This is a genomic window from Thiohalorhabdus sp. Cl-TMA (genome assembly GCF_041821045.1).
Lineage (GTDB): Bacteria > Pseudomonadota > Gammaproteobacteria > Thiohalorhabdales > Thiohalorhabdaceae > Thiohalorhabdus > Thiohalorhabdus methylotropha.
Window position 1 is genome coordinate 56,658 of the sequence record NZ_JBGUAW010000011.1, and the last position, 54,949, is coordinate 111,606.

Below are 54,949 nucleotides of genomic sequence, written 5' to 3' on the forward strand. Positions count from 1 at the left end.
AACAGGGTAAGCATAGCCACGGAGATGTTTCCCCACAGCTCCGCGTTGATGTTCCGGAAGGCGATGCTCCCAACCGCGCCGTAAATGTAGAAAATGACGAACATCATGATGGCCACGTAGCCGAGTCGCGGCAGGGCCTTCACCAGGGCGTTCACCAGCAGGCGCAGCTCGGGGATGAAGGAGATCAGCCGCAGCACCCGGAAGATCCGCAGCAGCCGCGCGAGCATCACCGAGTGCGCCCAGCCCATCGGCACCAGACTAACGGCGACCACGAGGAAATCGAAGGTGTTCCAGCCCTTGCGGAAGAAGGCGAGCAGGCTGCGCTCGCTGGCCATGCGGATCAGGATCTCCACCAGGAAGAAGCCGGTTACCAGGTAGTCCAGGACGTTCAGGCCGCGGAGGATCGAGGGGTCCGGTGAATAGGTCCGCGCTCCCACCACCAGCCCGGATAGGACGATCACCGAGATAACGAAGACCTCGAAGAGCTTGTTGTCCCGGATCCGTATGAGCTTCGCTCTGATAGCCGCCAAGCGCTCCAATGGGGCACCTTTCTCCAGTATGATCCATGTCCGTTCCACAGGCCCTCGGCGCCTGTGGCCTGTCAATCAGGCATGCTTCTACCGTATTCGGGAAAGCAATGGAAGGGACCACGCGCGGCGGGGGACCAAAGCAAGGAGGGGGGTTTGGGCACGGAGTGGGCCGTCTACATGATCGAAACACACGCCGGCAGCTATTACACCGGCACCACCAAGGATGTCATCAGCCGGTACCAGACCCATGAGTCCGGGGCCGGAGCGCGGGCCATCCGCCTGGCCGGCGGTCCCCGCGGGATCGTCTGGCTACGCGAAGGCTTGCCTAAGTCCGACGCCTTCCGCCTGGAGCGGGCCATCAAGCAGCTCTCCCGGAAGGAGAAAGAACGCCTGATCGCCAGGGGGCTCGAATCCGTTGGTATCGGTCCCGATGGCCGTCCGGAACGGTAGATGCGCCCCGCCACGCGGACTGGGCAGTATCCGGGCAGACTCCAATTATGCCAAGATGCTTCCATACAATAATTAAAGCACCCCCTAAATTTTATTTATAAAACAGCAACACTCTCCCACATAACACCCCCCCCTTTGAAGAACGGCCCTCCAGGAATAACAACCGACATAGCACCCTCGAAAAGCGGAATCCATAGACCGAATATTTATTCTGTTAACTACGTCACCCTCACCCAATACATCCGATTTCCCCTCTATCGTTTAGAAAAGTATAATCCGGCTTCTCGCACACAGTGTCTTTCTCCGCGACCACCTCTTTGTGAAACGATCTAGCACTGTATAGCTATATATCTGGCAGTCCGTTCCTCCCCTTATCGCTGTCAGGCCAGTCAGGAACGTATGCCCGATCCAACGGCCCAGGGCTCTGTGCCGCCGCGTCAGCCCCGGCATTGCATATAACTCCCACGACCCCGGTGATCTGAATTATCCGCTCGACGATAGGGGATTGCCCATGCACTGGCTGGAACGGATTCGGCTGCGAAGCAAGCTTTGGATTCTCGGCGCCCTGGGAATCATCGGCATGGTGCTAGTGTCGGTGCTCGCCATGAATCATTTGCAGGACAGTCTCATGCAGGACCGCAAAGTGATGGTCCGCAATCTGGTTAAGTCAGCGCACAGTCTGGTGGAGCATTTCCATCAACGCGCTCGGGACGGAGACATGACGGAAAAGGCGGCGAGACAAGCCGCACTCAAGGCCCTGGAGGACCTGCGTTACGGGAAGAAGCAGTACTTCTGGGTCAACGACATGGGCCCCACCATGGTTATGCATCCCTACAAGCCCGAGCTGAACGGGAAGGACATCTCCGGAATTGCCGACCCCCGCGGCAAGCACCTTTTCAAGGCCATGGTGCACAAGGTCCGGGTTTCAGGGGCCGGTTTCGTCCCCTACATGTGGCCGAAGCCCGGATCCGACGATCCGGTGGCCAAGATATCCTACGTTCAGGGGTTCTCCCCCTGGGGGTGGATAATCGGCTCCGGCATTTACATCGAAGACGTGCAGACCGAGTTCCGCAACGCGGCCTCGAAGCTGCTGGGGCTCAACGCCGTGGTCATGGCGATCTCCGCCGTGCTGGCACTGCTGCTCTTCCGCCTCATCACCCGCCCCCTGAAGCAAATGGCCGGCAGCCTGGAATCCATCGCCCAGGGAGGAGGAGACCTCACCCAGCGCCTTGATTTGCCCACAAAGGATGAAATCGGACGGGCGGGTACGGCCTTCAACCATCTCATGGAGAAGCTCCGCGTCCAGATGGGCCACCATCGGGAGCAATCCAACCAGCTCGCCACCGCCAGCGAGGAGCTGAACGCCTCGGCTGAGGGTCTGCAGAACAGCGCCCGGGAACAGGTCCAGCAGGTGGAGCAGGTAAATCACTCCTCCCAAGAGGTGAACCGGGTGGTCCAGGATGTGGCCAACAATGTGAACGAGGTCTCCCAGTCCGCCGGGAAGGTGAATCAGGAGTCCACCAGCGGCAGCCAGGCTGCGGAACAGGCCAGCCGCCAGATGGAGCAGCTCCGGGAGACCACCGAGAGCGTCAACCAGATCACCGAGACCATTCAGGATATCGCCAAGAAGACCGACCTCCTAGCCTTGAACGCCGCCATCGAGGCGGCCAACGCCGGGGAGCAGGGCAAGGGCTTCGCGGTGGTGGCCGACGAAGTGCGCAAGCTGGCCGAACAGACCAGCCATGCCACCGAGGATATCACCGGCATCCTGGAAAAATTCCGCGGCCAGGTGGACGAAAACACCGGCACCATGGACGAGCTGCGCCGGTCCATGGAGAACATCAGCGAGCAGGCCGCATCCACCGATCACATGGCAAACCAGATCGCGTCGGCGGCCGAAGAGCTGGCGGCCACCATGAGCGAGAACACCGAGAGCTTGGGTCAGGTGCAGGATGCCGTGGCGAGCATAACCAGCTCCACCGAGCAGATCCGCCAAGCCGCGGGGTCGGTGGACCAGATGGCCAACCAACTTTCCGAAGAGGTCCGGGGATTCAAGCTGGAATAGGGCCCTCTTCGGGGCTCCGAAATGCAAAGACCCCCGGAAAGCACTCCGGGGGTCTTCCTGATTTCCAGGAAGCTAGGCTATGCTCCTCTTCCCGCCCGCCGGCATTATGTTCTGGTTGAGATGGAACAGGTTGTCCGGATCGTACCGGTCCTTCACGGCCACCAATCGCTCATGGTTGTCGCCGTAGAGCGCCTGGGCCGGATCCTCACCCAGTCCCGGGAAGTTCCCGTAACCGCCGGAGGCGCCCTCCATGGACCGCAGCTCGGCCACGCTCTCGCGCACCCAGGTCAGGTTGGCCTCGCTCTCCGCAGGGTCCTCCCAGTTGGCCTCGAAGGTAAGCATGTAGGGCTTGTCGCGGTGCCAGAAGGCGGTAGCCTCCCGGGGAACCTCGCTCAGGGCGCCGCCGAGCTGCCAGACGTCCAGGGTGGTCAGCTTCGACGGGCTCGCCGCGCCCCGCCGGGCGATGAACTCCAGGACCGGATCGGTGAGGTCGTCCAGGTAGACCGCCTTCCAGTAGTAATGCAGCCCTTTCGGATAATCGGCTTCCAGCAGGGTCTGCAGCTCCGTATACCTGTGCACGCCGCTGAAATCGGCCACGGGACGGGCGAATTCCCGCAAGGGCCCGAACACCCGCTCCGCTTCCTCCGGGGCACCGTTGTAGCTGCCCAATAGGGCGTAGCAAGGCTGGCCCCATTGCTCCTCGGGGAATTCCTCGATCGCCGGGATGAAACCGTAGAAGGCCAGCACGCTCGCCTCCCGCGGCGCGGTCGCCGCCCACTCCCGGAACCGTTTCATGGGGCTCGCATCCGCATCGGCGGCGTGCCAGACGAACAGCCCGAACAGCTCCGGACCCACCTCGTGCAGCCGGTACTCGAAGGCGGTGACCACCCCGAAGTTGCCGCCGCCGCCCTGCAGGGCCCAGAACAGATCCGAATTTTCCTCGGGACTGGCCGTGCGGATGCGGCCATCGGCGGTGACGATCTCCATGGCGGTCAGGTTGTCGCAGGATAGCCCGAACTGCCGGCGGAGGTGCCCCAGACCGCCGTTCAGGGTCAGGCCCGCGATCCCCGTCACCGATACCGCGCCCAGGGGCGTCGCCAGGCCGAAAGCCTGGGCTTCCCGATCCACGTCCCCCAGGGTGGCACCACCCTGCGCCCGTACCCTCCGGTGCTGGGGATCCACCCAAACCCCGCGCATGGCGGACAGATCGATTACGATCCCCCCGTCACATACCGAGGTTCCGGCCACATTGTGGCCCCCGCTGCGCACGGCCACCTCCAGGTGCTGTTCCCGGGCGAGATTCACCGCGGCGGCCACGTCCGCCGTGCCCCGACACTCGGCGATGAGGGCCGGATGCTTGTCGATCATCCCGTTCCAGATGCGCCGGGCCTGTTCATACTCCGGATCGCCGATCTCGATCAGCCTGCCCCGGAAATCCGAGGAAAAAGCGCCCCAGGCCGCGGCATCCACCCTTTCTCCGATCCTGTTTCCTTCCACGCCGTCCATCGCTCCGCTCCCGCAAAAGTATTCCCGCCGGCCATCCCAACGGCCGCCTTCGCCGTCCAGTGGACCCTTCCCGAGGGCTTCTCAGGCCCGATCCGAACTGCCCGCCGCCGCAGACCGCTCCCGACCGGAAACCTGCCCCGGGGAACGGGGCGATACGGACCATCCCCACGGCCGCGCGGATCCCTGCCTCCGGTCGAAAACGGCTCATTCAATCACTACTACGCCAACGGCGACGGTTTTCAATACTTTTCCCGAGAATAGGGATCGACCGCGCTGATCAGCAGGAATTCCCCGATCCCGCCAAGCCCATTTACAGGCAAGGGGGTTCCCCGCAATATACCCCCGCCAGGAACGGCCTGATGCGCTCCAGAAGAGCGGGACATGAACGCACGCAACCGGCCGCGCCGGCCGGGCGGCATAGCCGGAATACAGGGCATGGAATCACAAAGAATCACGGTTTTTGGCGGCACGGGCTTCCTGGGCAGCCGCATCGCGCGGCGCCTAGTTGCCTATGGCTGGGAGGTGCGGGTCGCCGCGCGGCACCCGAAGGTTCCGGAACGGGTGACCCCCGAGGCCCCCGTGGAGCTGATGGAAACCGACATCCGCAGCCCGGACGATGTCCGCACGGCGGTCCGGGGAGTGGCCGGCGCGATCAACGCTGTAAGCCTGTACCAGGAGCACGACGACCTGACCTTTCAGGACATCCACGTGGACGGCGCCGAGCGAATCGCCGCCTGCGCTCGGGAGGAAGGTCTGGAGCGGCTCGTCCATGTCTCCGGAATCGGCTCGGATCCGGAATCGGAATCCCGCTACGTCGCCGCCCGGGGACTGGGAGAGCAGCGGGTCCGGGAAGCTTTTCCGGATTCCATCATCCTGCGGCCGAGCGTCCTGTTCGGCCCCGGGGACAGCTTCCTGCAGGCCCTGGACGGCATCACCCGGGCCCCGGTGGTTCCCATGTTCGGTCGCGGAGCCACCCGGCTGCAGCCGGCCTTCGTGGAGGATGTGGTTTCCGGCATCGGCCAGTCGCTGGTACGGACCGGCGTGACCGGGAAGGTCTTCGAGCTGGGAGGCGGCAAGGTCTACACCTACCGGGAGATCCTGCAGGTGATCCTCGCCCATCGGCAACGACGCCGGCTGCTGCTGCCGGTGCCCTTCCCGATCTGGCGGGCCCTGGCCGGCGTTGCCGAGCGGTTACCGGGGCAGCCGCTGACCGTGGACCAGGTCATGCTCATGGAGCACGACAATACGGTGGGATCGGACTTGGCCACCTTCGCGGATCTGGGCATCCATCCCGCGAGCATCGAGGACCGGATCGCGGTCAGTCTGCCCTGATCCGGGGTGGCGGGGGGGAAGGCCCTCAGACCTTCCCGTCGAGCCCGAGCTGATAGTACTTGTGGGTGATCTGGTCCTGGTTTTCCAGTAGCCAGTCGATGCTCGGCTCGTGGTTCATGGCCCGCTGGATCACCTGGGTAGTGGCCTTGCGGTGGGTCTCGAACAGGGTCTTGTGGTCGATCTCCTGCTCTTCGAGGATCACCGGGTTCAGCCATACCGAGTAGATGATCCCGATGTCGTTCACCTTTTCCTTGGGGATGTCACCGTTGCGAACGGCATCCAGAACGCCGTTGGCGATGGCCCCCTGGACGGTACCCATGAGGATATTGGTGTAACGGCGGTTATCCACGGTGACCTTGCTGACCATCAGGGTCGCGGGCCGGACCATGACGTCGCCGTTCAGCAGGGCAAAGACCTTGGTGTGGCCCGCGGTCTGGTTCCCGTTCAGCTGCGCCATGGCATGGCCCACCGGCCCGTCCAGCTCGCCGATGACGATCTCCGGCTCCGCCCCGGTACCCGGCGCCGCGCCGCCCACCAGGGTCTCGGCCATACGCATTCCGATTCGCTCGGCCATATTGCGCTCCTTATGCTTTGAGGTTGCGAAAGGCAGCCGGAGGGTCCGACTGCCCGAATTCCGTGAAAAAACTGTGGGGCTGGAATCCAACCTTATGGTGCGGAAGCCGCACGCAGAATACGCATTCTAGCATACGCCCCCTTCCGCCCTGGCCCACTCCTGGTATTCCCCGGCAAATCTTCCTCGGTCGGTTACCGCCTGCCCGAAACATCGGCTTTACGATCCCACCTTTCTCTACCTGATTTCGGTCAGCCTCCCCGGAAATTTCTTACGGAAGGCTGTATACCCCTTATTATCTATTGCTTCCGATGGCCGCTTTTCCAAGACTTCCCGTCAGTTCATGCCCTCGTTCCGTATACCCGAAAAGCCGAAGGATGCGATTTCGGTCACGAGCCGCCGGTGACCCGGCATCCCGCCTTTTCCCTGATTGGAGCTGCCCATTCGCATGAAACGCCCGAACTTCCACAAACGGTTCTCCCTCGGCAACCTGAAGATGGGCTGGAAAATGGCCCTGGCCCCGGGCCTGGCCATACTTGCCATGGTTGCGGTCTATGCCCTGACGCAGCTCTACCTGGGCCGCTACAGCACGGCGGTTACGCAGACCGAGTCGGGAACCCGGTTCATCCGCCTCACCAAGGAAATGCGGATTGCCGAGAAGAACTACATCAGCCGGCAAAGCGAAAAGCAGGCCGAGCGAATCGGGCAGCTCTCGCAGCGGATGGAACAGCTTGCGGAGGAAACCCGGGCCCGGTTGTTGGAAGGCGGCGACAATCCGGACCGCCTGGATGCCGTGGCGGAGGCCAACGCGGCCTACGCCCGGGCCTTCGAGAAGTTCTCCCGGCTCCAGGAGGAATCCCGGCAGGCCTCTGAGGCCATGCTCGGAGCGGCCGCCAAGGTGGAAAAGCTCAGCAAGGACCTGATCCAGGGGGCCCGCCAGCGGTCCCGGGGCCTCGGAGCGTCGGGGTCGGGGCTCGACCGGCTCCGGAATATCAACGCCTACAAGGACCTGGGGATCCTCATCCGAGAGGCCCGGCTCCGGGAAAAGGAATTCCTACTTCGGGGCAAGGACAAGTCCCTGAAGGCCGCACAGCAGGCCGCCGAACAATTGGCGGCGAAGACCGCCGAGCTGGAAGAGTCCGCGTCGGGTAGCAACCGAAAGCGGCTGGCCCGGGCCAACAAGGCGGCACAGTCCTATCTGGCCGAGCTCGACCGATTCGGCAGCGCCCGGAAATCGGCCCGGGCACACCTGGATACCATGATCGAATCGGCGCAGAGCCTGGAGCAGGCAGCCGGCATCCTGGCGGAGAATCAGCGCCAGGAGCAGGACCGTGTTCAAGGCTCCCTAAACGCCAGCATCCTGACCGTCAATCTGGCGGCCATGGCCCTGACCGGACTGCTGGCCTTCCTACTCACGCGGGCCACGGTGCGGCCGATAAACGCGGTCAGCCGGGCCGTCCAGCACATCCAGAACCAGCGGGACTTCACGCGCCGGGCACAGTCGGAGGGCCGTGACGAGATCCACGAGATGGCCGGAGCCGTCAATGCCCTGGTGGCGGAGCAGCGCGATCTCCTGGGCGACCTCCAGGAGCAGTCCTCCCAGGTGGCCGCGTCCAGCGAGGAGCTCGCCTCCTCCGCCGAGGAGATCTCCCGGTCCGCGAGAAGCTCCAGCGAGCGGGTGGAATCGGTCACCAGCTCCACCAACGAGGTGAACACGGTAGTTCAGCAGGTGGCGGAGAATATCAGCGAGGTGTCCGAATCCACGAGCCGGACCGCCGAGACCACGGATCAGGGCATGGAGGCCGTCCGCGAAGCGGGCCGGCGCATCCAGTCCCTGCGTAGCTCAACCGGCCGGGTGGACGAGCTCATGGAATCCATTCAGGCCATCGCCAAGAAAACCGATCTGCTGGCCCTGAACGCGGCCATCGAGGCGGCCAACGCCGGGGAGCAGGGCAAGGGCTTCGCCGTGGTGGCCGACGAGGTGCGCAAGCTCGCCGAGCAGACCTCCGAGACCACGGGGCAGGTCAACGAGATCGTCGCCAGCCTGCGCGAGGAGTCGGACTCTTCCGTATCCGCCATGAGCGAGGTGGAAGAGAAGATGGAGCAGGTCCGCTCCATGATCCAGCAGACGGACAACAACGCCGGGCAGATCGCCTCCGCCGCCGAGGAGCTGGCCGCCACGGTCAGGGAGACCACGGACAGCATGGGCGAGATCTCCGGCAACGTGGAGCAGGTGGTCGGCAGCGTCACCCAGATCGAGTCCGCCGCGGAGCAGCTCAGCGAGCTGGCCAGCGCCCTGCGCACCCAGGTGGAGCGCTACCGAATCACCTGATGAGGATTGGTGTGGAGCCCGGCCCCCTGCCTCAGGATTGGTTCTTGAGCTGGGCCCGGATATCGGAAAGAACGGCCAGGGCCGTCAGTGGAATCGCGGTCGAAATCAGACCGAAGATGAGGCCCCCGATGGCGCCCATGAAACCGAGCTGAGAACCGCTTACCAGGCCGCCCAGCCCGCCCAGCACCAGACCGATGGCGATAATCCAGTCCACCATGCCCGCGAGGAATTCGCGAATCCCGTCCAGCATATCTTTCCCTCCCCAGTATTCTGATGTGGCTAGCGTTTCGAGCAAAGCTATCAGAAGGAAACCGTTCCCAGAAGCCCGCATTTCATTCGAAAAGCCCGAAATTTCATCCGCTATTCGGGATTTTCCGCCAGGACGCCCCATGTATAGCCGCTTTCCCGGTGCGGCGGAGCGCATTCCCTCCCCCAAACCGGCAGCTCCCGCATTCCATCTTTGAATGACTTCCCCTGGGTTTTACGGTGCCCATGAGGGGGGGGGGGAGCAAGCTGCATTTGGAAGGAGAAAACCGCAATGGCATATCGCTGGATCATAGGCGGCGCCCTGAGCCTGCTTCTCATCGGATGCGGGGGCTCGGGCGGAGACTCGGGCATCCCGCGGTCGGCCATCAAGGAGGCCACCGCCAGTACCGAGGCCGGTATTTGGGTGGAGAATGCCGAAATGGAGCAGAAGGGGGAAACGCTCCTCCTCGCGGTGACCATGGCCCAAGACGCCGACCGGGAGAAGGCCAAGTACTCCGGACAGCAGTATGTCCGACAGCTCAAGGAGGTCATCCCCGGGACCCCGGACCCGCACCGCGCGGTAGGCACGGGCCAATATATCTACAAGATCACGGTGCAGGATCCGCAAGGCCGGGTACGCTACAAGGGTACCAAGCCGAATGATGCCAAAAAGGTCGCCTGGCGCCAGCCGGCTCCACCGGAAGCGCAGAAGGCCCTGGCCGAACACGACGGCAAGCAATAGCCACCGGTCCAAACCGCCCCGGGCGGGTCTGGCAGCTCCGGCCCTCCTCCTTCCGGTCTCCGGAGGGGCGGACCGATATTCCTGTAAGCCCAAAATACGGGCTCCGGAGTAACGCCCGGAGCCCTTCCCCGCCGGCCAGGCCGTCGCTCACGGGGCGGCGGTACGGTTCTCCACCTCGCGGGTCCCCTCCACATACCAGGCATCGTGCTCGGCGAGGGTTTTCTCCCGCTCGCTTTTGACCGTCCCGCCGAGAAAAACCACGCCGTCGCGGGCCTGGACGTTGATCAAGGTCCCATCCAGCAGCACATCCCGTTCCAGGGCCAGCTCCACGGCCTCCGACAGCTCGCCGGCGTTGTCCTCCTCGGCTGGAGTTACCACCAGTCCGTTTATCACGTTGCGGGTACCGGAGGCCCACCAGGCCAGGAGGGCCGCCATGCGCCGATGGGACAGACTGTATACGGCCCCGTCCAGGGAGACCACGCCCTCCTCCACGCTGAACAGGATGTCGCCTTCCGCCCGCTCCGGCTCGCGCAGGAGCGCCTCCTCGCCGGTCTGGCCGATCATGCGCAGGGTGTGATGCTCGAAAACCGGCTCTTCCAGTAGCGCCACCCGAAGCTCCTCCATGATCTGACCATCGGTCTGCGGCTCATCGGGCCGCACCCTGAGATGGTCCTCCACCTCCTCCACGCCCTCTACCCGCGCGGCTATGCCGGGGGCCCGGCGCTTGTGCGCGATGTCCGCCACCTCTCCCGTCAGGTAGACCGTCGCGCCTTCCGCGCGGATCTCCAGCGTGGCATCGTGCAGGTTGACTCCCGCATCGAACTCCAAGGCTGCCGTTACGGCCTTAACCAGATCTCGATTCCCGCTCATTTGCCGTTCCTCGCGTTACCGGACTATGCGCAATTCGGTAGCCTTCCAATGTAGACACAGGAGGGCCCACCGCGCGCAAGGCCCGTGCCCGGGGGTTGGGATTCTCCCGGTAGGGCATTGCTCCGGGGCGGAAACGGCCGCGGCTGAACCGGAAGGGCGGGACGGAGTCCGAGTAGTTACCCGGCCGCGTGGACGATGCGCGCTTTATCGGCCAGGATATGAAGACCCTGTTTTGCCAGGAGAAACGGTCGGCCCTATGCCTCCACGGTTACCCCTCCAGTTGCCGCGCCGTCGTTTCCGGAGCGCCCTCCTCGGCCTGACGGCCGCGTTGATGGCCACCTTGACCGGACCCGCCCACAGCCAGCAGGCACCCCCCGTCCGGGTAACCAAGGCGGAAACCGCTCCCATTATCCGCGAGGTGCAGCTTACCGGGACGGTCACCTCGCCTAAGGTTGCGCGGGTTTCCACATCCGTGGGCGGGCTGGTGGAGACCATGCGGGTGGACAGCGGGGATCGGGTGGAAGCAGGCATGCCGCTTCTGAAGCTAGACCGCAAGCTGGAGAAGCTGCAGCTCCGCCAGGAGCGCGCCGCGGTGGCCGAGGCCGAGGAACAGCTCGCCGACGCCCGGCGCAGGCTGTCCGAGGCGCGTCGCCTGGTCCGAAACCAGAACATCCCGGAGTCCGAGGTCCGCTCCCGGGAGGCGGAGGTCCGCATCGAGCAAGCCGCCCTGGAGCGGCTGCGCGCCCGGGCGGAGCATCAGGCCGAGCGCGTGGCCCGCCACAGCGTGGACGCGCCCTTCAACGGCGTGGTGTCCCGCAAGCTCACCGCCGCCGGCGAGTGGGTGGACCCAGGAACCGCCGTGGTGGAGCTGGTGGCCATGGACGGCCTGCGTCTCGACTTCCAGGCCCCCCAGGGCTACTACCCCCGGATCGACGCGGGAGCCCCCATCCGCGTGCGCCTGGAGTCGGTTCCGGACAATCCGCTGGACGGCCGGGTGGCGGCAACGATCCCCGTGAGCGACCCTGAGGCCCGCACCTTCACTGTCCGCGTGCATATGAACCGCGAGGAGGTCCCCATCACACCCGGCATGTCCGCCAGCGCCACCCTGCCGCTGGAGACGGGCCGGCGCGGTGTGGTGGTGCCGCGGGACGCGCTCCTTCGCTATCCGGACGGCCGCAAGACGGTATGGGTGGTGGAGAAGGACGGCGACGGGCACGTCGCCCGCGAGCACAAGGTGCAGACCGGCCTGTCCTTCGATGGCCGCGTGGAGATCCGCTCCGGTTTAGAGGCGGGAGCTCGGGTGGTCACGCGGGGGAACGAGGCCCTCCAGGAGGGGCAGCGGGTGCGACTGGTCGGCAGCAACCGGGCGGCGAGCGACTAGGCCATGTTCGAGGGGCTCATCCGCAACGGCATCCTCACCACGGTGGTGGTGCTCATCGTCTCCGTGCTGGGCATCGTCGCCGCCCTGCGCATACCGGTGCAAATGATTCCCGACCTGGAGGTACGCACGGTCACCGTCCAGACCGACTGGCCGGGGGCCACCCCCCAGGACATCGAGAAAGAGATCCTCATCGAGCAGGAGGAGTACCTCCGCAACCTGCCCAACCTCCACCGCATGGTCTCCCGGGCCTCCAGCAGCGAGGCGGAGATCGAGCTGGAGTTTCCCTACGGCGTGGACATGAACGAGACCCTCATCCGGGTCAACAATGCCCTCAGCCAGGTGCCCTCCTACCCCGAGAACGTGGACCAGCCGCGCATCTACGCCGCCTCCTTTTCCCAGAACTCCTTCATGTACCTGCGCGTCGCGCCCCTGCCGGGCAACCCGCGCGGCCTGAACATGACCATGATGCGCGACTTCGTCGAGGACCGCGTGCGCACCCGCATGGAGAGCGTGCCGGGGGTGTCCCAGGTGGAGGTGGGGGGCGGCGCGGAGCGCCAGATCCAGATCCATCTGGATGCCGAACGGCTCGCCGAGCGCAACCTCTCGGTGCCGGCCGTGCGGGAGGCCATCACCGCCCGCAACCAGGACGTCTCGGGCGGTGACCTGGAGTCCGGAAAGCGCCGCTACCTGCTGCGCACCATCGGCCGCTTCGAGGACCTGGAGGACCTGCGCCGGATGGTGCTCGTGCGCCGCGGCGACGCCGTCATTCGCCTCGGCGAGGTGGCCGAGGTGGAGCTGGGCCATTTCGAGATGCGCGAGCGCTCCTACGTCAACGGCAATCCGGTGATCCGCCTCTCGGTGAACCGGGAAACCGGCTCCAACGTCATCGACATCAAGCAGGCCCTGCTCCCCCGGATCGACGTCATCAACCGCGAGGTCCTCAAGCCCGCGGGCATGGAGCTGACGCTCACCACCGACGACGTGCGCTACGTCACCGCCTCGCTGGCCAACGTCTGGAAAAACCTGGCCATCGGCGCGGTGTTCGCGACGCTTGTGATGTTCCTGTTCCTGCGCTCCGGACGCGCCACCGCCGTGGGCGTCATGGGCATCCCCATATGCGCCATCGCGGCCTTCCTCGGACTGCTGCTCGCCGGACGGAGCATCAACGTCATCTCCCTGGCCGGGGTGGCCTTCGCCATCGGCATGACCCTGGACAACAGCATCGTGGTGCTGGAGAGCATCGAGCTGGAGCGCCGCAAGGGCAAGGGCCGCTTCGCCGCCGCGGTGGCCGGGGTGCAGCAGGTGTGGCCGGCGGTGCTGGCCTCCACCATGACCACGGTGCTGGTGTTCGTGCCCATCCTGTTCATCGAGGAGGAGGCGGGCCAGCTCTACTCGGACGTGGCCATCGCCATCTCCGCCTCCATCCTGGCCTCCATGGTGGTGGCCATCACGGTGCTCCCCACGGCGAGCGCCCGCCTACGCTTCGGGGAAAAGCCGCAGGGGGAGACCGGCTCCGGGCTGCGCAGGCGCACCCTGCGCGGCGTCGGCGCCCTGACCCGGGGGGCCACGGCCCGCTTCGCCACCATTGCGGCCACGGTGGTGGTGAGCGTGGGCATCCTCTACTGGCTCACGCCGCCCGCGGAATACCTGCCGGAAGGCGAGGAGGCCAAGACCTTCGCCGCCATGAACGCCCCGCCCGGCTACAACCTGGAGACCATGACCGAGATCGGCGAAGAGCTGCACGCCGAGTTCCTGCCCCACCTCGACAAGGCCCCCGCCGCCTACGAGCGCGGCGAGACCGAGATCCCGGCGCTGGCCTACTTCATCATGTTCGTGCGGCCGCAGCAGATCTTCATCATCACCGAGTCCAAGAACCCGGACCATATCTTCGACCTGATGGACGTCATCCAGGAGAAGTACGCGCAGTACCCCGGGATGCGCGCCTTCGCCTCGCGGGGCTCCATCATCACCAGCAACGAGGGCGGCACCCGGAGCATCAACCTCGACATCTCCGGGGCCGAGCTGGCGCCCATCTACGACGCCGCGCTGTCCGCCTACCGGCGTGCCGAGGAGATCTTCGACGACCCGCGCATCCAGGCCAATCCGTCCACCCTGTCCCTGTCTCAGCCCCTGGTGGAGGTCCACCCCGACTGGGACCGCACCAGCGAGCTGGGCATGACCGCCGGGGAGCTCGGCTTCACGGTGGCCGCCCTCACCGACGGCGCCTATGTGGACGAGTTCTTCCTGGCCGACGAGAAGATCGACATCTTCCTGTACAGCGGAAATGGCCGGGACGCCGGCGTGGACGGCCTCGACCAGATCCCCATCCACACCCCGCAGGGTACCGTGCTGCCGCTGTCCGCCATGGCGGAGATCCGGGAGACCGTGGACACCAGCGAGGTGCGCCGCATCAACGGCCAGCGCACGGTGAGTCTGAACATCATCCCGCCCCGGGACGTGGCCCTGGAGACCGGGGTGGACCGCGTCCGCGAGGAGGTCATCCAGCACCTCCGGGACCGCGGCGCCATCCCCAATACCGTCTCCGTGGACATCTCCGGGGCCAGCGACCAGCTCCGCGAGACCCGGGAGGCCCTGTCCGCCAACTACCTGGTGGCGGGCGCCCTCATCTACCTGCTCATGGTGGCCATCTTCCGCCACTGGGGCTATCCGCTGCTGATCATGACCGCCATTCCGCTGGGCGTATCTGGGGGCATCCTGGGACTGCGGCTCATGAACTGGGTAGGCGGCATGCTCCCCGCGGCGGGACTCAACGCCATCCACCAGCCCTTCGACATGATCGCCATGCTGGGCTTCCTGATCCTCATGGGCACGGTGGTGAACAACCCCATCCTCATCGTCCACCGCGCCGTGGAGAACGTGCGCGACGCCGGGATGGCGGCGCGCGAGGCGGTGGCCGAGGCGGTGGAGTCACGCCTGCGCCCCATCGCCATGTCCACCATCACCACCATCTGCGGCCTGGCGCCGCTGGTGTTCCTGCCCGGCGAGGGGGCCGAGCTCTACCGCGGCGTGGGCGCCATCGTCCTGTTCGGCATCCTGGGCGCCGCGGTGGTCTCCCTAACCTTCCTGCCGGCGCTGACGGTGGCGGTGCTCCGCTGGCGGGGCCGGCGGACAGCCGGGGAATAAAAACGCTTCTCGGCGCCGCCAATGGGAGCTGCCCTCGTGGGGATAAGGGCGAGAGGCGGAGGCAAGGTCGCAAGGCGACTGGAAGGGAGGCACACGAAGGGCAGGGGCCCTTGGAGCCTGGAGGCCTTGCCCCCGCCTCTCGCCCCCACGGAGTGCTTCCAAGTTCCATTGGTGCCGTCGAGGAGCCAATAAAAGGCCCCGCCGGGAGGGCGGGGCCCAACCTTAGGGGCGGCGGACCTACTCGGTGAACCGGTTGCCGACAATGTTGAACCGAGTGCCGTCGTTGTGCTGCCAGACGGCGATGCCGTTGCCCTCCGGATCCAACGCAACCTGCGGAGCCTCCGCCTCCCCGGAGTCGTCGGTCTCGATCACCTGGGCGCTGCCCCAGCCCGCCCCCACCAGGAAACGGTTGGCCCAGATGTTGTCGCGCACGCCGTCGCCCTGCTGCCAGACCACCAGGGCGTTGCCCGCCCCGTCCACGGCCACCCGGGGGTTTTCCACACCGCCGGCGTTGTGGGTCTCGAGCAGATAGGGCGCGCCCCAGCCCGAGCCCGCCATATAGCGGCTGGCGTAGGCGTGCTTCTTCCCTCCCGGAAACTTGGCCCATACCGCCACCGCGTTGCCGCTGGCATCCATGGCCACCTGCTGGCCGCTCGAGTTTCCGGTGGCGGTCTCGATGGCCCCTGCGGTCCCCCAGCCGGAGCCGGGCTCATAGCGATTGGCCCAGGTATAGATGCCCGTTCCGTCATCCACCTTCCAGACCGCGGTGGCGTGCCCCCGTTCGTCCATGGCTACCTGGGGACCGGTGGCGTCATCGGAGGCGATGGCCTCAATGGCCGCCGCTCCCTCCCAGCCCGATCCGGCATCGTAGCGGTTGGCGCGGATGCTGTACGTGCCTCCCTGCATCTGGGACCAGACAGCCACCGCATTGCCGCTGCCGTCCATGGCCACCTGCGGCTTCTCCGCCGGGGTACCATCGTGGGTCTCGATCAGGTGGTCGCTCCCCCAGCCGATGCCGGGCTCGTACCGGTTGGCCCGGATATTCTCCCGGTTGCCGTCATCCTGGGCCCAGACGGCCATGGCGGCGCCGCTGTCTTCCAGCGCAACCTGGGGGTTTGCCGCCCATCCGGCATCCCGGGACTCGACCTTCTCGGCGGCTCCCCAGCCACTGTCCGGATCGTAGTGGTTGGCCCAGATGCTCGGCTGCGTGCCGTCGGACTGCTTCCAGACCGCCACGGCGTGGCCGCCGCCGTTCACGGCCACCTGGACCTCGCTCGCGGCATTATCGTTGGCCTCGATCCGCTCGGGCTCCCCCCAGCCGGACCCAGCCACGTAGCGGTTCGCCCAGATATTATCCCGGGTGCCGTCGGACTGCTCCCAGACGGCGATGGCATTGCCGCTGTCATCCACCCCCACTTGCGGATCCCCGGCGGTATCGTTCCCGGTCTCCAGCACCTCCGCCACCCCCCAGCCCCGCGGACCCGCACCGTCGCAAAGGAAGCGGGTCTGGGCCACTTCCCCGCCATCCAGCGAGCCGTTTCCGTCGCCGTCGCGTCCGGATTCCACTTTTAGCCCGCCGTAGCGGCAGTTGATCCCCGGCGATTCATCGGTGACCGAGACCAGGGAGGAGAGGCCATCCGCCCCGTCGGCCCCGTCCTTGCCGCCACCCTGCCCGCCGCACCCATGCAGCGCCAATACGCCGGCGGCCAGCACCCGTTTCCAAGGGTGCCGCCCCTTTTCGACTCCGCCGCGCACCAGCCCGTACCCCGCCATTACGCCTTCCCCTTTCCGGTTCGTGCGGTCCCGCGGCTGCCGATGCCGGGAACCGATCCGTTCGTCCAGCCGTTCCCGGCCAGCGCCGACCGGGAACCAAGGCCTGTCGCGAAGGGCCCAGGGACAGATTAGGCCGGGAGGATGCCCCGGGACATAGAGCAAATGCGGGTGTTAAGCCGTTTACTCCGCCCGCGTCCGAAGACGTTTTCAGTCCGGGCGGGGTGCTGTAGGTTTACATGCACATCGCGGACGAAAAGGGACAGCGCGCGGAAATGGAGAGGCAGCTGGGCGAGATCAGCGACTTCCTGTTGGGTCTGCACGGTGATGCGCGGGCACTGGAGCCGGATGCCTTCCAGCGGGCCATCCTGGAGCGGCTGCGCACTCTGGTACCCTTCGACTTCGCCGCCTGGGGCGGGGCCGAGGCGGAGGAGCGCCAGGTCAACGAGGTGCTGGTCCTGGACCAGGACCAGCGCATTCTCACGGAGTGGCCCGAGGTGGGGCCCCTGGACCGCTTCTGCGACCTGACCCTGGAGGGGCTCAACCGCACCTGGCATTTCGACGACATCCCGGGCTACCGCGATACCCTCGCCTACAACGAGCACTGGCGCGGCTTCGAGGTCAGCCACATGATGTCCACCATCATGCACGAGCCCCTGGAGGGCTACGTGAGCTTCATGGGCCTGTTCCATGAGGATATGGCGCGCCCCTTCACCGAGGAGGAGCGCGCCCTGAAGCAGCTCCTCATGCCGCACCTCGCCGAGGCCCTCCGCACCAACCGCGAATGGACGGTGGCCGCCGCGGGCGAGCCCGCCGAGGGTACGGCCCTGGTGGACGGCACCGGCCGGATCCTGGCCAGCCGCGATCCCTTCCGTGCCCTCCTACGGGAGGAATGGGGGACCCACCATCCGCTGCGGCTTCCCGAGGTGCTCGCCGGCGCGCGGGCCGGAGGGCCCGCCTGGCGGGGCCGTTGCATCCAGATCCGGATCCGGCGCTTCCACCACAATTTCCTGCTGCGGGTCCGCCCCCTTTCCCCGCTGGATGCCCTGCCGCCCCGGGCCAGGGAGGTGGCGGAGCTGTTCGGGGCCGGTCTCTCCCACAAGGAAGTGGCACGCCGTCTGGGGCTGTCGCCGGCAACCGTCCGCAAGCAGCTCACCAACATCTACGAGCGTCTGGGCATCTCCAGCAAGGCGGCACTGGGTAGGCTCATCCGGCCCGACGCCGACTAGACACTTTCCCCACTTCGGCGTCCCTCCGATCCGCCCGGCGGCCCCTTTGCGGGGAGAACCTGATGGCGGCCGCCCGAGCATTGGTCTTCCGTGGGAATGGGGAAGCATTTCCCAGATTTCAGGCTGTCAGCGGCCCGGACGCCCACGGACGACACCCCCGGAGTGGATCCCATGCACGACCTGGTCCGGTCAGACTGCCTCCTCGGCCGCGGGCGGGGCTCGCCCAGCCTTCTGGAGCGCATCGGCAACACGCCGCTGGTCCACATGGACGGCGTCTGGTGCAAGCTGGAATTCCTCAATCCCTCGGGCTCCGTGAAGGCCCGGATCGCGAAGTACATGATCGAGCGGGCGGAGGAGGCCGGCCAGCTCCGTCCGGGCGACACCATTGTCGAGGCCTCCAGCGGCAACACCGGCAATGCCCTGTCCATGGTGGCCGCCGTCAAGGGCTACCGCATGCTGGTGGTCATGCCCGACGGCACCAGCTCCGAACGCCCGGCCATTTCCCGGGCCATGGGCGCGGATGTCCTGCTGGTGGGGGATTTTCACGTCAACGCGGCCCTGGACAAGGCCCGGGAGCTGGGGGAGCACGAGGGCTACTTCTACCCGGGCCAGTTCTCGTCGGAATGGAACGTGGCGGAGAACCGGGAATGGCTGGGGCAGGAGGTCCTGGGACAGCTTCCCGAGGGCCGGCTCCCCGACGCCCTGGTGATGGGCGTGGGAACCGGCGGCACGCTGATCGGGGCAGGACAGGCCTTCCGCGCCGTCAATTCCGACTGCCTCCTGGTGGGCGTGGAGCCCGCGGAGTCGCGCACCATCGCCCTGGGCGAGGTGGGCAAGCATCAGATCGAGGGGATCTCCGACGGCTTCGTGCCCGAGATCATCCAGCGCCACCGCCGGGAGGTGGATGACCTCCTGGCCGTGCCCAGCGAGGACGCGGTGGCCGAGATGCGCCGCATCGCCCAGCAGCACGGCTGCTTCGTGGGCCCGAGCTCCGGGGCGCATCTGCTGGCCGCCAGGGAGGTGCAGCGCCGCTATCCGGAGCTGGAAACGGTGGTTACCCTGCTCTGTGACGAGGGGGAGAAGTACTGCGCCGAGCACTTCCGGCCCCTGCCGCCGGAGGGCGCCCCCTGAGCACGCCCGGTTCGCTCAGATAGGGGCCATGAGCATTTGTTCCTCCATAGGGAAGACCGCCCCCCTCGTCATCCGCGCAGCCTCCCGTGCGCCCCTTTCCCAACAGAATACGCCCCGCCACCCGCCGGGGAAGCGGAATCCGCATGCCGCCCGCTGGCCTCATGCCGGGCCGATCCGGGCCAGCACCTGCTGCAGGTTCTCCAGGGTGGGCGGCTTCACCAGGTAGGCGTCGAACAGCTCCGTGGCCTCCTCGTTGAACTGGGAGGGCGGGTAGCCGGACAGGGCCACCAGGAGCGCCCCGTCCAGCACTTCCCGCAGCCGACTCGCCACCTCGAAGCCGGAATGGTCGGGCAGCCCGATATCGATGAGGGCCAGGACGGGACGGGTGCTTCGCACCAGCTCGAAAGCCCGCTCCCCGGTTTCGGCATGCCGCCACCGGTAGCCCAGCCCCTCCAGGAGGAAGCCCAGGGAGGCGGCCACATCCTCGTTATCCTCCACCAGCAGGACCAGCCGATCCTCCCCGGAGGCGGGCGGCGTGCTGTCCGCGCCGGACCGCTCCTCCAGGTCCGCGGCCGGCAGCCGCACCCGGAATTCACTGCCCTGCCCCGCTCCGGGGCTGCTGGCTTCCACCCGGCCGCCGTGCATCTCCACCAGGCTGCGCACCAGGGAAAGGCCCAGCCCGAGCCCCTGCGCGGAAGTCTGCGCCGGATGCGCCCGCTCGAAGAGCTCGAACAGGTGGGGCAGGTGCTCCCGGGCGATCCCCTGGCCGGTATCGCTCACCGTCAGCAGCAGCTGATCCGCCTGGCGCGCACCGGCCAAGCGGATGGTGCCCCCCTCGGGCGTGTATTTGACGGCGTTGTCCAGCAGGTTGGAGAGCACCTGGGTCAGGCGTACGGGATCGCCGCGCGTACCCAGGGGGACCTCGGGCAGATCCACCTCCAGGATCTGCCGCTTTTTCTCCTGGATGGCGGAGACCGACTCCACGGCCTGACGGGCGGCGTCCCGCAGATCCAGGGGCTTCTCGTGGAGCACGATTCGGCCGGTCTTGATCCGGTTGAGGTCCAGCAGATCCTCCACGATCCGGCTTAGATGGGCGCTCTGGCGGGAGATGGTGGCCGCGGCCCGCGTTAGCCGGTCCGGGGATACCCGTCCGGCGCTCTGCTCCAGGAAATGCGCCATGGTGGCGATGGGGGTCAAAGGATTGCGCAGCTCGTGTCCGAGCATGGACAGGAACACGTCCCGGCGCCGGTCCGCCTCCACCAGGGCCTCCTCGGCCGCGTGCCGCTGGGTGATGTCCTCGTTGATGCCGATGAGCCGCTTCGTGCGTCCCTGGGTATCGGGAAGCACGGTGTCGGTTACCTGAACCCAGACCGCGGAGCCGTCCTTGCGCAGCAGGCGCTTCTCCAGGGCGTGCGCCGGCTCCTCCTCGGCCCTGAGCCGGGCCAGGGCGTCCTCGGTCTTATCCAGGTCCTCGGCATGGGTGAGCTGCTGAATGGAATACCGCCCCTTTACCAGCTCCTCCGGGGGATAGCCGACAATCCGGCCGTAAGCGGGGTTGGCCTCCAGGATCCGGCCATCGAGGTCCATAATGGTGATCCCTACCCCGGCATGGGTGAAAGTTTCCCGGAACGTCGTCTCGCTGCGGCGCAGCTCCGCTTCGGTGCTGGCCCGCTGGATGCTGCCGGCGAGCACGTTGGCGAGGGCCTGCAGGAAATGCACGTCGGAACGGCTGAACTCCCGCCGCTTCCGGGAAAAGGCCGCCAGGACCCCGTACGCCCTCTGGACGCCGCGGATCACCACGGTGATTCCGCTTACCGCCGCATGGTCCCGGAGCAGCTCGGAGGGCGAGAACCGGGTCTCCGAGGCGAGATCGGCGATATGGACCGGGCTGTCGGCGAGCAGAGTGTAGCCCCCCGGTGAGCCCCGACCATCGGGCTCCGTGGCCAGGCCGACCCGTCCCTCCTGCCAGCCGACACCGCTTTTCAGCAGAAGCCGTTCCTGATCCGGATGCCACTCCAATACCTTGGCGAGATCCACATCCAGGAAGTCATACAAGGCCTGCGTCGCCCGATCAAACAGGGCCTGCAGGGAAGCCCCGCGAAGTCCCCGCTCGCCCAGCTCCGCGATGGCCTCCTGCTGTGTGAGGCGTGCCTTCAGCTCCCGGGAATGGAGCCAGGCTCGGGAATCGAGGTCTTCGGGGAACGACGGAGATTCGGAGTCGGACAAAGTACGGGCGCTCATGCTGGCGGGCCTTCGCGGGAAAGCAAGGGCGGGAGAATGTTAGCCGTTAGACCAGCATCCGCGTGATTCTCTCCTGAGCGGGCGCTCAGGAACCGGAGAAGGCCACCCGCTCTTGCGGTGCGATCCGGTCGGGATCCCACACTGCCCGAGCCCAGTCCCAGAAGGCCTCCGTCGTCATGCGCTCGCCGTCGGCGGGCAGGGGCTGGCCCAGGAAGGCGAAGGCCGCCACGAGCTGCGGCACGGGATCCGCCTCGGGCAGGGCGCGGGCACGGGTCTGCTTGGAGAGCTTGTGCCCTTGAGGCGTGGCCGCCAGAGGCACATGGGCGTATTCCGGGGTCGCGACGCCCAGGCAGTCCTGCAGGAAGATCTGGCGCGGGGTGGAGCCGAGCAGATCCGCGCCCCGTACCACGTGGGTGACGCCCTGCTCCGCATCATCCGCCACCACCGCCAACTGGTAGGCGAACAGACCGTCGGCGCGACGCACCACGAAATCGCCCACCTCCGCCGCCAGATCCTGGACGAAACGGCCCTGGACGGTGTCGTCGAAGGTGATTTCCCGGTCCGCGACCCGCAGCCGCACCGCGCGCGGCGCCTTGCCCGGCGGCAGGCCGCCGCGGCAGGTCCCGGGATAGACAGCGCCGAGCCCCCGAGCCTCAACCGCCGCACGGATCTCCTTGCGCGTGCAGCCGCAATCGTAGGCCAGCCCCTCCCGGCGCAGCGTCTCCAGAGTCGCTTGGTAGGCCTCCGTACGGGTGCTCTGGTAGAGCACCGGACCGTCCCACCGGAGCCCATAGGCCTCCAGGGTCCGCAGGATGCCGTCCGCGGCCCCGGGCTCCACCCGGGGCGGATCCAGGTCCTCCATGCGCACCAGCCAGTACCCGCCGTGGGCGCGGGCCTCCAGGTAGCTGGCGAGGGCCGCAACCAGGGAGCCGAAATGCAGGGCGCCGGTGGGCGAGGGGGCGAAACGCCCGGTGTAGGGGGTATGCATGCCCGTAATGATGCCCCCGCCCCCGCCGCCGCTCAACCCGATCGGGGGACGCGCTCAGGCGGAAAGGGGAACGCCGATCAGCCAGGCATGGCCGCCCAGGAAGAAGGCGGCGTACAGGGCCAGGCCGCCTGCCAAGGCCACCGCATCGTTCCAGGCGGAGGCCGGCGCCTGCGGGATACGCCGATCCGGCCGCCAGGTCATGGAGAGTCGGTCCGCCACCGCCCATACCAGGAAACCGCCGAACAGCAGGATATCAGCGACAGTGCCGTTGACGAGCAGATGGGCCACGCCCCAGAGCATGACCGCGGCCAGCATGGGATGGCGCAGGACCCGGTTGAAGCGGCCGGGCAGATAGGCACTCAACAGCAGGGGAAAGACGAGCACCAGGAGCAGAAGGCTCACGTACGTCAGCCATTGGGGGGGCGCATACACCTGGACGGCACGCTGCCTGGCGAGACCGTAGCCGATAATGGTCAGTCCCAGCCCGACGAAGGCCACCAGGCTGAATGCACCCTTCCAGAGACCCACGCCCATGCGCTCGGCCATGGCATCTCGCCATTGGAAATTGACGATGGAAATGGCGTGTACGCCCAGGAAGAGCATGAGGCCGACGACCAGCAGGGGCATGGCGGCTTCCTATGGCTGAAACCAGGTCCCATCGGCCATGCTAGCGGATCTTTCCGGCCAAACCACAGGAGCGGACCAACCCTCGCGGCGGGGCGGGCTCAGCCGGGGAGCCGCTGCCCGGCCTCGGCCACCAGACCCGGCATCCCGGCGATGAGATAGGGAAACGCGTCCTCCGGTATCTCGGAATCCAGCCCGGCTTCCTCCAAAACCGCCTGGTAGTCCCGGATGAACTGCACGCCGCCGCCGACCGCCCCCGTGAAGCCCTCACCCTCCGCGGCGGCGAAGCGGGCTTGCGGCAGGGCGTCCTCCACGCTGTGGAACAGATCCGGCGTCTCCGCCAGCAGCCCCAGCCCGCCGAGGAAGGAGCGCTGCGGCAGGCCCCGGAGCAGACCGGCGAGGCCCTCCCTCAGGGGCGTGGAATCCGCGGCTTGCTCCAGATCCTCCTCCGCGATCAGGCGGCCGGCGTAATCGGCCCAGGCGCGGAAGTCCGCCCCGCTGAACAGCCCGTTGCTCCAGGCGGTCAGTCCGGTGAGCCCGTAGGCGAACAGATCGAAGCAGCCTTCCACGGTGCCGTTCCGCTGCAGGGGCTGCTTGGCCTTGGCCATGTCCCAGAAGAAGTTGCCGTGTATCTTCTCGAACAGCTCCGTGGCCACATCGCGCACGGCTTCCTGATGGGGAATGGACATACCGTTTCTCCTGGACCGGACCCCGGGAAGGAGCCTTCTTCCATAATAAACCGGGAGAGACGGCGCGGGCGTACCCCTCCCGGGATACGGGGCTTGTCTTTTTCTCCGGCTTGTTCCTCAATGGTGCCCGCGCACCGTGCCCGGAATCCTGGGGCAAAGGACACGCCCGGACCATGACCCATCCTGGGTACCCCCTCGGGCCGGCCCGTATTTGTGAACCGTATCGAACCGAAAGGTCCCATTGTCGCCATGGATCGCGATTCCATAGAAATCGACGTACAGACCCTAGCCCGCTTGCGGGAAGCGTCCGGTCCGCTTACCGTTCTCGATGTCCGCGAATCCTGGGAGGTGTCCCACTGCGCGCTGGAGGACAGCCTGCATATTCCCATGGGCGAGGTCCCCTCCCGGATCGGCGAGCTGCCCGCCGAGGGCGCGCTGGTGGTGATGTGCCACCACGGAATGCGGAGCATGCAGGTGACGCAGTTCCTGCACCACATGGGCTACGAAAACGCCCGCAATCTCGCCGGCGGGATCGACGCCTGGGCGGCCGAGGTGGATCCGGCCATGCCGCGCTACTGAGCGCGCGCCGCTCCGTCGAAGAGCCCGCCCCACGCCGAACCACCCCTGGCGCACGAGGAGACCCGTATGGCCGACCTTTCCATGGAATCCCTGCTGAAGCTCATGGTCCAGAATCAGGGCAGCGACCTGTTCCTGAGCGTCGGCGCGCCTCCGGCCATGAAGATCGACGGCGAGATGAAACGGTTCAAGACCGAGAACCTGTCCCCCGAAGACACCGACCACCTCGCCCGCGAGATCCTGGACACCGAGCAGGCCTGGGAGGAGTTCCGCGCCAAGGGGGGCGCCAACCTCGCCCTCTCCTACGAGAATGTGGGCCGCTTCCGCGCCAACGTCTTCCGGCAGCGCCACAGCGTCGGCATGGTTATCCGGCGCATCAACACCCAGGTGCCCTCCTTCGAGGAACTGGGGCTCCCGGAGGCCCTCAAGGACATCGCCTCCTACAACCGGGGGCTGGTGTTCGTGATCGGCGCCACCGGGTCCGGGAAGTCCACCACACTGGCCTCCATGATCGACTACCGGAACCGCAACCAGGCCGGCCACATCCTCACACTGGAGGATCCCATCGAGTTCATCCACGAGCACAAGAAGTCCTTGGTCAACCAGCGCGAGATCGGGATGGATGCCGAGGATTGGGAATCCGCCCTGAACGACGCCCTTCGCCAGGCCCCCGACGTGGTGCTGGTGGGCGAGATCCGCAACCGGGACTCCATGGAGCACGCCCTCCATCTGGCGGATACGGGACACCTAACCCTGGCCACCCTGCATTCCACCAATGCCGCGCAGACCCTGGACCGCATCCGCAACATGTTCCCCGAGGATCGCCATTCCCAGATCCTCCAGGACATCTCCCTAAACCTGCGCGCCATCGTGGGCCAGCGGCTGGCCCGCCGCCCCGAGGGCGGACGCGCGGGCGTTCTGGAAGTGTTCGTCAACACGCCCCGGGCGGCGGACTTCATCATCGGCGAGCAGTTCGGCGCCCTCAAGGACGTCATGGAGGAGGACCAGCAGTTCGGTATGCAGAGCTTCGACGAGGCGGCCACGGCCCTCTACAAGGAGGGCAAGATCGACGCGGAGGAGGCCATGCGCCAGGCGGATTCCGCCAACAACGTGCGCATTGCCATCAAGAACTTCGAGCGCGAGCAGCAGGGTGCCGAAGGCGAAGGAGAGGACGAGGGACCCGAGATCCCGGACTTCGAGATCCAGGACCAGGAGCCGGAAGGGGATAAGGATCCCGAATAACCCCGGGCCCCCTCCCCCGCCCTCCTGGTTCTACCCCATGGACGCTCTGTTACAAGGCGGGTATGCCGGTAAATAGGATTCAGACCATTTATCGGAGTCATACCCATGTCGTTACCGTTGTGGAAGCAAACCGCGAAGACCGCCCTGGCGCTCTTCTTCGCCCTGGCCGTGGCCGGATGCAATACCATGGAGGGCGCCGGCGAGGATATGGAAGAGGCCGGCGAGGAGACGCAGGACGCCGCCGAATGAGCCTCCTTCTGGCCTTGCCGCGGCAATAAGCCAGTGGCACCGGCCTCCACGGCGGCATGGCCTGCCGTGGGACGCCGACCCCCTACCCCGCTTCCGGCGCCGGCGGCAGGTGGACGGTGACCCGCAGCCCGCCGCCGGGCCGGTTGGCCAGCGTGATATCGCCGCCGTGGGAGCGGACCACGTCCCGGGCGATGGCCAGACCCAGGCCGATGCCGCCGGTTTCCGGATTGCGGGAATCCTCCAGGCGTACGTAGGGGTCGAAGACCCGCTCCGCATCCGCCTCCGGTATTCCGGGGCCGTCGTCGTCCACGAGGATGCGCGGGCCCGCCGCGTCCGCCTCCAGGGTGACCCGGGCCCGCCCGCCGTAGGCCACGGCATTCTCCACGAGGTTGCGTACCGCCCGTTTCAGGGCGGTGGCCCGCACCGGGCTGACCACCCGCTCAAGCGCGCCGCAGGTCACGTCCATGCGGAGGTCCCGCAGGTCCTCGCAGAGGCTGTCCAGCAGCGCCCCCAGATCCACCGGGTGGATCGCCTCCCCCTGCCCCTCCTGGTGCGCGAAGGAGAGGGCCGCCTCGGTCATCCGCTGCATTTCCTCCAGGGTAGCCACCATGCGCTCCCGGCCTTCGCCCTCCGGGAGCATCTCGGCACGCAGGCGCAGGGAGGTGAGCGGCGTGCGGAGATCGTGGGAGATAGCGGCGAGCATCCGGGTCCGGTCGCGGACGAAACGGTCCAGCCGCTCCTGCATGGCGTTGAAGGCGCGGATGGTGCGCCGCACGTCCTCCGGCCCCTGCTCGGGAACGGCTTCGGGCGTGTCACCGCGGCCGAAGCGCTCCGCCGCGCCCGCCAGCCGGGCCAGGGGCCGGGTGGTGCGGCGCACCAGCAGGACCACCACCACCGCCAGGGCCAGGGCGGAAAGGCTCAGGGAGAGCAGCGGCGGACCGAGCCACTTCCAGGAATGGTCATGGTGCAGCAGCACCACGTTCAGCCATTGCCCTCCGGGACCGGGCACGGAGACCGCGAACACCGGCTTTCGGGGCGGGCCGGGACGCCCACGGGCGTGGCCGCCGTGGTCCGCCCTGCGCTCCGGGGGAATGGGACCGGCGCGGTAGGCCGTGGGCGCCCCGCCCAGCAGCTCGGCGAGGCGGCGCTGCAAGGGGTGCACCGGGCCGTTCGCGGCCGCCGGCACGGCCGGTCGCGGCCCCAGGTAGAACCGGCGCCAGTGCGCGCTTACTGAATCCAGATAGCGCGGATGCAGCCGGGAAGGTGCCTCCTCCAGGAACCGAGCTGCGTCCGCGATGCGCATGGCCATGCGGTCCCGGCGGATGTCCTCCACGGCCCGGTCGCGCTCGGCGATGAGGATCAGCAGGCTGACCACCTGGGCCACCGTCAGGGTAAGCACCAGCACGGCGATCATCCGGCCGGCCATGCTCCGGGGCAGTAGCCGCATCAGAGCCGCTCCGGATCGGCGGTGAACTGGTACCCGGCGCCCCAGATGGTCTTTATGAGCCCGGGGTGGGCAGGATCCGCCTCGATCTTGCGGCGTAGGCGGCTGACCTGGTTGTCGATGCTGCGGTCATAGGCGCCCGCCTCTCGCCCCCGGGTGCGGTCCAGGAGCTGGTCGCGGCTGAGCACCACGCGCGGGTGGTCGAGAAAAGCCATGAGCAGATTGAATTCCCCGGTGCTCAGCGGCAGGGCCACGCCGTCCGGACCGACTACCTCCCGCTGGGCCACATCCAGGACCCGGCCGCCGAAGGCGATGCGCTCGGCATCGCCGGCGGAACGCTGCGGCGGCAGGCTGTTGGTGCGGCGCAGCACGGCCTTGACCCGGGCCAGCAGCTCGCGCGGGTTGAAGGGCTTGGTGAGGTAGTCATCGGCGCCCAGCTCCAGTCCGATCACCCGGTCCGTGTCCTCCGCCACGGCGGTCAGGAAGATCACCGGAAGCTCGGTGGTGGCGCGCAGGTGCCGACAGAGGGAAAGGCCGTCCTCGCCCGGCATCATGATGTCCAGCACCACCAGATCCAACGCCGCCTCGCGCAGGACCCGCCGCGCGGCCTCCCCGTCCGCCGCCACGGAGACGCGATAGCCCTGCCGCTCCAGGTATTCCGACAACAGCTCGCGGATCTCCCGATGGTCGTCCACCACCAGGATGTGCGAACCCTCCGCGCCCGGTTCCACCGCGGTCATCTCCCTCGCTCCTTTACGCTATGCGGTCTGCACTCTACCGCTCCCCCCCGGCGGCGCGCAGGAAAGATTTGTAACGAAATGTACCGAAGCGCGGCAGCCGCCACATGTGGCGACAAAAAACCCTTTTCCCGACATATCCGCGCGACAGGCGGGCGCTGTAATGCGGTGACATGAACGGCAACCTTTGGAGACTTCACCATGCAGCGCAAGACGAAGCTGGGAATGGCCCTGGGCGTTACGTTGGTAGCGGGCACCCTGTTGGCGAGCGGAGTCGTGCTCGCCGGCGGCTCCTGCAAGGGGGGCGGTCCGGGCCGCGGCCCCGACCCGCTGGAACGGTTCGACACCAACGGCGACGGCAAACTCACCACCGAGGAGCTCCGCGACTTCCGGACCGAGCGCCTGCACAAGTTCGACAAGAACGGCGACGGCCACCTGGGTCTGGACGAGTTCGAGGGTGCCTGGCTGGCCGGGATGGAAACCCGCATGGTGCGGCGGTTCCAGCATTTCGACCGCGACGGCAGCGGCGAGGTCACCGAGGAGGAATACCTGCGTCCCGTGACGCGCATGATGCGGCATCTCGACCGTGACGGGGACGGCACGGTAACCCGCGAGGAGCTGCGGAAGATGCACCGGTACCACGGCGGCCCGCGGCGCGGACACCATTGAAGCGAACGGGGCGCCCTGGCGCCCCTTTTTCCCCTCCCCAGCCGCACCCCCCGGGATTCCGCCCATCGCCCGCCCCCGGCCACCGAGACTTCCGGCCACTCAGAAGGGTCCCGTAGCCGCGCCGGGCCCCGCCTAGGGCGAGTCCGGTTACCGGACTTTCGGGTGTTTTTCCGCTGTCTAACCTATTAGCTCCCCCACTGACCGCGCCCCACCACCCCGCCGGGGTCCGCCCATTGCGCCTCCAGAGGAAGGGTTCCGGGATATGAGCAGGAATCGCCCCCAGCACGTCGGCTTCATTCCGGACGGCAACCGGCGCTGGGCCCAGGAGCGGGGCATGCCCAAGCAGGAGGGCTACCCCTTCGGTGTGGAGCCCGGCCTGGCGCTCTTCGAGATGTGCCGCCGACAGGGCATCGACGAGATCTCCATCTACGGCTTCACGCAGGACAATACCCGCCGCCCCTCCGAACAGAAGGACGGCTTCAGCGCCGCCTGCGTGGATTTCGGGCTGGAGGTGGCCCGGCGCGGTGCCGCGCTGCTGGTGGTTGGAGACGAGTCGGCCGCGCCCTTTCCCCCGGCACTGCGCGAATTCCGCACACGGCAGGGCACGGGTACCCGGGTCAACCTGCTGGTCAATTACGGCTGGGAATGGGATCTGCGGGGGCTGCGCGACACCGGCCGGCTGCGCTCGGATCCGGTCCCGCGGCTCGACCTCATCGTCCGCTGGGGAGGCGGACGCCGACTGAGCGGCTTCTTGCCGGTGCAGTCCGTCTATGCCGATTTCTACGTAGTGGAGGACTACTGGCCCGATTTCCGTCCGGAGCACTTCCGGCAAGCGCTGGACTGGTTCCGGAACCAGGACCGCACTCTGGGGGGCTGAGGCCGAATCCGGCGAGCCGCCGATCAAAGCCCGCGGCAGCCGTGCCGCTACCGGTGCGCGTTTCCGCGGCTGCGCTTGGACGCCGCGCTAGGTGCCGAAATTCCGGCGCAGGCGGAATCCGCCGTAGTAGCTGCGGCTCGGCATTGCCATCGTTGACGTAGTACTCCCCGAAATAGGAGACGTCCACGGCGGCGTAGCCACCCTTCTCCGGCTGGTAGGCCAGCTCCACCTGGCCGTAATGGCGGGGGGTCCCGGGCAGCTCGTTGCCGTCCAGGTTGGTCCCGCCCTCCTCGAAGTCCGTGAATTCGTAGTCGGAGTAGGTGTAGGCAAGGGCAGCGGCCAGATCCCGCGCCAGCGCCGCCCGCGCGCTCAGCTCCATGCCGTCCCGCACGGTCTCGCCGGCGTTGACGTAGTAGCTCCGCCCCTGCTGGCCCGGGCAGCCCCGGGAGATCAGCTCGTCGCGGGTCTCGATCCGGAAGAGCGCCAGACTGTAGCTGAAGAGGCTGATGTCGCCGCGCGCGCCCGCCTCGTAGTTGCGGGCCTTCTGCGGATCCAGCCCGCGGAAGCCGCCGCCCGCGCAACGGGCGAACTCGGTGGTGGTGGTGGGGGTCTCGCCGGTTCCGGAAATCCCGCCAGTCCGCGAAGGTGCGCAGCCGGATCTTGTGGTGGGCGTCCAGTCGGCTCTCATAGACCAGGCCCACCTGCTGCTCGTCCACCTCCTCCCCGGCGTCGTACTGCAGGTTGCCGGAGCTGGCCTGGTCCCGGTCCTCCTCCACCTGCTCGGCGGTCAGTGCGCCCGGGTACCGCGCCCGCTCGGTTGAACCGCTCCGGATCGTAGAAGACCCGGGCCGCCTCCGCCCCTTGCATGCAGATGGTACTTTCGAGCATCAGCCGGGCGCGGAAGGTGTCGGACTCCAGAGCCCGGCACCGGTTGGAGACGAACAGGCAGCCCAACGCAGCAGGGCCAGTGTGCTTTCCGGACTGCGGTCGTGTGGAATCCACCGTATGGGGCGTTCGGGCTCCCGGGACGGCGGGGGCGGGAGGCCCCCTTCCCGACTGCCACTACCGCGTCATGGTCCCTGCGAAAACCCCACCCGGTCCTGCCATGCCATGGATTCCAGGGCCTTCTGGAAGGCCAGGGGGCCCTTGGCGAAGGCCTTCCACTGGTCCCGGGTCATCCGATCCCGGTGAAAGCTGCCGCTGAAGGCCTCGATGCCCCAATCCAGGGCCTCCCCGGGGGCCAGATTGTGGTACTCCCGGTCGATAACGCCCCAGGCGAGCCGGATGGTGGCGACGCTCCGATATTCGTTTCCGTCCAGGTACACCTTGAACATGTCCCTGTCTCCCTCCGGGGTAGCCCGATGGGAGGGGCGGGCCTAGTTGCCCGCCCCGGTATCGGCATGCAGGGGCTTGGAAGCCTCGAACTGCTGCTTCTGCTCCTCGGTGGCTTCCGCCTGATAGCGATCCTTCCATTCCCCGTAGGGCATGCCGTAGATGACCTCCCGGGCCTGCTCGTAATCCATGGCGACCTCCCGAGCCTGGGCCTCGGCCATGTACCACTTGGCCAGGCAGTTGCGGCAGAAGCCGGCCAGGTTCATGAGGTCGATGTTCTGCACATCGGTGCGATTCTGCAGGTGCTTCACAAGCCCGCGGAATGCGGCAGCCTCTATCTCGATACGCGTCTGCTCGTCCATGAATGGCTCCTCGTTAATAGCAGGAAAACGGGCACACGGCCCGGGATTGGAAAATTGTTCGGCACCGGGCACCGCCATTGGGGGGCGGGCCCGGATCCGGCTCCGCGCCCGCCTTCGGCATGGCGCCCGGTACGAATACCGGCGACCGGGCCCGATATCCCCTTGGGCAGCCCGTATCGGACCGTGTTCGCTGTAAAGCGGGCCGACGGCCCGACATCCGGGTCCGGGAATGCGGACAGCAGGGAAATCAGTCGTTCCAGCGGGCGGGCGAGGGAGAAGCCGGAAGCCTGAAACAGTAAACCGATTTTAACAAAAATTTCCGCTTTTGTTACCAGAAAAATCCTGTGTCTATACTAGCCAATGAGAAGAAAAAACCGAGGAAAGCAAAAATGAGCGAAAAACCTTACGCATACTATAGGGAAGAAGCGCTTCCCCACGGCGGCCCCGGAAAACTATACGAAACCTTGAAAAGAAGCCGGGAGTGCGGGAGCCAACCATGAATTACAAGGACATCGCAGACCTGAGCAAAGACATTTTCTATTCAGGGCACCGGTTCCCGGACAACATGGACCTTATTGTTGGCGTCCCCCGCAGTGGGATGCTGGCCGCCAGCATTGTGGCCACCCACAGGAATCTGCCCTTGATAGACATTGCCGGCTTTCTGGCGGGAACCCCCCCCTGGTTCGGTGACACGAAGGCCTTGAAGCCCTCCCTGCGATTCCAGAGCAGCTGGGAGGCCCGAGCCCCCTTGGTGATTGACGACTCCATCCTCACCGGGGCGTCCATGAAAAAGGTGGGGAAGCAGCTGGAATACGCCGGATTGCGCGATCGGAGCAATATCGGCGCGGTTTACTATGAGCCCGATTCCGAGTACGACATCGATTTCGCTCTGGCGCCCGTGCGCTACCCCCGGATCTTCGAATGGAATCTGATGCACAAGAGCATCCTGAACCATTCCTGTGTCGATATTGACGGCGTGCTGTGCCGGGATCCGACTCCCGAGGAGAATGACGATGGACCCCGTTACCGGGCATTTCTGGAACAGGTTCCCGCGCTACAGACCCCCAGCCAGACCATCGGGTATCTGGTCACCAGCCGACTGGAACGGTACCGCGAGGAAACGGAGCAGTGGCTGCGGGCCAACGGGATACGCTTCCATCACCTCTACATGATGAATCTGGGCTCCGCCGCCGAACGGCGCCGGCTGGGAGGCCACGGATTTTTCAAGGGGAATATCTACAAGAAGGTGGACGCCAGCCTGTTCATCGAGAGCGCGCACCAACAGGCCATGGAGATAGCCCAGATTTCCGGGAAGAGCGTCCTCTCCTTCGAGAACGGGGAGCTGGTACAGCCGGGAGGCATCCGGGGCGCCCTGTCCAGGGGCCGGATGGAGATCCAGAAAGGGAGCTGGAAACGGCACATACCGGAGCCGATCAAGGTTCTCTACCGCAAGTACCTGTTGTCCGGGGGCTTGGTGAAAAACTAGACGCGGCCTCCGCCCCCGGCGCGCCGGTACCGTCCGACCGCATTCGCGGGCGCGGGATATTCACTCCATGACCGTCTCCGGGGCCGCGGCCTCGCCCCGCGTCTCCTGACGCACCTCCTGCGCCCGCTCCTCCTCTCGGGAGCGTTTGGAAGGCATGAAGCGATCCATGATCACGCAGGCGGCCAGGTCCCCGGTAACGTTCAGGCTGGTGCGAAAGCGCTCGAGGATTTGATCCAGGCCGATGATCAGGGCGAGCCCGGTGAGCGGCACCCCCACGCTGCTCAGCACCGAGGATAGGACGATGATGCCCACCCCCGGCACCGCGGGGGTACCGATGGAGGCGCCCAGCGCGGTCGCCACCAGGGCGAGCAGGGCGCTGACGGGGAGCTCCATCTGGAACATCTGCGCCATGAACAGGGTGGCCAGGCCCTGGTAGAGGGCCGTACCGCCCATGTTCACCGTGGCGCCGAGAGGGACCACCAGCTGGCAGATGGAGGGTCGGACGCGGAGCTGCTCCTCGGCGCTCTTGACGGTCACCGGCATGGTGGCCGCCGAGCTGTTGGTGGAGAAGGCCAGCAGGAACGGCTCCCGGATGCCGGCGAAAAAGCGCAGGGGGTTGCTGCGTCCCAGGCCGGCCACCAGGGCCAGATAGGCGAGCAGCAACAGGGCCATGCCGAGCACCACCGAGCCGGCATACACGCCGAGCCCGGTGAGCACCCCGGGACCCGTCTTGATCATGGCCTGGGCCAGCAGTCCGAAAACGGCCAGCGGCGCGAAGCGCATGGCCGCGCCCACCACCGCCATGGACACGGACTGTATGGAGCCGAACAGATCGAGAAGCGGCCGCGCTGATCGGGGGTCGAGACTGAGCAGCCCGAGCCCCAGCACGACGGCGAAGATCACGATCTGCAGCATATCGCCCTGAGCGATGGCCGCCATGGGATTGGTGGGCAGGGCCTCCGTGACCTGACCCGGGAGCTCGCTGAAGGAAAAGGGCGCCGAGGATCCCGCCCGATCGTCCGGGGCGGCGGGGAGCTTCGCCGATGCAGTCGCTTCCCCGCTTACCGACCCCATCTCGACGTAGCTTCCGGGCTTCAGGGCCAAAGCCACGGTAATACCGATCGCGGTGGCCAGTACGGTGGCCGCCAGGAAGTATATCCCCAGCCACAGCCCCGTGCTCTTCAGTTGCTGGATGTCGGTGGCCCCGGCCATGCCCTGGATGATGGACGCCAGGATCAGGGGAATGACGATCATCTGGATGAAGGCCAGGAAGAGGTGGCCGGGCAGCGAGATCCATTCGCCTACCGCCAGGGCCGTGGACCTGCCGAGCCACCCCGTGTCCGGGCTCATGAGCAGGCCCGCGATCACCCCCAGCACCATGGCCAGGAGCACCTGGAGCCAGAGCCTGCCGATAACCAGACGTCGGACGGGCGCGATGCGGGTCTTCAGGCTCGTTGGGTACAGCGACTCCAGCGCGGTCAGTGGGCTCATGTGTCCAAGCCGCCGGCAATGCTTGCGGGCTCAGCCCCCGTGAGCCCGGTACACGGAAGGTTCACTGGGTTTCACCGGTCCATTTATAGCTATCCACAACGCCGTTCTTTCGATACTGAATCTCCAGCATCTTGAGCTGGGCATCCGACAGTCCCGGCAGGGTCCCGGTACCGTAGTAGTAGGTCCATTCCTCCACCCGCGTTCCATCGGGTCGCACCACCTGTCCGGTGCTCACCGGCTCGCCGAGCCACTGGCGCACATCCGTGCGCTCCGTCTCGCCCACTTCGACCCGTTCCTCGAAGGCCTGAAGGTCGAAGTCCTTACCGACGTCCACCTGGGCGCACCCGGCGGCAAGCATCGCCAGCACCACCAATACCGGCAACCGACGGATCATTGCTGGTCCCCTCGCTTGATCGTGGAAAAGGCCGCTGTCCTGGACTTGCCAAGCCTCGGCACTGTAGCAGAACCCGGGCCGCCGCCGGAAACCCGGAGCCCGCCGCTTTCGGACGGCTGTCTCCATCCGTTTGCCGGCGGGAATGCCGCCCTTCCGGAACGTGCCTCCCAGATGCCCGGCCCCGGGCCGCTCCATGCGGCCGAATACCGGTTCGCCGCCGCAATCGACCTCCGCGGTGCGGAAAATTATCCAGCTCTGGCTATATATAGCCGGACAACTATGCCCATAACCCCTCCCTGAGCAAACGAAAAATAAGCTAATGCGTTGCAGAACAGGAGCTTTTGTAATTTGGCCCGCTACTTGCTTAGTCCAGTAACAGGTTTTCTACCTCCGACTGCACTCGGACAACGGATTCGGGACTCGATTCTCCTGAAGAGCGAGCGGGAGAAGCCATGCCTTATATGGCCCCAATTAGAAGGCCCTGAAGGAGTGTGGGATTCAGGACTTCAATGGAATCGCCGTTCCGTATGGAGAAGCAGCAGTGCCGAAGAGCCGGAGGCGGAAGACGTGCAAACAAAATCCATGCAAGGAGGAAATGTCATGGGACGTCTGACACACCGTTCGGTGTACAAGGGCTCAATGGCCCTGCTAGCCGTCTCTCTTTCCGCCTACGCGGGCACGGCCACGGCCAATGAAAAGCTGCAGGAGCTCGCGAAAAGCGAAAAGAACTGGGTGATGCAGTGCAAGAGCTACGACTGCCAGCACTTCAGTGAATCCACCCAGATCAACGCCTCCAACGTGGAGAACCTGGAGCCGGCATGGTCCTTCTCCACGGGCGTCCTCTCGGGCCACGAAGGCGCTCCCCTGGTGGTTAACGGCATGATGTACATCCACTCGCCGTACCCCAACAAGGTCTTCGCCGTCGATCTGGACAATCCCAACAAGATCGTCTGGCAATACGAGCCCAAGCAGGATCCGGCGGCGCGCTCGGTGGCCTGCTGCGACGTGGTCAACCGGGGGCTGGCCTATTATCCCGGGGAAGGAGACACCCCGCCGCTGATCATCGAGAGCACCCTGGACGGGCACCTGCTGGCGCTGAACGCCAACAACGGGGAGATGTACTGGAAGCTGGAGGTCATGGACCCGAGCGTGGGCCAGACCCTGACCCAGTCGCCCTACGTGGTGAAGGACAAGGTGATCATCGGCTCGTCCGGAGCGGAGCTGGGCGTGCGGGGCGTGGTGACCGCCTACGATATTAAAACCGGCGAGCAGGATTGGCGCGCCTACGCCACCGGCCCTGACAAGGACCTGCTGCTCGCCGATGACTTCAACAGCGCGAACCCACAATACGGTCAAGAGGGCCTCGGACTCAAGACCTGGGAAGGCAACCAGTGGAAAGTGGGCGGCGGCACCAACTGGGGCTGGTACGCCTACGATCCGGAAGAGGAGCTGGTCTACTACGGCGCCGGCAACGCTGCTCCCTGGAACGAGACCATGCGCCCCGGCGACAACAAGTGGACCAACACCATCTTCGCCCGGGATGTGGATTCGGGTAAGGCCGAGTTCGCCTACCAGAAGACGCCCCACGACGAGTGGGACTACGCCGGCGTCAACGTGATGATGCTCTCCGAGCAGAAGGTCGACGGCGAAACCAAGAAGCTGCTCACCCACCCCGACCGGAACGGCATCCTCTACTCCCTCGACCGCACCAACGGCGACCTCGTCGCGGCCGACAAGATGGACGACACGGTGAACTGGGTGGAGCACGTCAACCTGGACACCGGCACCCCCGTCCGGGATCCCGAGTACGGCACCCGCATGGGCCACAAGACCAAGGGCATCTGCCCGTCGGCCATGGGCTACCACAACCAGGGCGTGGACTCCTACGACCCCGACAAAGAGCTGTTCTTCATCGGCATGAACCACCTGTGCATGGACTGGGAGCCCTACATGCTTCCCTACCGCGCGGGGCAGTTCTTCGTGGGCGCCAACGTCTGGACCTATCCCGGACCCAAGGGCAACCGCGAGGAGAGCACCGGTTCCGGCCAGATCAAGGCCTACGACGTCAAAACCGGCGAATTCAAGTGGTCCAAGATGGAGCGCTTCGCCGTCTGGGGCGGCACCACCGCCACCGCCGGCAATCTGGTCTTCTACGGCACCCTCGACGGCTTCATCAAGGCCCGCGACTCCCGTACCGGTGAGCTGCTGTGGAAGTACAAGCTGCCCTCCGGCGTGATCGGCCATCCCATCACCTACAAGCACGACGGCACCCAGTACGTGGGCATCAATTACGGTGTCGGCGGCTGGCCGGGTGTGGGTCTGGTCTTCGACCTGGAGGATCCCTCCGCCGGACTCGGCGCTGTGAACGCCTTCAAGAAGCTCCAGGAGCACACCCAGATGGGTGGCGGCTTCATGGCCTTCTCGCTGGAAGGGGATACCCCGTTCGACAACGTCGACGTGGGTGAGTACCAGGCCAGCAACTGAGCCGCTGCATGCAAGAGGCCACGGGCGCGTGCCTCCGCGCGCGCCCGCTCTTGTACCCAATTGTGCGCTTTCGGAGCTGTATCACATGAAGCATGCATTCAAATCGCTAGGTTTGGCCGCGGCGCTTCTTTGGCCGGCATTCGGCCAAGCCGCCGGCGACATGGGCAAGGAAACCCTGCGCGTATGCGCGGCCAAGGACGAGCTGCCCTATTCCAGCGCCGAGAAAAACGGCTTCGAGAACGAGATCGCCGAGATTGTCGCCGATGCCATGAACCGGGAGCTCAAGTTCGTCTGGGCGGACCGGCCGGGCATCTACCTGGTGCCCGAATTCCTCCGGAAGGACAAGTGCGACGTGGTGATGGGCCTGGACTCGGATGACCCACGAGTGGCGACCACGCAGCCCTATTACCGCTCCAGCTATGTCTTCGTCTACCCCGCAGACGCCGGGGTGGAGGTGAAGGACTGGGAGAGCGGTGATCTGGCGGACATGACGCGCTTCGCCGTAACGCCCTACAGCCCGGTGGAGGCCAAGCTGCGCGAAATGGGCAAGTGGCGGAACAACCTCAACTATATGTTCTCGCTCATCGGCTACGCGTCGCGCCGTAACGAGTACGTCCGCTACGACCCGCAACGGATGATCTCGGAGGTCGCCAGCGGCAAGGCCGATATCGCCATCGTCTGGGGCCCGAAGGCCGCGCGTTACGTAAAGCAGGCCTCCCGCGAGCTGACCATGAATGTGGTCCCCGACACCCGGACCTCGGACGGTCCGGTGGTCTTCCATTACGCCCAGTCCATGGGTACCCGCAAGGAAGACAAGGCGCTGCGTGACGCGCTGAACCAGGCCATAGAGGCCCGGTACGACAAGATCCGTTCGGTTCTGAAGGACGAAGGCTTTCCCCTACTCGGAGTCGCCGGGTCGGCGACCGCGAAAAACCATACCGGAGATTGATCCTAAATGAGGCAAAGCAAACGGACCCGCCTGCTGTCGGGCGTGTTTTTGGCCAGCGTCTCCCTGGCCCTCCTCTCGAGCCCCGTGCTCGCGAAGGAGATATTCCGCAACACCGTCACCGGACAACCACTCGATCTTTCCAAGGCGGAAGTGGGCAAGAACCCGGAAGCGGTGAAGAAGTTCGAGCAAACCGGGCATAACCCTTTGAACGGCAATGAGCAGGCCATCGAAAAGGGGGAGCGGAACTTCCTGACCGCCTGCTCGGGGTGCCACGGCCACCATGCCAAGGGGAAGATCGGCCCGTCGCTGGTTGACGATTACTGGACCTATACCACGAACGCCACCGACGCCGGCCTTTTCGCCACGATCTTCGGCGGTGCGCGTGCTCAGATGGGCCCGCACTACTCGACGCTCACCCGGACGGAGATGCTTCAGACCATGGCCTACATCCGGAGCATCTACGAGGGCAAGGCCTCCGAGGCCGAATGGCTCACATCGAAAGAGCGCGAGGCACTGCGTGAAAAACGCGGGAACCAGTGAGTCCGGAACGGGAGCTCCGCCGCCCCGCTTCGCGGGACACGGGTGGCCGCTCTGCACACCCCGCCCGGCGGGAAACAGGAGGATCCGAAGCCATGATCCGCAGGATCGCGGGAGTTACCACCAAGCAGGAACGCACCACAGGAGGTAGGACCATGAAGAGCAAGACCACCATTCTCGGCGCTTCATTCATCACTCTGGCCGGCCTGCTGACCGTCGGCCCGGCAATGGCTTATGACGGCACCAACTGCGAGGCCCCGGGCCAGTGCTGGGAGCCCAAGCCCGGCTTCCCGGAGAAGGTCGAGGGCACCAAATACGACCCGAAGCACAAGGAAAGCGAGCTCAACAAGCAGCAGGAGTCGATCCAGGCCATGGAGAAGCGCAACGCCATGCGCGTCGAGCACTTCAAGGAAACCGGCAACTGGGTCTACGACGTCGAGAAGCTGAAATAACGCAGCACGGAACCCCGAAGGACAGCCATCCCCAGCGATGGTGAGCGACCCGGCCCCCGCCGCCGGCGGGGGCCGCTTATTTCCAACGGGCCGGCCCGCCGGCCGCAAACCGGGAACGCTTATGCATGAGGAGAACGTCCTCGCCGACTGGCACGCCCGGGCCACCGCGCTTGAGGAGCAGGTCAATGCGGTGATGGTGGATCAGTCGCACGCGGTCCATCTCATGCTGGTGGCAATCTTCGCGCGGGGCCACGCCCTGCTCGAGGGCGATGTCGGCGTCGGCAAGACCACGCTGCTGCGCGCCCTGGCCCGTGGCCTGGGGGGCGGGTATGAACGTCTCGAGGGAACGGTCGACCTGATGCCCTCGGACATGGTCTACCACACCTACGTCAACGAATCCGGACAGCCCTGCGTGGAGCCGGGTCCGCTGCTGCGCCACGGCCAAGGCCTGGCGACCTTCTTTTTCAACGAGATCAACCGTGCGCGGCCACAGATGCATTCGCTTCTGCTGCGGCTCATGGCCGAGCGCTCCATGGCCGCCTTCAACCGCGAGTATCACTTCCCGCACCTGCTGGTCTTCGCCGACCGCAACCGGGTGGAGCGGGAAGAGACCTTCGAGCTGCCCGCGGCGGCCCGCGATCGCTTCTTCATGGAGATCAACGTGACCATGCCGGAAGCGCGCGAGGCCCGGCGCGCCCTGATGGCGGATCCCCGCTTCCATGACACGGACCGCCTGATCGAGGAAGTCGAGCCCGGCATCGTCGACTACACCGCCCTCAACGACCTCGCCACCACCCTGCAGCACCGGATCACGGTCAGCGAGGCCCTGCAGGACTATGCCCTCGACCTGTGGGAAGCGGTCCGCGCTCCCGCCTACCACGGCATCCACCTCGACGACGTGGACACGGAGACCCTTGTCGCCGGCGGGGGCAGCCCCCGCGGCATGAGCATGATGATCCGCGCCGCCCGCGTGCATGCCTGGCTGGCGGACCGGGCGATGGTGGTGCCGGAGGATATCCGCGCCGTATTCCTCGAAACCGCGGGCCATCGCATCTTCTTCAACCCGGTCTACGAGCTGCGGCGCGACGAGATCATCGGTCGCCTCATCGGCGCCGCACTGGAACGGGTGGCTGCGCCTTGACGGCCGCCACGGTCCACAACGAGGCAAGCGAATTCGTCTACCGCTTGCGCTGGCGGCCATGGGGACTGCGTCCCGGTGGCCACGTGGGCCAGCGGGCCGGCATGGGCCATCTCTTCCTCGGCTACGCGTCGCTGCTGGACCATCCCGACCCGCGGCGCCTGGACCTGCGGGCCAGCCTACGGGACCCGTTCGGTACGCTATTCACGCGTACCTTCCGGCAACGGTCCGCCATCACCGTGATGGTCGTGGCCGATCTATCCTCCTCCATGCGCTTCGGGGACAAGGCGACGTTCCTGCGCGGATTCGTGGACGCCACGGCCCGCTCGGCGGCCGCCTGTGGCGACGCGTTCGGATTCCTGGGAACGGGGGACCGCCTGGAAGACGCCCTCCACCTCCCGCCGAGCTTCCGCCGTGGCGCCGCCCAGCGGCTCAAGGGTCTGCTGGACAACGGCCCGCCGCTCGGAGAGACGGCCCAATCCCTGGAGGCTGCGGGGGCGCGCCTGCCCCGCCATCGCTCCCTGGTGCTCCTGGTATCCGATTTCCACTGGCCCGAAGACCGCCTCGAGCGCGTGCTCCAGGGGCTGTCGCGGCACGACGTGGTGCCGGTGGTGGTCTGGCACACCCGCGAATACACCGAGCTGCCCCGCTACGGACTGGTGGGCCTACAGGACCCGGAGAGCGGCCACCGCCGCATGCTGTTCATGCGGCCAGGGCTGGCGGAGCGGCTACGAGCCTCCTATCAGCGGCGGCGGCAGATACTGACGCGCGTCTTCACGCGCTTCGGCCGCAGGCCGTTCTTCAGCGGCGAACGCTTCGATCCCGATGCGCTTACCGACTACTTCCTGGGGACACCATGAAGGCCCGGGGGCGAATTTGGGCAATACCGCTGCTGGTCCTGGCCTCTGCATGGGCGCTGCCGGCCAACGCCGCCGGGATCGACCTCTCCGTTACCGAGCCGCGGTCCTACGGCCACGTGGCCGGCGACCGCATCGAGCGCCGGCTGCGTCTGCGGCTGCCTCCCGGATACCGCCTCGAGCGGACGTCCCTGCCCGCCACGGGCAAGGTCAACTACTGGCTGGAGCTCGCGGACATGGCGGTGGACGGCGGCGACCGGGGCGGTACGGCCCGGGTCACCCTCGGCTATCAGCTCTTCTACGCACCCCTTCAGGTGGTTCCCCGGCGCTTGCCCGCCTTCCGGATATCGGCGAGCAACGATGCCGGCGAGCGGCTGGAGGCGCGGGTACCGAGCTTCGATTTCACCATGTCGCCGCTCATAGCCCTCCGTCCCGAGGCGGAGTTCGGCGACCCGGAGAACGGGATCATGGCGGCGGACGAGCAGCCGGATCGGTTGCCGGTGGCAGAGCCGCGCCGGGGCGCGCTGACCGCTTTCGGCGTCTTCTCCCTGGCGCTCCTGCTCTGGGCCTGGGCGGCCGACCGCCTGCCGGGGCGCCGGCGCGGGCCCTTCGGGCGAGCGGTCCGATCGCTGCGCCGACTTCGCGAATCGGACCGCGGGGCCACGGAGGCGGCCATGCGCACGCTCCACCGAGCCTTCGACGAAACGGCGGGGCATGCCGTATTCGCGGAGGACGTGGACGCATTCGTAACCACCCACCCGGCCTTCTCGGACCTGCATGACGACATCGCCGCCTTCTTCGAATCGTCGCGGCACCTGTTCTTCGCCGCGGACGACGGGCCCCGGGGCTACGAGCTCGACGAAGTGCGGGATCTGACGAGCCGCTGCCGCGCCCGCGAGCTGCGGACATGAGCATGGGCTTCGAGCATCCGTGGCTGCTGGCGGCGCTGCTGCTGGGGCTGCTGCCGTGGTGGCGCCTCCCCTTGCGGGAGCGGGAGCACGCCTGGACGGCCATGCTGCCCCGCGACGGCCTCTCCCGGATCGTGGACTTCGGTCTCCGAGCCGCCGGCCTCCTGGCCGTGACCGCCCTGCTTCTGGGCCTGGGCGGACCGTACCTGGGCCAGCAAACGGTGGAGCGCATCACACGCGGCGCCCATATCGTGCTCACGCTGGACCGCAGCCGGAGCATGGACCAGACCTTCGCGGGCAGCAATCCGCAGGGCGGCGAGGAATCCAAGAGCGATACGGCGCGCCGGCTGCTTTCCGCCTTCATCGAGCGCCGCGAGCACGACCTGTTCGGCGTGGTGACCTTCAGCACCCGGCCCATGCCGGTACTGCCGCTCACCGACGACCAGGCGGCCGTGCGCGCCGCCGTGCGGGCCGCGGCCACCCCAGGGCTCGCCTTCACCAACGTGGCCCTGGGCCTCCAGAGCGCGCTTTCCTATTTCGAGGATTCCCGGCCCAGCGCCTCTCGGGCCGTGGTGCTCCTCTCCGACGGCGCCGCGGAGATCGACTTCAGCAGCGCCGCCCGGCTGCGCACGCTCTTCGCGCGCGACAACGTCGCGCTCTACTGGATCTTCCTGCGCACTGAGGGCAGCCCCGGCCTGGAGCCGCATCCCGGAGCGCCGGGCAGCGATAAGGCCGAGGTGCTTCCGGAGCAGAAGCTGCACCGCTTCTTCAAGAGCCTGGACACCCCATACCACGCCTACGAGGCGGAGAACCCGGAGGCCCTGGCCCGGGCCATCGAGGATATCGGCCGCCTGGAATCGCAGCCGCTGGTCTACGAGCAGCGCATTCCCCGTCAGGATCTCAGCGGCTTGTTCTTCGGGCTCGCCGGGGCGCTGCTGCTGTTGCTGGTGGCCGCCAAAGCCATGCAAAGGGAGCTGGTGGCATGACCATTCGACGGATATTGCGCTCCGCCGCTCTGGCCGTGGCCCTGGCAGCGGCGGGGATCTCCGCCTGGCAAGGCTGGCAATGGCTGCATAACGCCCATCAGAACGAGCGCATCCGGAAGGTCCTCGCCCATGCGGATGTGCGGATCACCCCGGAGGCGCCCCTGGCGGTCCTGTTCGCGCGGGGCTATGGCGAAGGCGAGCTCGAGCGCTATCGCGAGGCCCGCTCCGCCTATCAGACCATCTGGATCCGAACAGACGGCGGCCGCCGGGGGGATCCCCGCGATTACGCCGTACGGGCGCGCTACAACCTCGCCAACCTCTATCTGCGGCGCGCCACGGAACGGGCCCGCAACGGCGAGGTGGACGGCGCCCGCACCATGGCCGAGCTCGCCAAGGAGGCGTACCGGGACGCCCTGCGGGCGCGGCCCGCCTACTGGGCCGCCAAGCGCAACTTCGAGGCCGCTCAACGGCTGGTGCGCGATCTGCCGAACAGCCAGGGCACCCCGGAGGAGGGCGCGGAGCCCAAAGAGGACGTCTGGTCGCAGATGCCGGGATTCCCGCGGGGGGAGCCGTGAGCCTCCGCAGCACCTTCACCGATATCCGCTTATGGCTGCTGCTCGCCGCCCTCCTGCTGGCACTCGCCACCTTCCTGGTGCCCCGCTGGCCCATGCGCCAGCCGGTCTACAGCACGCTGTTCGTGGTCGACATCACCCGCAGCATGAACGTGGCGGATTACCGCGTCGCCGGCGAATCCGTCACCAGACTGGAGCGTGCCAAGCAGGCCGTGGCCCAGGCCGTATCGCGCCTGCCCTGCGGCTCGCGGGCGGGGCTGGCGCTGTTCACCGAGCGCACCATCAACATCACGCTCATGCCGGTGGAGGTATGCGGCAGCTTCAACAGCCTCCAGGCCAGCATCGAGCAGATCGACTGGCGCATGGCCTGGGCCGCGGACAGCAACATCAACCGGGGCCTGTACTACGGCATACAGCTCGTGCGGGACCTGCGCGGCCAGCCGGCCGTCGACGAGCGTACCGCGCTGGTGCTCCTCACCGACGGCCATGAGGCGCCCCCGGTGAACCCGCGTTACGAGCCCGACCCCGCCGAGCTGGTTCCCGGCAAGAAGCCCGATGCCCTCGGCGCCCCGCCGCCGGACGCCCCCCCGCTCCACGGCGTGCTCGTGGGCGTGGGGGGATATGAGCCGGCCCCGATCCCCAAATTCAACGCCCAGGGCGAGCGCATCGGCGTCTACGGCCCGGACGACGTGCAGCAGTCCTCCAAGTTCGGCCAGCCGAAAAACCCCGAGGAGATCGAGGGCTACGTGCCCCGCAACGCGCCCTGGGGACGGCACAAGAAGACCGGCAGCGAGCACCTCTCCGCGGTGCGCGAGAGCCATCTGCAGTCCCTGGCGGCAAAGGCCGGCTTCGAGTACCTGCACCTGGAAGACCACGCCGCGCTCTATCAGGCGCTGACCCCCACCGATTGGGCGGACCTCCGCATGCGGCGCACCGATATCCGCTGGCTGCCCGCCGCGGCCGCGTTGTCGGCCCTGATCCTGGTCTACGTCCTGACCATTTTCGGCGACCTGCAACGCGCACGACTCTTCACAGCACACAAATCCCGCGTTTCGCGAAAGGAAAGGAGCAACTGATGAAGTCACTCGTCCGCACTCTGGGCATCCTCCTCCTGCTGCCGGCCGTGGCCCTGGCCCATGGTCCGACGCCGCAGAAGGCCCGGGAGCAGATTCACATCGATGCCGCACCGGGGGCGGTCTGGGAGGTTCTGGGAGATCTTTCCTCCCTGGCGGACTGGCAGCCGCGGCTGAAGGCCGTGCAAGTGGAAGGCAGCGGCAAGCAAGCCAAACGGGTGCTGGTTTTCAATGACGGCGGCACGATCACAGAGGGCATGGACGAGTACGACCCCGAGCGGCACTACATGGGCTACCGGCTCTCGAAGGAGGACCCCGAGGTGTTTCCGGTGAGCTTCTATACCGCGACGCTGGAGGTGAAGCCCGATGGCAACGGCAGCAAGGTGGAATGGATCGCGCGCTTCTACCGGGGCGATACGGGCAACTTCCCAGAGGAGGGGCAGACCGACGAGGCCGCCCAGAAGGCCATGCACGGGTTCTTCCAGGATGGGCTGAAGGGCCTCAAGGCCGAGGTGGAGGGCGGGTGATGCGCCCTACCCGCCCCCTCGCGGCCCTGGCGGCGGCGCTTCTGGGCGCCCTGACCGCCTGCGCGCCGGAGCCGCCCGACTCCGCCAAGGCCTGGATGACCGTCCAGGGCGATGATGCCGTGCAGGTGCTCGACCCCGCCAGCAGCAGCCGCGTCGCCCGCATCAGCGTCCCGGAGGGTCCCGTGGGGATCGCGGTGGGCGAGCGGCGCGTCTACGTGAGCCATCCGGAAACCAGCCGGGTGAGCGTGATCGACAAGGAAGCGCGCCGGGTGACCGACGTCTGGCGGGTGGGCAGCGAGCCGTTCGGCGTCGCCCTGGCCGGCGAGGCGGGGCGGCTCTACGTCACCGATTGGGCCATGGACCGCGTGCATGTCCTCGACGCCGCCGACGGCCACCTGATCGCCCAGATCGGCGTCGGGAAGGAGCCCGCGGGGGCCGCGGTGACGCCGGACGGATCGCGGCTGCTGGTGGCCAACCGGGAAGGCGACAGCCTTTCGGTCATCGACACCGCCGGTAACGCCCGTGTGCGCGAGGTGCCGGTAGGTCACGCGCCCTTCGCCGTTCTGGCCGGCCCGGAGGGCAGGCGGGCCTTCGTCGCCAACGTGCGCAGCGACGACGTCCATGTGGTCGACATCGCCGCGGGCACCACCGAGCAGCGGATTAGCACCGGCATCTTCCCCTATGGACTCGCCCTGGCCGACGGCGGCCGCACGCTGCTGGTAACCGAGCAGCGCGCCGGGACGCTGGCCCGCTTCGAGGTGGCCAGCGGCGCCCTCATCGACCGGATCGAGGTGGGCGGCCAGCCCGACGGCATCGCCGTGGACGCGGCCACGCACCGCGCGGTGGTGGCCAACTGGCTGGACGATACGGTCTCGGTGGTGGATCTGGATCGGGGGAAGCAGACCGCGACCATTGAGGTGGGGGCCGGACCCCGCGGCTTCGGGCGGTTCATGGAATGAGCATGCGCCCTGTGGGGCCGGAGCGGTTCCGAAACGTTTCCGAGGCCCATCGCTCCCGCCTTTCATCAGGCCCCGGACAGGGGCGGTTCCCTGCCGCCGTGGAACAGCCGCAGCTCCCATCGACCGGTGGCGTCCTCCCGGCGCAGGATGTAGATTGCCCCACCCCGTACCCGGACCTTGAGGTACAGATGGCCGCTGCCCGGCCAATGGTCGAGCATGGCTTCGATCTCCTGGCGGTGGCCGCTCAGGTAGAAAGCCCGCGGCTCTTCTCCGGAGCTTCCGCCGGGCTCGACGGTGACCTCCAGCATGATTCCGCCAGGCTACCGGTCCTTCCCGCCGCCCGCATTCGCCCGAACCGCTTCCAGGGCCTGCTCGACCGCGGCCCGCTCTTCGTACATGCGGGCCTGTAAGCCCCTGGAGCGGGCCCGCTCCACATGGCCCGAAGCGTCATCAATGAACAGGACGCGACCGGGGTCGACACCCAGATCCGCCACCACGTCGTCGAACAGGGTGGGATCCTGCTTGCCCTTGCCCATTCGGTAGCTGTTGTAGACGCGGTCGAATTCCGCCAGGAAACCGTCACGGCGATCGAGACGCTGCAGCCAGTCGGTCTGGTCGGTGAGCAGACCCACCCGGATGCCGGCCTCCCGAAGCCGGCGCACCCATGCCAGCATCCAGGACCGGAGCCGGAAGCGGGGAAGCACGGCATCCGCTCCCTCCAGCGGCTCCACCCACAGACCGGTACGCTCACCCAGGATCCGCCAGAAGTCGGCCTCGCTTCCGGTCCCCGTCACGTAACCGGAATCGTACACGGCGTCGGTGGAATGGCTCGTCACCTGCTCGGGATCGAGACCATGATGCCGGGCCAGGGCCTGAAGTCCCGCCTTCAGGCCCTCGTCGGCCACCACCCCTCCGTAGTCGAGGAGCACCCATTCGATGGCTGCCTGCTGCACTGGATCCCCCTGTGGTCAGGTTCTGGGAACAGGATCCAACAAACGGACGGCGCCACCAAGTGCACCACCGGCGGGAAAGGGGCATCGGGCCGTATACGATCGGCCGGACCCTACTGGAAGTCCTTGGTATAGGTGATCTGGTAGGCGGTGGCGTTGTTCTCCCCGAACACGGCGTTCTTCATGCGCTGCTCGAAGCGGAAGGCCCGGAGCTTGAGGATTCCGCCCTGACCGAGGGGTACCCCCAGCTTCATCCCGTAGGTCGTGGACCGGAGCCTCGCCAGACGGTTGTCAGCGCTCACGTAGCGCGGCACGGACTCCCCCGTGGCGAGGTTCCGCACATAGAAATCCGCCGCGGTCTGCCGGTAGTAGCGCCCGAAGGGCTCCAGGAAGAAGCGCTCGGAGCCGAGCTGATAGCGATAGCGCAGATTGACGGTATGGGAGTCGATTCCCCAGCCGTCGGTGTAGTACCGGTAGTCGAGGGCGAGGGTATCCCGATCCGCGCGCAGCTCGTGGACCAGACTGGCGAAGAGCCCCTTGCGCCTGCGCTCGGTGGGCCGACTCTCGTAGATCCGGGTGAGCTCGATGTCATTCTCGTTGGCGACGCTCACCACCTTGTAGGGGTCGGTGTGGTAGCCCTCGGAGACCGTGTAGAACAGGTTGAGCTGCATGAGGGTCTTGGGGTTCACGGCGTGGGTGATGCCGATCACCCCGTCAAGGGTCTCGCGCCGGCCCTCCCCCGCGAAGTCTTCATCGGCGGTATCGCTGCCCGGTACGGGGGTGCGACCGTCCAGCTGCGCGATCTTGTCCGTGGAGCCGCCGAAGGCCAGGGAGAGGGTGGTCTGCTTGTTGAAGAAATCCTTCTCCGCGGTGATCCCCCCGCCCAGCGCCTCGTAGTCGCTCTCCACGGAGACGTAGGCATTGGGCCGGACCCGGAAGGTCCGCCAGAAATCGTGCGTCCACGCCATGTCCACCGCCAGCCGGGTATCCTCGAAAGGCGCCAGCGCCTTCGCCTCCCCCGAGGTGGTGAAGCCGGCTCCGGAGGTCCCGGTTACCGTGGTCACGCTGGAGGTCTGGACGGCGCCGGTGTGCGTGGAGCCGGTCATGGTATCCAGCACCACCCCCAGCTTGATGGAGTCCCGATCGCTCATGTCGCCGCGCACGTCGATCATGTACGACTCCACGTCGACGCGGTCCTCCTCGCTGTAGCTGAGGTAGGACGCATCCACCGACCAGTTGTTGCCGTAGACCTCGGCGGATTCCGCGTTCTGCCCGAGCAGGCTGGCGGTGGCCGCGGCGAGCAGCCCGCCGATGGATTTCGATCTAGTTGCAGCCACAGCCACCCGCCCCCACTCCGGAGCCGCCCGTGGACGCCTCCTTGCTGAAATAGGTGTGCTCATCCACATAGGCATCCACCGGGTCGCCCCCGAGGCGCATGGATTCCTCGGCCAGCGTGCCGCGCTCCCAGGCCTTGACCTTGCGGAAGTCCATCGGGCCGTTGTTGGCGCAGGCGCTCAGGAGCAGAGCCGCCAGTAGCGGCAGGACCGTGCGACGCGCCCCCCTCATTGGGCCGCCCGTACCTGGCGGGCGATCATGCGCTCGAGGCGCTCGCGCTCGCCCAGCCGGAAGCCGAGCTCGCGATGGACGATGCGACCGTCCGGTCCCACCAGGTAGGAGCTCGGCATGGCGGAGACGCCATACTTCTCGGCCAGGTCGCCTCCCGGGTTGAAGACCACCGGAAAGTCGACGGGCACCTCGCGCAGGAAGCGCTTCGCATCGGCGGTGGACTCGTCGAGGTTCACGGCGGCGATGACCAGGCCGTCGTCGGAATAGCGGTCGTGTAGCTCGTTCATCCAGGGAAAGGACTGCCGGCACGGGCCGCACCAGGAGGCCCAGAAGTCCACGTAGACCACATGGCCGCGGAGCTCCGACAGCATGGCGGAGCCGTGGAAGTTCGGGCCCTGGATCCGGAAGTCGGGGGCGCGGTCGCCGGTGTCGGCGGCCAGGGCGGAGGTGACGGCGCCCGACAGCAGGGCGGCGAGTAGCAGCAAGCGGGATAAAAGGGTGTGCATCGGCTTCGGCTTCCCTGCGTCGGTTGGAAAGGTCCCGGCGATCAAAACAGGGTCGGCTCCCCGGCCCGGGTTTCGTCGATGGGCGCATCGCCGGAGGGATTCCGCTCCGGGTCGGCGGTCATGGCCTCCGGCCTCTGCGCCCCGAAGTAGCCGTACACCGTGGACGCCACGGCCATGGGCTCGGCCTCGTAGCTGCCGTCGGTGGGCATGGTGTACTGGTTGTTCTCGCCGGCCGTACCCACCCGCTCGGTGGCGCCCACCACCTTGCCGAGGGCCCCCGAGGGCCGCAGGGCGGCCCCGCCGAGGGTGTAGAGGTTCTGGTTGTTGGCGTGGTCCCAGCCCATGGAGTTGTTGAGGTTCACCAGCCGCCCGAAGTCGCCAAAGACGTTGATAACGATGTTGTCGGTGGGCCGGGACCCCGTGCTCGACAGCCGGATGTGGCGCATGGCCACGCGCAGGGTGTCCATCACGTCGTTCATGCGGCCCGGGTACTTGTCCACCCCGTTGTTGTGGTCGTCCCAGCCGCCCAGGCCGTCCGAGCCGGCGGTGATGTAGACGGTGCTCGGGTTGGCGATGGCCAGGGTCACCGCCGCCCGCACGTTCTCCGCGAATCCGTTGTTCGGGTACTGGAGCTCGCCGGTGGTGTCGTCACCGTCGGGGTCGGCCGTCCCGACATTGGGAAGGGCTTCGTCGCGGGCGGTCTCGAGCCGGCCGATCAGGTCCTCCATGGTCCTGCGGTGCTCGAAGCCGTTGGCGGCGGCCTCGAAGCGCTCGCGGTACCCGGCCTCCGCCATGACCGTGCCGCGCAGGCGCTCGAAGACCGCCTCGTTGGTGGCATTGGTCTGGCCCCGGCTGTAGGGATTGTCGAAATCCCGGTTCATGGTGATCGGCCGCAGGGCCAGGGGCAGCTGCTTGTCCGGGTCGATGGCGTAGGACGTCGACTCGCCCTCGAAGGACACGAAGGGCAGCGGCATGCCCGGAAGCCCCCCGTCGAAGCTGCTCACCGCGGTGCCGTCGGCGAGACTCGCGGTGGCCACCCGGTCGCGGTGCGTGTGGAGCAGGCCGGCCAGCCGGGTACCCACTCCCGGGCTGTTCTCCACGGCGAGCGCCCCCTTGTTGGCGATGAAGATGCTCTCGCGGTGGGAGCGGGTGGCGTTCTTGCGCTTGACCAGGGTGCGGTACACGGAGAGATCGCCGCCGGCGATCATGTCCTCCATGTGGGCGCCGCCGGCGTCCTGCCAGAAGCCGTGCGGGGTGATCTGGCCGCCGTCGGTGGTGAAGTCGAGGATGCCGTCGCCGAAGGCCTCCGTATAGGAGTTCTGCGAATTGGCGTCGATGTCGGCGATGTTGGTCAGGTTGCCCGCGAGCTCCGAGGGACCGCCGTACAGGAAGATGTTGATCACCTGCGGCATGACGGTGGGCGGGGTATAGCCCACCGCGCCGTAGTCGGGGCTGAAGGCGCGGGCGCGGCGGGCCAGCAGCGAGAGCGGGAATCCGACCGGGATGGCGCGCGCCAGGCCCAGGCCGCCGCCCATCTTGAGGAAGTTTCTGCGATTCATGGCGCGGTACCTACTGAACGGCCCGGTAGTAATAGAGCTCGGGCAGGCGCGAGATGTAGTCGAAGATAGCGCGGGCGAAATCATCGGCGCGGTTGTCGTCCACCCATTCCAGGCTGGCGTCGTCCCCCTCCCGGACCCAGTAGCGCTGCCGCGCCAGGTCCAGGAGCTCGGCCTTCTCGGCGTCGGTGGCGAACCGCCGCGCACCGGTCAGGAAGACGTAGTCGACAAACTCGCGCAGATCCAAGGAAGCCAGCGGTGAATAGAGGTCCTCCGTATCCCGCCGGTAGAACAGGCCGTGCTCCCCGGGATATTCCGAGTGATTGCCGTCGTAGGCGCGGTGCTGGAGAAGCACCCGCTCGCGCATGGCCTTGTGGTAGTTGGCGAAGCTGAGCGCGTCCATGGGAACGTCCGGCTGCCGGCCGATCTTGTACTCCATGGTCGCCCAGCCCATGTTGTCCAGGTACATCTGGCTATAGGACAGGCGGGTCATGCGCCGGAATATGTCGTCGTCAACCTCGCCGCGCTCCGGATAGGCGGACCACTTCAGGCGGGCAAGGGTGCCGAACAGGTTCTCGTCCACCGCCTGCACCCGCCTGGTGCCGAGCAGGTACTCGCGGGAGAACAGGATCGCCTTGAAGATATCCTCGAAGGTCTCGGGACCGCTCTTGACGATGGACTCCACCATGGCCAGGCGGTCCTCGGCGCTGCGCCCCGCCATCAGATAGTTGACGATCACCTCCACCACCCGCGGCATGAAGCGCGGATCGCTGACGATGACGTTGTAGAGGTCGTCACAGTTGGTGATGTAGTACTGGTCGAGGATCACCTGCGGCCGGCTGTTGGCGAAGGGCGTCTGCACCAGCTCGTAGCCCATGTCCTCGTCGGTGAGGTAGAAGTCCTTGCAGGCGATGCCGCCCTTGCGGGAGTCCTCCTCGGTATCGAACAGCCCGAGGTAGAGCTCGAAGGCCTCCAGGGCATGGTTCTCGGGGGAGCGCGAAACGCGCCAGCGGCTCAGGGTGGGCAGGTGGCCGCGCACGATCTCCCGGACCGACTGGCCGTCGGTGATCTTGCGCTCCAGGGAGGCCATGACGCGCTGGGCGTCGTTGATGTTGGTGCTCTCCATCTCCAGGGCCGGGGAGAACATGATGGTGTTCGCCAGGAAGTGCGCCATCCACACCGCGAACATGTCCCGGGAGAGCGGATACTCGACGATGCGGGCGAGAGGCTCCTGCTTGGGCAGCCGCTCGTCGTCGAATCGGTACTTGGCCTGCTCGGGGTCGCGGTTGCCCTGCGCGTCGAGGCCGAAGATTTCCGTCTCCGCGGCTTCGCGGCGCTCCGCCGAGAGCGGCTCCGACAGGGCCCGGCGGGTCTGCTCGAGGAAATCCTCATGGGCGACGGACGGCTTATCCAGGCCCCGGGACAGGTCGAAGAAGGAGTCGACGGGAACGCCCCGCCAGAGGGTGCCGAGCAGCTTGTTCGCCACCTGGTACCGCTCCTCCGGAGACAGGCCGTCGAACGCCTTCTGGGTGAGCGGGGCGGCGAAGCCCTTGGGCCTCAGGTCGGAATCAGAGGGTCCGTCGCTCGGCACGTTCCCCTGGCCGCAGGCCACGAGCCCGAGGCCCATGAGCGCCGCGGCAAAATGCCTGCATGCGGATCGGAAGGTGGGACGGCTGCGGTAGGCTCGTTCCGGACGTTTCGGCAGACCGGACGCAATACGGGCGGGTGCCCCGGAGCGGACCGGTGGCGGCGCTTCCCATTCCATCTTTTTGCTCCTTGAGTGCCCGTTCCGCGCGGCTACATGGTGCGGTAACGGTCCCCCCTTTACTCGGAGGAGCGCTGAATTTTCCCAGCCCGCGGGGCGCCGCGGCGCTGGCTCCGTTTCCCCTCCGGAGCCATGCGCGCCGTGCCGCTACGACGCGGGCAGACTTGCAGGTATTTTTGTAGGCGAAACGCTGTCGAAGATCAATGACAGCGCGATGACAAATAGGCCCCCGGAACCGCAAAGATTCTTTTAGACAATTGAGCCGGAACGTTTTTTCGGTCTGCAAAGGGGCGACAATTTTTTTCGAACCCCCTGGGGGACAAGAGATGAGCGTTGAAGAGCCGGTCCTGGAGCGCCTCGGGACACTCTGGAAGGCGCGCTTCATGGCCATGGCCAGCCCTTGCGAGGTGCTGGCGGAAACCGGAGACAGGGAATTGGCCGAGGAGCTGGGCGGTATCGCCGCCGCCGAGGCCTGGCGGATCGAGCGCGCCTTCAGCCGCTACCGCGACGACAACCTGATCGCCCGCATCAACACCAGCCAAGGCGCGTCCGTGGAGGTGGACACCGAAACCGCCGATCTCCTCGATTTCGCGGACGAGTGCCACCGGATCAGCGACGGCCTCTTCGACATCACCTCCGGGGTACTGCGCCGCATCTGGCGGTTCGGTCCCGACGCCGAGCCGCCAGGCGCCGAGCAGATCGCCGCGCTCATGCCGCTGATCGGCTGGCACCGCGTCACGTGGCAGCGGCCTCGGCTGGTGGTGCCGGCCGGCATGGAGATCGATCTCGGGGGCATCGGCAAGGAGTACGCCGTGGACCGGACCTTTACGCTCCTCGAGGAGCGGACCGAGGTCCCTTTCCTGGTGAACTTCGGCGGCGATCTGCGCGCCAACCGGGTCCGCAGCGACGAGAGTCCGTGGACCACCGGCATCGAGCACCCGCAAGAGACCCGCACGGCCGTGCAGACCCTTGCGCTGCACCGGGGGGGCTTGGCCACCAGCGGCGACGTGCGCCGCTCCTTCACCCACCACGGCGTCGTGTACGGCCACATCCTCCATCCGCACACGGGCTGGCCCGTGCCCGACGGCCCCCGCTCGGTGACCGTCGCCGCCCCCACCTGTACCCAGGCCGGCGTCCTGTCGACGCTCGCCATGCTGCACGGTGCCGACGCGGAGGCCTTCCTCGACGACCAGGAGCTGGCCTACTGGAGCGTCCGGTAATGACGACCGATCGGGGCGACCCCGAAACGCTTTCAACCGTTCAACCGGATGACGCAACCGGATTCGTCCAGAAATCCGGCCCGTTCCCGGCGGTTCAGCCAGCCTCCGCCTTGGAGCCGAGGGTCAAGCGCAGGACCAGCACCGCGCCCTTGCCGAAGCCGTAGCTGGTGGTGTGGAAGCGCCGCATCGAGCAATGCCGGCGCGCCCCCGCCTATCCCGCCCAGGCGGGCGTCAGCATTTCCGATATCGCCTCACGCTGGGGCTTTCTGGACATGTCCCACTTAAGCCGGGCCTCCAAGCGCGCGGTGGGCGCCCCGCCCCGGCGCTACCGGTAGCAGATCCTCGCCACCCGTTCGGATAGCCGGCGGTAAGCGGCGAGCGGGCGTAGCCCCCCGGTCAGGCGTCCCCCACCGTCACCGCCGCCGCCTCTCCGGGGCTGGATTCCCGCTCCGCCTCCGCATCCACATGCGCCAGGAAGCGGGCCCCGGAGGCCAGCACCCCCACGCTCAGCAGTACGCCGGCGGCGCCCACCCAGAAAGGCACATGCGCATTGATGCTCTCCCCGAGCCTGCCCGCCAGCCAGGGGGCGACCGCGCCGCCGCTGAAGCGGACGAAGTTGTAGGCCGCCGAAGCGACCCCCCGCTCAACGGGCGCCACCTTCATCACGGTCTCGGTGATCAGGGTGTTGTTGACGCCCATGAAGGCCCCGGCCGCCACCACGCAGGTGGCCAGTACCATCCTGCTGTCCGTCCAGACAGCCATGATCGCGAGGATCAGTGCCAGTGCGGCCAGGGCGACCAGCAGGGTGACGACGGTGCCGAAGCGCCGCTGCAGCCTGGGCGCCACCACCACGGAGGTGAAGGCCAGCGCCAGACCCCAGCCGAAGAAGATGAGCCCCACTCCGTGGGCGCCCATATCCAGCGGGAAGGGTGTGAATGCCAGGAGCGAGAAGAAGCCGAAGTTGTAGAGCAGGGCGGCGACGGCCACCGTAAGCAGTCCCCGGTGGCGCAGCGCACGGAACGGATCCCGGATGGAGGTGACCTGCGTCACCGGGGACGTGGGCGGCAGCAGGTAGTACGTCACAACCAGGGCCATGGTCATGAGCGCCGCCACGCCGAAGAACGGCCCGCGCCAGGAAATGGCGCCGAGCACCCCGCCGATGAGCGGTCCCGCGGCGATGCCGACCCCCAGCGCCATCTCGTAGAAGATGACGGATTCCTTCACCGAGCCCCGCGCGGAGCTAA

At 66.9% G+C, this 54,949-nt stretch carries 53 protein-coding genes and 1 pseudogene (2 of these 54 only partly in view); 29 read left to right on the forward strand and 25 right to left on the reverse strand.

The window, feature by feature from the left end:
* Positions 1-530 carry the 5' portion of an ion transporter gene (locus ACERLL_RS15180; protein ID WP_373656949.1) on the reverse strand. It extends 298 nt beyond the left edge of the window, so the window shows 530 of its 828 coding nt (coding positions 1-530); the start codon lies at positions 528-530; its stop codon lies off the left edge, out of view.
* 153 nt (positions 531-683) lie between these two features.
* On the opposite strand from ACERLL_RS15180, the gene ACERLL_RS15185 reads away from it, so the two are divergent.
* Together ACERLL_RS15185 and ACERLL_RS15190 are read left to right on the forward strand one after the other, a co-directional pair.
* Positions 684-980 (forward strand): GIY-YIG nuclease family protein, encoded by a 297-nt coding sequence (locus ACERLL_RS15185; protein WP_373656950.1) that lies wholly within the window; start codon positions 684-686, stop codon positions 978-980.
* Positions 981-1,491: 511 nt separating this feature from the next.
* Positions 1,492-3,045: a methyl-accepting chemotaxis protein gene (locus ACERLL_RS15190; protein ID WP_373656951.1), complete on the forward strand. Its 1,554-nt coding sequence runs from the start codon at positions 1,492-1,494 to the stop codon at positions 3,043-3,045.
* A gap of 72 nt (positions 3,046-3,117) precedes the next feature.
* Here ACERLL_RS15190 and ACERLL_RS15195 read toward each other — a convergent pair whose 3' ends face one another.
* Positions 3,118-4,551, reverse strand: a complete 1,434-nt coding sequence (locus tag ACERLL_RS15195) for an FAD-binding oxidoreductase (RefSeq protein ID WP_373656952.1) — start codon at positions 4,549-4,551, stop codon at positions 3,118-3,120.
* Between the two features lie 435 nt (positions 4,552-4,986).
* On the opposite strand from ACERLL_RS15195, the gene ACERLL_RS15200 reads away from it, so the two are divergent.
* On the forward strand, positions 4,987-5,883 hold the full coding sequence (locus ACERLL_RS15200; RefSeq protein ID WP_373656953.1) for a complex I NDUFA9 subunit family protein: 897 nt from the start codon (positions 4,987-4,989) through the stop codon (positions 5,881-5,883).
* Positions 5,884-5,908: 25 nt separating this feature from the next.
* Here ACERLL_RS15200 and ACERLL_RS15205 read toward each other — a convergent pair whose 3' ends face one another.
* Positions 5,909-6,457 (reverse strand): formaldehyde-activating enzyme, encoded by a 549-nt coding sequence (locus tag ACERLL_RS15205; protein ID WP_373656954.1) that lies wholly within the window; start codon positions 6,455-6,457, stop codon positions 5,909-5,911.
* 445 nt (positions 6,458-6,902) lie between these two features.
* Between ACERLL_RS15205 and ACERLL_RS15210 the strand changes: the two genes are divergently transcribed.
* Entirely contained in the window at positions 6,903-8,786 is a 1,884-nt protein-coding gene (locus ACERLL_RS15210) for a methyl-accepting chemotaxis protein (protein ID WP_373656955.1), read from the forward strand.
* A 31-nt stretch (positions 8,787-8,817) separates the two neighbouring features.
* Here the strand turns inward: ACERLL_RS15210 and ACERLL_RS15215 are convergent, their stop codons facing one another.
* Positions 8,818-9,036, reverse strand: a complete 219-nt coding sequence (locus ACERLL_RS15215) for a hypothetical protein (protein ID WP_373656956.1) — start codon at positions 9,034-9,036, stop codon at positions 8,818-8,820.
* Positions 9,037-9,324: 288 nt separating this feature from the next.
* On the opposite strand from ACERLL_RS15215, the gene ACERLL_RS15220 reads away from it, so the two are divergent.
* Complete coding sequence (locus tag ACERLL_RS15220; protein WP_373656957.1) at positions 9,325-9,774, forward strand: hypothetical protein; 450 nt, start codon at positions 9,325-9,327, stop codon at positions 9,772-9,774.
* A gap of 147 nt (positions 9,775-9,921) precedes the next feature.
* Here ACERLL_RS15220 and ACERLL_RS15225 read toward each other — a convergent pair whose 3' ends face one another.
* Positions 9,922-10,644 (reverse strand): BON domain-containing protein, encoded by a 723-nt coding sequence (locus tag ACERLL_RS15225; RefSeq protein ID WP_373656958.1) that lies wholly within the window; start codon positions 10,642-10,644, stop codon positions 9,922-9,924.
* A gap of 256 nt (positions 10,645-10,900) precedes the next feature.
* Here ACERLL_RS15225 and ACERLL_RS15230 point away from each other — a divergent pair, with 256 nt between their 5' ends.
* Together ACERLL_RS15230 and ACERLL_RS15235 are read left to right on the forward strand one after the other, a co-directional pair.
* Positions 10,901-12,025 carry an efflux RND transporter periplasmic adaptor subunit gene (locus ACERLL_RS15230; RefSeq protein ID WP_373656959.1) on the forward strand — a complete coding sequence of 375 codons (1,125 nt, stop codon included), beginning with the start codon at positions 10,901-10,903 and terminating at the stop codon, positions 12,023-12,025.
* A 3-nt stretch (positions 12,026-12,028) separates the two neighbouring features.
* A complete protein-coding gene (locus ACERLL_RS15235; protein ID WP_373656960.1) occupies positions 12,029-15,169 on the forward strand; it encodes an efflux RND transporter permease subunit in 3,141 nt (1,046 codons plus the stop codon).
* Between the two features lie 237 nt (positions 15,170-15,406).
* On the opposite strand, the gene ACERLL_RS15240 is transcribed toward ACERLL_RS15235, so the two are convergent.
* Positions 15,407-16,942: a DUF7151 family protein gene (locus ACERLL_RS15240; RefSeq protein ID WP_373656961.1), complete on the reverse strand. Its 1,536-nt coding sequence runs from the start codon at positions 16,940-16,942 to the stop codon at positions 15,407-15,409.
* 272 nt (positions 16,943-17,214) lie between these two features.
* Here ACERLL_RS15240 and ACERLL_RS15245 point away from each other — a divergent pair, with 272 nt between their 5' ends.
* Together ACERLL_RS15245 and ACERLL_RS15250 are read left to right on the forward strand one after the other, a co-directional pair.
* Positions 17,215-18,168, forward strand: coding sequence for a helix-turn-helix transcriptional regulator (locus ACERLL_RS15245; RefSeq protein ID WP_373656962.1), 954 nt, complete (start codon positions 17,215-17,217; stop codon positions 18,166-18,168).
* 171 nt (positions 18,169-18,339) lie between these two features.
* Positions 18,340-19,299, forward strand: coding sequence for a PLP-dependent cysteine synthase family protein (locus ACERLL_RS15250; protein WP_373656963.1), 960 nt, complete (start codon positions 18,340-18,342; stop codon positions 19,297-19,299).
* A 159-nt stretch (positions 19,300-19,458) separates the two neighbouring features.
* Here the strand turns inward: ACERLL_RS15250 and ACERLL_RS15255 are convergent, their stop codons facing one another.
* The 4 genes from ACERLL_RS15255 to ACERLL_RS15270 all read right to left on the reverse strand — a co-directional run bounded on the left by ACERLL_RS15255 (position 19,459) and on the right by ACERLL_RS15270 (position 23,841).
* The gene (locus tag ACERLL_RS15255; protein ID WP_373656964.1) at positions 19,459-21,540 is read right to left on the reverse strand and encodes a hybrid sensor histidine kinase/response regulator; all 2,082 of its coding nucleotides are present in this window, start codon (positions 21,538-21,540) and stop codon (positions 19,459-19,461) included.
* An 85-nt stretch (positions 21,541-21,625) separates the two neighbouring features.
* Positions 21,626-22,528, reverse strand: coding sequence for a tRNA glutamyl-Q(34) synthetase GluQRS (gene gluQRS / locus ACERLL_RS15260; protein WP_373656965.1), 903 nt, complete (start codon positions 22,526-22,528; stop codon positions 21,626-21,628).
* 54 nt (positions 22,529-22,582) lie between these two features.
* Entirely contained in the window at positions 22,583-23,155 is a 573-nt protein-coding gene (locus tag ACERLL_RS15265) for an NnrU family protein (protein ID WP_373656966.1), read from the reverse strand.
* Positions 23,156-23,253: 98 nt separating this feature from the next.
* Positions 23,254-23,841 carry a hypothetical protein gene (locus tag ACERLL_RS15270; protein WP_373656967.1) on the reverse strand — a complete coding sequence of 196 codons (588 nt, stop codon included), beginning with the start codon at positions 23,839-23,841 and terminating at the stop codon, positions 23,254-23,256.
* Positions 23,842-24,090: 249 nt separating this feature from the next.
* Between ACERLL_RS15270 and ACERLL_RS15275 the strand changes: the two genes are divergently transcribed.
* From ACERLL_RS15275 to ACERLL_RS15285, 3 genes are all read left to right on the forward strand, one after another.
* Positions 24,091-24,420 (forward strand): rhodanese-like domain-containing protein, encoded by a 330-nt coding sequence (locus tag ACERLL_RS15275; protein WP_373656968.1) that lies wholly within the window; start codon positions 24,091-24,093, stop codon positions 24,418-24,420.
* A gap of 66 nt (positions 24,421-24,486) precedes the next feature.
* Complete coding sequence (locus tag ACERLL_RS15280; protein ID WP_373656969.1) at positions 24,487-25,659, forward strand: PilT/PilU family type 4a pilus ATPase; 1,173 nt, start codon at positions 24,487-24,489, stop codon at positions 25,657-25,659.
* Positions 25,660-25,764: 105 nt separating this feature from the next.
* The gene (locus tag ACERLL_RS15285) at positions 25,765-25,908 is read left to right on the forward strand and encodes an entericidin A/B family lipoprotein (RefSeq protein WP_373656970.1); all 144 of its coding nucleotides are present in this window, start codon (positions 25,765-25,767) and stop codon (positions 25,906-25,908) included.
* Between the two features lie 82 nt (positions 25,909-25,990).
* Here ACERLL_RS15285 and ACERLL_RS15290 read toward each other — a convergent pair whose 3' ends face one another.
* Together ACERLL_RS15290 and ACERLL_RS15295 are read right to left on the reverse strand one after the other, a co-directional pair.
* Positions 25,991-27,355: an ATP-binding protein gene (locus ACERLL_RS15290; protein WP_373656971.1), complete on the reverse strand. Its 1,365-nt coding sequence runs from the start codon at positions 27,353-27,355 to the stop codon at positions 25,991-25,993.
* Positions 27,355-28,092, reverse strand: a complete 738-nt coding sequence (locus ACERLL_RS15295) for a response regulator (protein ID WP_373656972.1) — start codon at positions 28,090-28,092, stop codon at positions 27,355-27,357. Before ACERLL_RS15295 ends, ACERLL_RS15290 begins: the two co-directional genes overlap by 1 nt.
* A 198-nt stretch (positions 28,093-28,290) precedes the next feature.
* Here ACERLL_RS15295 and ACERLL_RS15300 point away from each other — a divergent pair, with 198 nt between their 5' ends.
* Positions 28,291-28,758 carry an EF-hand domain-containing protein gene (locus ACERLL_RS15300; protein WP_373656973.1) on the forward strand — a complete coding sequence of 156 codons (468 nt, stop codon included), beginning with the start codon at positions 28,291-28,293 and terminating at the stop codon, positions 28,756-28,758.
* A gap of 262 nt (positions 28,759-29,020) precedes the next feature.
* Complete coding sequence (locus ACERLL_RS15305) at positions 29,021-29,635, forward strand: undecaprenyl diphosphate synthase family protein (protein ID WP_373656974.1); 615 nt, start codon at positions 29,021-29,023, stop codon at positions 29,633-29,635.
* Positions 29,636-29,786: 151 nt separating this feature from the next.
* Here ACERLL_RS15305 and ACERLL_RS15310 read toward each other — a convergent pair.
* The 3 genes and pseudogenes from ACERLL_RS15310 to ACERLL_RS15320 all read right to left on the reverse strand — a co-directional run.
* A pseudogene (locus ACERLL_RS15310) lies at positions 29,787-30,332 on the reverse strand (TonB-dependent receptor domain-containing protein); the annotation flags it as partial.
* A gap of 373 nt (positions 30,333-30,705) precedes the next feature.
* Positions 30,706-30,969 (reverse strand): hypothetical protein, encoded by a 264-nt coding sequence (locus tag ACERLL_RS15315; RefSeq protein ID WP_373656975.1) that lies wholly within the window; start codon positions 30,967-30,969, stop codon positions 30,706-30,708.
* 42 nt (positions 30,970-31,011) lie between these two features.
* The gene (locus ACERLL_RS15320) at positions 31,012-31,329 is read right to left on the reverse strand and encodes a DUF1244 domain-containing protein (RefSeq protein WP_373656976.1); all 318 of its coding nucleotides are present in this window, start codon (positions 31,327-31,329) and stop codon (positions 31,012-31,014) included.
* Positions 31,330-31,825: 496 nt separating this feature from the next.
* Between ACERLL_RS15320 and ACERLL_RS15325 the strand changes: the two genes are divergently transcribed.
* A complete protein-coding gene (locus tag ACERLL_RS15325) occupies positions 31,826-32,815 on the forward strand; it encodes a phosphoribosyltransferase (RefSeq protein WP_373656977.1) in 990 nt (329 codons plus the stop codon).
* A gap of 60 nt (positions 32,816-32,875) precedes the next feature.
* On the opposite strand, the gene ACERLL_RS15330 is transcribed toward ACERLL_RS15325, so the two are convergent.
* Both ACERLL_RS15330 and ACERLL_RS15335 read right to left on the reverse strand, forming a co-directional pair.
* On the reverse strand, positions 32,876-34,306 hold the full coding sequence (locus ACERLL_RS15330) for a dicarboxylate/amino acid:cation symporter (protein ID WP_373656978.1): 1,431 nt from the start codon (positions 34,304-34,306) through the stop codon (positions 32,876-32,878).
* 61 nt (positions 34,307-34,367) lie between these two features.
* Positions 34,368-34,700: a hypothetical protein gene (locus ACERLL_RS15335; RefSeq protein ID WP_373656979.1), complete on the reverse strand. Its 333-nt coding sequence runs from the start codon at positions 34,698-34,700 to the stop codon at positions 34,368-34,370.
* 600 nt (positions 34,701-35,300) lie between these two features.
* Between ACERLL_RS15335 and ACERLL_RS15340 the strand changes: the two genes are divergently transcribed.
* The 12 genes from ACERLL_RS15340 to ACERLL_RS15395 all read left to right on the forward strand — a co-directional run bounded on the left by ACERLL_RS15340 (position 35,301) and on the right by ACERLL_RS15395 (position 46,142).
* Positions 35,301-37,184, forward strand: coding sequence for a methanol/ethanol family PQQ-dependent dehydrogenase (locus tag ACERLL_RS15340; RefSeq protein WP_373656980.1), 1,884 nt, complete (start codon positions 35,301-35,303; stop codon positions 37,182-37,184).
* A 160-nt stretch (positions 37,185-37,344) separates the two neighbouring features.
* Entirely contained in the window at positions 37,345-38,133 is a 789-nt protein-coding gene (gene moxJ, locus ACERLL_RS15345; RefSeq protein WP_373656981.1) for a methanol oxidation system protein MoxJ, read from the forward strand.
* A gap of 6 nt (positions 38,134-38,139) precedes the next feature.
* Positions 38,140-38,673 (forward strand): cytochrome c(L), periplasmic, encoded by a 534-nt coding sequence (gene moxG, locus ACERLL_RS15350; RefSeq protein WP_373656982.1) that lies wholly within the window; start codon positions 38,140-38,142, stop codon positions 38,671-38,673.
* A gap of 152 nt (positions 38,674-38,825) precedes the next feature.
* Entirely contained in the window at positions 38,826-39,122 is a 297-nt protein-coding gene (locus tag ACERLL_RS15355) for a methanol dehydrogenase [cytochrome c] subunit (protein WP_373657043.1), read from the forward strand.
* 121 nt (positions 39,123-39,243) lie between these two features.
* The gene (locus tag ACERLL_RS15360; RefSeq protein ID WP_373656983.1) at positions 39,244-40,263 is read left to right on the forward strand and encodes an AAA family ATPase; all 1,020 of its coding nucleotides are present in this window, start codon (positions 39,244-39,246) and stop codon (positions 40,261-40,263) included.
* Positions 40,260-41,120: a DUF58 domain-containing protein gene (locus tag ACERLL_RS15365; RefSeq protein WP_373656984.1), complete on the forward strand. Its 861-nt coding sequence runs from the start codon at positions 40,260-40,262 to the stop codon at positions 41,118-41,120. The genes ACERLL_RS15360 and ACERLL_RS15365 overlap by 4 nt, the downstream gene beginning before the upstream one ends.
* Positions 41,117-42,028, forward strand: a complete 912-nt coding sequence (locus tag ACERLL_RS15370; RefSeq protein ID WP_373656985.1) for a nonribosomal peptide synthetase MxaA — start codon at positions 41,117-41,119, stop codon at positions 42,026-42,028. Before ACERLL_RS15365 ends, ACERLL_RS15370 begins: the two co-directional genes overlap by 4 nt.
* A complete protein-coding gene (locus ACERLL_RS15375; protein WP_373656986.1) occupies positions 42,025-43,011 on the forward strand; it encodes a vWA domain-containing protein in 987 nt (328 codons plus the stop codon). The genes ACERLL_RS15370 and ACERLL_RS15375 overlap by 4 nt, the downstream gene beginning before the upstream one ends.
* A complete protein-coding gene (locus ACERLL_RS15380; RefSeq protein WP_373656987.1) occupies positions 43,008-43,586 on the forward strand; it encodes a hypothetical protein in 579 nt (192 codons plus the stop codon). Before ACERLL_RS15375 ends, ACERLL_RS15380 begins: the two co-directional genes overlap by 4 nt.
* A complete protein-coding gene (locus tag ACERLL_RS15385; RefSeq protein ID WP_373656988.1) occupies positions 43,583-44,659 on the forward strand; it encodes a vWA domain-containing protein in 1,077 nt (358 codons plus the stop codon). Before ACERLL_RS15380 ends, ACERLL_RS15385 begins: the two co-directional genes overlap by 4 nt.
* Complete coding sequence (locus ACERLL_RS15390) at positions 44,659-45,183, forward strand: SRPBCC family protein (RefSeq protein ID WP_373656989.1); 525 nt, start codon at positions 44,659-44,661, stop codon at positions 45,181-45,183. Before ACERLL_RS15385 ends, ACERLL_RS15390 begins: the two co-directional genes overlap by 1 nt.
* The gene (locus ACERLL_RS15395; protein ID WP_373656990.1) at positions 45,183-46,142 is read left to right on the forward strand and encodes a YncE family protein; all 960 of its coding nucleotides are present in this window, start codon (positions 45,183-45,185) and stop codon (positions 46,140-46,142) included. The genes ACERLL_RS15390 and ACERLL_RS15395 overlap by 1 nt, the downstream gene beginning before the upstream one ends.
* Positions 46,143-46,207: 65 nt before the next feature.
* Here ACERLL_RS15395 and ACERLL_RS15400 read toward each other — a convergent pair whose 3' ends face one another.
* From ACERLL_RS15400 to ACERLL_RS15430, 7 genes are all read right to left on the reverse strand, one after another.
* Positions 46,208-46,450 carry a hypothetical protein gene (locus tag ACERLL_RS15400; protein ID WP_373656991.1) on the reverse strand — a complete coding sequence of 81 codons (243 nt, stop codon included), beginning with the start codon at positions 46,448-46,450 and terminating at the stop codon, positions 46,208-46,210.
* A 12-nt stretch (positions 46,451-46,462) separates the two neighbouring features.
* Positions 46,463-47,095, reverse strand: a complete 633-nt coding sequence (locus tag ACERLL_RS15405) for an HAD family hydrolase (protein WP_373656992.1) — start codon at positions 47,093-47,095, stop codon at positions 46,463-46,465.
* 110 nt (positions 47,096-47,205) lie between these two features.
* Positions 47,206-48,429, reverse strand: coding sequence for a DUF3570 domain-containing protein (locus tag ACERLL_RS15410; RefSeq protein ID WP_373656993.1), 1,224 nt, complete (start codon positions 48,427-48,429; stop codon positions 47,206-47,208).
* Complete coding sequence (locus ACERLL_RS15415; protein WP_373656994.1) at positions 48,416-48,658, reverse strand: DUF4266 domain-containing protein; 243 nt, start codon at positions 48,656-48,658, stop codon at positions 48,416-48,418. Before ACERLL_RS15415 ends, ACERLL_RS15410 begins: the two co-directional genes overlap by 14 nt.
* Positions 48,655-49,164: a TlpA family protein disulfide reductase gene (locus ACERLL_RS15420; RefSeq protein WP_373656995.1), complete on the reverse strand. Its 510-nt coding sequence runs from the start codon at positions 49,162-49,164 to the stop codon at positions 48,655-48,657. Before ACERLL_RS15420 ends, ACERLL_RS15415 begins: the two co-directional genes overlap by 4 nt.
* A gap of 41 nt (positions 49,165-49,205) precedes the next feature.
* Positions 49,206-50,723 (reverse strand): DUF1501 domain-containing protein, encoded by a 1,518-nt coding sequence (locus tag ACERLL_RS15425; RefSeq protein WP_373656996.1) that lies wholly within the window; start codon positions 50,721-50,723, stop codon positions 49,206-49,208.
* A 10-nt stretch (positions 50,724-50,733) separates the two neighbouring features.
* Positions 50,734-52,347, reverse strand: a complete 1,614-nt coding sequence (locus tag ACERLL_RS15430; protein ID WP_373656997.1) for a hypothetical protein — start codon at positions 52,345-52,347, stop codon at positions 50,734-50,736.
* A gap of 464 nt (positions 52,348-52,811) precedes the next feature.
* On the opposite strand from ACERLL_RS15430, the gene ACERLL_RS15435 reads away from it, so the two are divergent.
* Together ACERLL_RS15435 and ACERLL_RS15440 are read left to right on the forward strand one after the other, a co-directional pair.
* The gene (locus ACERLL_RS15435; protein ID WP_373656998.1) at positions 52,812-53,705 is read left to right on the forward strand and encodes an FAD:protein FMN transferase; all 894 of its coding nucleotides are present in this window, start codon (positions 52,812-52,814) and stop codon (positions 53,703-53,705) included.
* Positions 53,706-53,875: 170 nt separating this feature from the next.
* Positions 53,876-54,040, forward strand: a complete 165-nt coding sequence (locus ACERLL_RS15440; RefSeq protein ID WP_373657044.1) for a helix-turn-helix domain-containing protein — start codon at positions 53,876-53,878, stop codon at positions 54,038-54,040.
* Positions 54,041-54,101: 61 nt separating this feature from the next.
* Here the strand turns inward: ACERLL_RS15440 and ACERLL_RS15445 are convergent, their stop codons facing one another.
* A protein-coding gene (locus ACERLL_RS15445; protein ID WP_373657045.1) for an MFS transporter crosses the window boundary here: on the reverse strand, positions 54,102-54,949 show its 3' portion. 358 nt of this gene lie beyond the right edge of the window; only the last 848 of its 1,206 coding nucleotides appear in the window; its start codon lies off the right edge, out of view; the stop codon is at positions 54,102-54,104.

What these genes read in the sequence shown, in the direction of transcription:
- ACERLL_RS15190 (WP_373656951.1), top strand. Translation starts at nt 1,492, where the DNA reads ATGCACTGGCTGGAACGGATTCGGCTGCGAAGCAAGCTTTGGATTCTC.
- ACERLL_RS15195 (WP_373656952.1), bottom strand. Translation starts at nt 4,551, where the DNA reads ATGGACGGCGTGGAAGGAAACAGGATCGGAGAAAGGGTGGATGCCGCG.
- ACERLL_RS15200 (WP_373656953.1), top strand. Translation starts at nt 4,987, where the DNA reads ATGGAATCACAAAGAATCACGGTTTTTGGCGGCACGGGCTTCCTGGGC.
- ACERLL_RS15205 (WP_373656954.1), bottom strand. Translation starts at nt 6,457, where the DNA reads ATGGCCGAGCGAATCGGAATGCGTATGGCCGAGACCCTGGTGGGCGGC.
- ACERLL_RS15210 (WP_373656955.1), top strand. Translation starts at nt 6,903, where the DNA reads ATGAAACGCCCGAACTTCCACAAACGGTTCTCCCTCGGCAACCTGAAG.
- ACERLL_RS15215 (WP_373656956.1), bottom strand. Translation starts at nt 9,036, where the DNA reads ATGCTGGACGGGATTCGCGAATTCCTCGCGGGCATGGTGGACTGGATT.
- ACERLL_RS15220 (WP_373656957.1), top strand. Translation starts at nt 9,325, where the DNA reads ATGGCATATCGCTGGATCATAGGCGGCGCCCTGAGCCTGCTTCTCATC.
- ACERLL_RS15225 (WP_373656958.1), bottom strand. Translation starts at nt 10,644, where the DNA reads ATGAGCGGGAATCGAGATCTGGTTAAGGCCGTAACGGCAGCCTTGGAG.
- ACERLL_RS15230 (WP_373656959.1), top strand. Translation starts at nt 10,901, where the DNA reads ATGCCTCCACGGTTACCCCTCCAGTTGCCGCGCCGTCGTTTCCGGAGC.
- ACERLL_RS15235 (WP_373656960.1), top strand. Translation starts at nt 12,029, where the DNA reads ATGTTCGAGGGGCTCATCCGCAACGGCATCCTCACCACGGTGGTGGTG.
- ACERLL_RS15240 (WP_373656961.1), bottom strand. Translation starts at nt 16,942, where the DNA reads ATGGCGGGGTACGGGCTGGTGCGCGGCGGAGTCGAAAAGGGGCGGCAC.
- ACERLL_RS15245 (WP_373656962.1), top strand. Translation starts at nt 17,215, where the DNA reads ATGGAGAGGCAGCTGGGCGAGATCAGCGACTTCCTGTTGGGTCTGCAC.
- ACERLL_RS15250 (WP_373656963.1), top strand. Translation starts at nt 18,340, where the DNA reads ATGCACGACCTGGTCCGGTCAGACTGCCTCCTCGGCCGCGGGCGGGGC.
- ACERLL_RS15255 (WP_373656964.1), bottom strand. Translation starts at nt 21,540, where the DNA reads ATGAGCGCCCGTACTTTGTCCGACTCCGAATCTCCGTCGTTCCCCGAA.
- gluQRS (WP_373656965.1), bottom strand. Translation starts at nt 22,528, where the DNA reads ATGCATACCCCCTACACCGGGCGTTTCGCCCCCTCGCCCACCGGCGCC.
- ACERLL_RS15265 (WP_373656966.1), bottom strand. Translation starts at nt 23,155, where the DNA reads ATGCCCCTGCTGGTCGTCGGCCTCATGCTCTTCCTGGGCGTACACGCC.
- ACERLL_RS15270 (WP_373656967.1), bottom strand. Translation starts at nt 23,841, where the DNA reads ATGTCCATTCCCCATCAGGAAGCCGTGCGCGATGTGGCCACGGAGCTG.
- ACERLL_RS15275 (WP_373656968.1), top strand. Translation starts at nt 24,091, where the DNA reads ATGGATCGCGATTCCATAGAAATCGACGTACAGACCCTAGCCCGCTTG.
- ACERLL_RS15280 (WP_373656969.1), top strand. Translation starts at nt 24,487, where the DNA reads ATGGCCGACCTTTCCATGGAATCCCTGCTGAAGCTCATGGTCCAGAAT.
- ACERLL_RS15285 (WP_373656970.1), top strand. Translation starts at nt 25,765, where the DNA reads ATGTCGTTACCGTTGTGGAAGCAAACCGCGAAGACCGCCCTGGCGCTC.
- ACERLL_RS15290 (WP_373656971.1), bottom strand. Translation starts at nt 27,355, where the DNA reads ATGCGGCTACTGCCCCGGAGCATGGCCGGCCGGATGATCGCCGTGCTG.
- ACERLL_RS15295 (WP_373656972.1), bottom strand. Translation starts at nt 28,092, where the DNA reads ATGACCGCGGTGGAACCGGGCGCGGAGGGTTCGCACATCCTGGTGGTG.
- ACERLL_RS15300 (WP_373656973.1), top strand. Translation starts at nt 28,291, where the DNA reads ATGCAGCGCAAGACGAAGCTGGGAATGGCCCTGGGCGTTACGTTGGTA.
- ACERLL_RS15305 (WP_373656974.1), top strand. Translation starts at nt 29,021, where the DNA reads ATGAGCAGGAATCGCCCCCAGCACGTCGGCTTCATTCCGGACGGCAAC.
- ACERLL_RS15315 (WP_373656975.1), bottom strand. Translation starts at nt 30,969, where the DNA reads ATGTTCAAGGTGTACCTGGACGGAAACGAATATCGGAGCGTCGCCACC.
- ACERLL_RS15320 (WP_373656976.1), bottom strand. Translation starts at nt 31,329, where the DNA reads ATGGACGAGCAGACGCGTATCGAGATAGAGGCTGCCGCATTCCGCGGG.
- ACERLL_RS15325 (WP_373656977.1), top strand. Translation starts at nt 31,826, where the DNA reads ATGAATTACAAGGACATCGCAGACCTGAGCAAAGACATTTTCTATTCA.
- ACERLL_RS15330 (WP_373656978.1), bottom strand. Translation starts at nt 34,306, where the DNA reads ATGAGCCCACTGACCGCGCTGGAGTCGCTGTACCCAACGAGCCTGAAG.
- ACERLL_RS15335 (WP_373656979.1), bottom strand. Translation starts at nt 34,700, where the DNA reads ATGATCCGTCGGTTGCCGGTATTGGTGGTGCTGGCGATGCTTGCCGCC.
- ACERLL_RS15340 (WP_373656980.1), top strand. Translation starts at nt 35,301, where the DNA reads ATGGGACGTCTGACACACCGTTCGGTGTACAAGGGCTCAATGGCCCTG.
- moxJ (WP_373656981.1), top strand. Translation starts at nt 37,345, where the DNA reads ATGGGCAAGGAAACCCTGCGCGTATGCGCGGCCAAGGACGAGCTGCCC.
- moxG (WP_373656982.1), top strand. Translation starts at nt 38,140, where the DNA reads ATGAGGCAAAGCAAACGGACCCGCCTGCTGTCGGGCGTGTTTTTGGCC.
- ACERLL_RS15355 (WP_373657043.1), top strand. Translation starts at nt 38,826, where the DNA reads ATGAAGAGCAAGACCACCATTCTCGGCGCTTCATTCATCACTCTGGCC.
- ACERLL_RS15360 (WP_373656983.1), top strand. Translation starts at nt 39,244, where the DNA reads ATGCATGAGGAGAACGTCCTCGCCGACTGGCACGCCCGGGCCACCGCG.
- ACERLL_RS15370 (WP_373656985.1), top strand. Translation starts at nt 41,117, where the DNA reads ATGAAGGCCCGGGGGCGAATTTGGGCAATACCGCTGCTGGTCCTGGCC.
- ACERLL_RS15375 (WP_373656986.1), top strand. Translation starts at nt 42,025, where the DNA reads ATGAGCATGGGCTTCGAGCATCCGTGGCTGCTGGCGGCGCTGCTGCTG.
- ACERLL_RS15380 (WP_373656987.1), top strand. Translation starts at nt 43,008, where the DNA reads ATGACCATTCGACGGATATTGCGCTCCGCCGCTCTGGCCGTGGCCCTG.
- ACERLL_RS15390 (WP_373656989.1), top strand. Translation starts at nt 44,659, where the DNA reads ATGAAGTCACTCGTCCGCACTCTGGGCATCCTCCTCCTGCTGCCGGCC.
- ACERLL_RS15395 (WP_373656990.1), top strand. Translation starts at nt 45,183, where the DNA reads ATGCGCCCTACCCGCCCCCTCGCGGCCCTGGCGGCGGCGCTTCTGGGC.
- ACERLL_RS15400 (WP_373656991.1), bottom strand. Translation starts at nt 46,450, where the DNA reads ATGCTGGAGGTCACCGTCGAGCCCGGCGGAAGCTCCGGAGAAGAGCCG.
- ACERLL_RS15415 (WP_373656994.1), bottom strand. Translation starts at nt 48,658, where the DNA reads ATGAGGGGGGCGCGTCGCACGGTCCTGCCGCTACTGGCGGCTCTGCTC.
- ACERLL_RS15420 (WP_373656995.1), bottom strand. Translation starts at nt 49,164, where the DNA reads ATGCACACCCTTTTATCCCGCTTGCTGCTACTCGCCGCCCTGCTGTCG.
- ACERLL_RS15425 (WP_373656996.1), bottom strand. Translation starts at nt 50,723, where the DNA reads ATGAATCGCAGAAACTTCCTCAAGATGGGCGGCGGCCTGGGCCTGGCG.
- ACERLL_RS15430 (WP_373656997.1), bottom strand. Translation starts at nt 52,347, where the DNA reads ATGGGCCTCGGGCTCGTGGCCTGCGGCCAGGGGAACGTGCCGAGCGAC.
- ACERLL_RS15435 (WP_373656998.1), top strand. Translation starts at nt 52,812, where the DNA reads ATGAGCGTTGAAGAGCCGGTCCTGGAGCGCCTCGGGACACTCTGGAAG.